We start from the raw sequence: 57,671 nt of genomic DNA, 5'->3' as shown, positions 1-57,671 counted from the left end.
TACGCCAGGCGATAAACGCCATGTCCACCAGCGCCAATGGGCTGACGGCAATCATAAGCGCCGATTCGGCAGCATAGCGGCTGATCTCCGCCCGCGCCTGATTATCCAGCGCTGGTTGTACTAATTTGGCATATAACTCAACCACTTCCCGATCGTTATGGGTTTCATGTAGCGAAGCTTGCCAGCGCTGGAGTGCCGGATGCCCTTGATCCAGCCCCGCCTGACGTGCCAGCTTTTCACAAAAAGCCCGCCCCTGGCCGATACCGTGACTGACCAAAAGTTCGCGCGCAATATCGCGCTCTTCCGCCCGTTGGCGTAGACGATATAAGCGCCGCCACTCGGTCAGCACCGAACCGACACCCGCCAGCACAATCATACCACCCGCAGTAGTGGCCCCCAGTGCTATCCAATCTTGCTGTTGCCATGCCTGATTGACCCACTGCACTGACTGGGCAATCACACTAACACCAAACAGCGCCAAACCGGCGGTCACCATTTTTCGCCACAAGCTGCGTCTTGGTTTCAGCGCCGCATTGACCAACCCCTCCACTCGCCCCTCTTCATCTTCAGCATCCAACTCCGGTGCCGCAGGATAGAAGTTCTCCGCAGTTTGTGGATCAAAAGCCTGCGCCGCTTTTAATATTGGCTCATCCAGTGGCTGCAAGGGCTGCTCAAAATCGATCCGTGGTTTTAAAGGCTCGCTCATCGCAATTTATCTCCCAATAAGAACTCCATCACTGCATCCAGCCGAATATGGGGTAATGGGCTATCGACATTCACCGCTTGCGGGCGGAACTCATCAAAATGGAACCCCTGCTGCTGCCAGAATGCTGGCCCCGGCAAACGGGCGGGCACATCGCCGGGAAAGACCGTCAGCGGCGTACCATCAATCAGGCGATTACCGCGCAATGCCGGTATTTTTTGCCCATGATGATCGACAATCCCGCTTTCAGTGGCCTGTACCGAGGCCAGGCCGACACAATCCATGCTGATCCCTTCAAAAGCAGCATTTTGCCACGCCTCCTGCACCAGTTGCTGTAGCAACGAGACCAGATTCGCGTGCTGATCTGCCGTGACATGATCTGCTTTGGTGGCAGCAAACATCAGCTTATCGATACACGGCGAGAATAGGCGACGAAATAGCGTGCGCTTTCCATAATGGAAACTCTGCATTAATTGTGTGAGCGCCAAACGCATATCATTAAACGCCTGTGGCCCGCTGTTCAGAGGTTGCAGGCAATCGACCAACACAATTTGTCGATCAAAACGGACAAAGTGCTCTTTGTAAAAACCTTTCACCACCGAGTTGCAGTAATAGTTAAAACGGGTGCGCAACATGCCCAGATTAGAGTGCTTATCCGCCTGAGCTAGCCGCGATTCGCCAGCTCCATTCACATCTGGCCACGGGAAAAACTGCAACGCGGGCGCACCCGCCATGTCTCCGGGCAGCACAAAGCGCCCCGGCTGAATAAAGTGCAACCCTTCACTCTTACAGCGAATCAGATAATCGGTATAGGCTTGCGCAATCGCCGCCAGCTGATTTTCATCAGCGTGTGCCAGTGGATCACACTGTTGGCACAGTGTCAGCCAGGGCTTGGCCCATTCGGCACGATCCCCCTGTAACAAGCCCGCCATTTGGCGCGACCAGCTTAGGTAATCCTGCTCCAACATAGGTAAATCAAGCAACCATTCACCCGGATAATCGACAATTTCCAAATACAGCGTCGAGGTCTCCTTAAAATGGCGTAACAGCGAATCACCGGAACGAAAACGCAGCGCTAAACGGATCTCACTGACACCGCGTGTCGGCGTCGGCCAGTTCGGTGGTGTGCCGTACAACGAAGCCAGCCCTTCATCATAGGTAAAGCGCTGAATGCCCAGATCATGCTGTGGCACGCGCTTTACACCCAGTAGCCGCTCTTCACGCACAGCAGAAAACAGCGGCAAACGCGCACCGCTGTGAATATGAAGTAATTGATTCACCAAAGAAGTGATAAAGGCGGTTTTACCGCTGCGGCTTAGGCCGGTTACCGCTAATCGGAGATGGCGATCCATCCCACGGTTAACCAATGAGCTGATCTCATTTTGCAGTCGTTTCATGCTTCTCCTTGGCAAATTGGCCCGCAGTTGCCGTCATGGCGCGTTTTAACATCGGTTCCAGCAGCAGTAGCAGCAACCAGCGCAGCGGCTTACGGCTGACATTTTTGACTATCAAGCCAGCGGCACCGGCCGGGCCATAGGTCAATGCGACAGTAAAAACAATCTTCATCAATGTGGTTAATACTACACCTGCACGTCTACGGGCGGAATTATTGTTCATCTATTGCCCTCCGGCAGGGATGGATATGGCACAACAGGCCAATCTTACAACTGGCGAAAACGGCTCTCCACCACGAAGGTTTCGGAGGTCACATAGCGCTCCACCTGGCGTAAACGCTGCTCTCCTGCACTCAACTCATACTCGAGCTGATCCAGTAGTTGCCGGGGTGTCGCGGCACTACCTTCACTAAAACTGGCGGCAGGCGCCGGTTCCAGCATAAATGTCAGCACGATATAGGCCGCGATAGTGAAAACAAACAGGCCAAAAAACAGCGATAACACCACCATCACCCGAATCAATCGCACCGGAATATCAAAATAGTGCGCCAATCCGGCACACACGCCTTTGATCATGCCCTCCTCGGGCACCCGATAGAGTTTTTTGCTGCGTAACCCACTGTTTTTAAAAGTGTCGCCCATTATGACTGCCTCCAGTTCGGATGTTGTGCATCAAGGATCTCTTCCAGTGTCTGGATCCGTTCACGCATCCGGCGAGCATCGTCGGTCAACTGTGACAGGCGCTGCATATCCTGCTGGCTGAGTTGAGCGCCACTTTGCTGGCGATTGCTGTAATGCAGCCATAACCAGATAGGTGCCACAAATAGCACAAAGATGGTCAGCGGTATGGCAAGAAACAGGATACTCATTGGTTCCCCTTAATCATCTGCGCGGATACCCGCATTTTCATTATGACAGGCCATCTGAGTTCTGATGGCCCGTTTAGCGTAGTAGAGTCGCACGACAAATTACTCGGCTGAATTCATTTTCGCTTTCAATGCGGCCAACTGGTTATTGATTTCATCATCAACTTTCAGTTCAGCAAATTGCTGATCTAACGACTTTTGTTTGCCAACGCCCACTGTTTCAGCCTCCGCTTCCATGTGATCAATGCGGCGTTCAAACTGCTCAAAACGCGCCATCGCCTCATCCAGTTTCCCGCTATCCAGTTGACGACGCACATCACGGGATGATGCAGCCGCCTGATGGCGCAGAGTCAGCGCTTGCTGTCTGGCGCGGGTTTCGGTCAGCTTACTTTCCAGCTCAGTGATTTCATGCTTCATGCGGCTCAGTGTTTCGTCCACGGTTGCCACTTCGCGTGTCAGGGTGTCAATCAGCGCCGCGACTTTTTGCTTTTCAATCAGTGCCGCGCGGGCCAAATCTTCCTTATCTTTGCGCAGCGCCAGCTCAGCTTTGTCCTGCCACTCCTGCTGCTGGCTTTCGCTGTGGTCAATACGGCGCAGCAACTGCTTTTTCTCAGCTAATGCACGGGCAGATGTTGAGCGAATTTCAACCAGTGTATCTTCCATCTCCTGAATCATCAGGCGGACTAATTTTTGCGGATCTTCCGCTTTATCCAGCAATGTATTGATGTTTGCGTTCACGATATCGGCAAAGCGCGAAAAAATACCCATAATAGAACTCCTCTTTGACTTATTGGCTCTCTGACTAAATGGTGCTCAACGTCACCCTCAGAGAAATATTCATTCACCTAGACAATATCAAGAGTCGTGCCAACTTTTCGTAAAAGTTAATCACCTGAAAAATAACAAAAAAAAATTTTTGCCTATTTTGACATAAAATGTAGAGTGATTATATTAACCAACTATTGGCGAATTTCATCATGAGTGAGCAATTAGATAACCTGTTGGGCGAAGCCAACTCTTTTGTTGAAGTGCTGGAGCAAGTTTCTGGGCTGGCAAAACTGAATAAGCCCGTATTGGTGATTGGCGAGCGCGGAACCGGCAAAGAGCTGATTGCCCATCGCCTCCACTATCTATCTGAGCGCTGGCAAGGGCCGTTCATCTCCCTGAACTGCGCGGCGCTGAATGAAAATCTACTTGATTCGGAACTATTTGGCCATGAGGCCGGTGCCTTTACCGGCGCACAAAAACGCCATCTGGGCCGTTTTGAGCGGGCCGACGGCGGGACACTGTTTTTGGATGAGCTGGCAACCGCACCGATGCTGGTGCAGGAAAAATTATTGCGGGTGATTGAGTATGGGCATCTGGAGCGGGTTGGCGGGAGCCAGCCGTTGCAGGTGGATGTGCGGCTGGTGTGTGCCACCAATGACAATTTACCCGCGTTAGCCGCGGCCGGTAAATTCCGCGCCGACCTGCTGGATCGTCTGGCTTTTGATGTGGTGCAACTGCCGCCGTTACGTGAGCGCCAGCAAGATATTATGCTATTGGCTGAGCATTTTGCTATCCAGATGTGCCGAGAGCTGGGTTTACCGCTTTTCCCCGGTTTTACGCCGTTGGCGCAAGCGCAATTGCTGGCCTATCACTGGCCGGGCAATGTGCGTGAACTGAAGAATGTGGTGGAGCGTTCGGTGTATCGCCATGGAGATAGCATCCAGCCGCTGGATAATATTATTATCAACCCCTTCGCCGCCCGGCAGAGTGCTGATAGTGGTATTGCCGTGGCTCCTGATAGCGAAACCTCAAGCCCCCTCCCAGCACTCCCCATCAACCTTAAGCAGTGGCTGCATAACCGTGAGCAGCAGATGTTAAAACACGCATTAGAGCAGGCGCGATTTAATCAGCGCAAAGCGGCGAGTTTACTGGGGCTAACTTATCATCAGTTGCGCGGCATGTTGAAAAAACACGCGATCTTAACTGGAGAGTGAGTTGGGGAGTGATTCGGGTGAGTGAGTGCCGCTAACACCGCTGCAGCGCCAGGGACGAAGGGTAAAAAAAAAAAGGCCAGCACCCGAGCCGGCCTAAAAACACTGGAAGCAATGTGAGCAATGTCGTGCTTTCCTGTCAAAAGCCTAAAACTATTGGCTTTATCCCGAAGAGCAAACGAATGATAATGGTTATCAATAGCGGTTGTAAATAGTTTATTGAGAATTTTTCTCATTACCACACTGATTATGATGGAATTATCATCAATTGCTGCAACAACCAGCAGACGGCGCAGTTGTTTTGCTCAATGGATTGGGGGCGGTGCCAGATTACGGTACACTGAGTGTATTGCTTACTTACTGCGAAGCGTTTATGCGTGCTTTACTCATTTGGATGTTGTCGCTGGCCTGCCTTGCGACCCCAGCGCTGGCGCAGTCTGCTCCGGCTGCCCTAGCTTATCAACCGCTGCCAGATATCCGCCAGCGTGGATTCGTCTATTGCGTCAGCGGGATACTAAATACCTTTAACCCGCAGATGGCCAGTAGTGGATTAACCATCGATACACTGGCGGCACAACTCTATGACCGCCTGTTGGATGTCGACCCCTACACCTATCGGCTGATCCCTGAGTTAGCCGAAAGCTGGCAAGTGCTGGATAACGGCGCAACTTACCGCTTTCATTTACGTAAAGACGTGCCGTTCCAGACCACTGATTGGTTTACCCCCACTCGGATGATGAACGCCGATGACGTGATATTCAGTTTCCAGCGAGTATTTGACTCCCAGCACCCCTACCATGGCGTTAATGGCGGCGAATATCCCTATTTCGATAGCCTGCAATTTGCTGACGCGGTGCAGAGTGTCAAAAAGCTGGATGACTACACCGTTGAATTTAAGCTAAAAGCCCCGGATGCCTCATTCCTCTGGCATTTGGCGACCCACTATGCACCGGTGCTCTCTGCCGAGTATGCCGATGTACTGACCAAAAAAGGCCGCCAGGAGCAGATCGACCGCGAACCTGTGGGAACTGGCCCCTTTTTGTTAAACGAATATCGGTCTGGGCAATATATCCGCCTGTTCCGTAACAGTGACTACTGGAAAGGCTTACCGCGTATGCCGCAGGTAGTTATCGATCTGGGGGCCGGTGGCACTGGCCGCTTATCCAAGTTGCTGACCGGCGAGTGTGATGTGTTGGCCTATCCCGCCGCCAGCCAATTGTCCATTCTGCGCGATGACCCTCGCCTGCGCCTGACGCTTCGCCCAGGGATGAACGTGGCCTATTTAGCGTTCAATACCCGTAAACCACCGCTCAATGATCAGCGGGTGCGGCAGGCGATTGCTTTATCGATTAATAACCAACGATTGATGCAATCAATTTATTACGGCACCGCAGAAACTGCCGCCTCTATTTTGCCTCGTGCATCATGGGCTTATGACAATCAGGCGCAGGTGACCGAATATAATCCGGAAAAAGCCAAAGCGATCCTAAAAGAGTTAGGACTGACTAAATTGCAGCTCAATTTGTGGGTGCCGACGGCATCGCAATCTTATAACCCCAGCCCGTTGAAGACCGCAGAGCTGATTCAGGCGGATCTGGCGCAAGTGGGCATCACCGTCAATATCGTGCCGGTTGAAGGCCGCTTCCAGGAAGCCCGCCTAATGGAGATGAACCACGACCTGACCCTCTCCGGCTGGTCAACCGACAGTAACGACCCGGACAGTTTCTTCCGCCCACTCTTAAGCTGCGCAGCAATTCGTTCGCAAACAAACTATGCTCACTGGTGTGACCCACAGTTTGATGAATTACTGCAAAAAGCATTACGCTCTCAGCAACTGTCGTCGCGTATTGAATATTATCAGCAAGCTCAGCGTATTCTGGAGCAGCAACTGCCGCTGCTGCCGTTAGCTTCGTCACTACGGCTACAGGCTTACCGTCATGATATCAAAGGTTTGGTATTAAGCCCGTTTGGTAATTCATCTTTTGCTGGCGTATTCCGTGAGAGCGAAGAGGGCAAAAAACCATGATTATCTTCACCTTACGGCGACTATTACTGCTAGTGATCACCCTGTTTATGTTATCACTGGTCAGTTTTAGCCTGAGCTATTTCACCCCTCATGCGCCATTAAATGGTGTGGCATTACTGGATGCCTATCGTTTCTATTTCAGCAGCCTGATGCAGTGGGATTTCGGCGTCTCCAGCATTAACGGTCAACCGATTAGCGAGCAATTACGCGAAGCCTTCCCCGCCACCATGGAGCTATGTGTTCTGGCCTTTTCACTGGCGCTGTTTATCGGTATTCCGCTGGGGATTATTGCTGGCGTGATGCGCGGTAAATGGGCCGATATCGCCATCAGCTCCGTCGCCCTGGTGGGGTTTTCAATCCCGGTGTTCTGGCTGGCGCTGCTACTCATGCTGTTCTTTTCGCTGCATTTAGGCTGGTTGCCGGTTTCCGGCCGTTATGATCTGTTGTATCAGGTGAAACCGGTCACCGGGCTGGCTTTGGTCGATGCCTGGCTCTCGCCCTCGCCATATCGTGAAGAGATGATGCTCAGTGCAATTCAGCATATGATCTTGCCCATCACCGCGCTGGCTGTTGCCCCGACCACCGAGGTTATTCGCCTGATGCGCACCAGTACTGATGATGTGATTGGGCAAAACTACATTAAGGCGGCGGCGACTCGTGGTTTATCCCGCTTCACCATTATCCGCCGCCACGTGCTGCATAATGCCTTGCCGCCGATCATTCCAAAACTGGGATTGCAGTTCTCAACCATGCTGACGCTGGCGATGATCACCGAAGTGGTGTTTAACTGGCCGGGGTTGGGCCGTTGGTTGATTAACGCCATTCGTCAGCAAGATTACGCCGCGATATCCGCAGGCGTAATGGTTGTCGGTTCGCTGGTGATCGTCATTAACGTGCTGTCCGATATTGTCGGCGCGATGATGACGCCGTTAAAGCATAAGGAGTGGTATGCCCTTCGATAATGTCTACCGCGAAAAGAAAATGCCCAGCCCGTTGCTGTATACCTGGCGGCTTTTCTATGGGGATGCCTTGGCAATGGTCGGTTTCTACGGCGTGCTTGCCTTGCTGCTGCTCTGCCTGCTGGGCAGCACGTTAGCCCCCTATGCCCTTGACCAACAGTTTCTCGGCTACCAACTGCTCCCGCCCTCCTGGTCACGCTACGGCAACGTTTCATTCTTCCTCGGCACCGACGATCTGGGGCGCGATATTTTAAGCCGCTTATTGGCCGGTGCCGCCTCCACCTATGGCTCCGCGTTGCTGGTGACACTCGCGGCAGCACTGTGTGGTGTGGTTCTCGGTGTCTTTGCAGGTATCACCCATGGTTTTCGGTCAGCCATTCTTAATCATGTGCTGGATACCTTGCTCTCTATTCCGTCACTGCTGTTGGCGATTATTGTGGTTGCTTTTGTTGGCCCCAGTTTAGAACATGCGATGTTCGCGGTCTGGCTGGCCCTGTTGCCCCGCATGGTTCGCACCATTTATAGCGCCGTGCATGATGAGTTGGATAAAGAGTATGTGATTGCCGCCCGTCTGGATGGCGCGTCCACCCCCCATATTCTGGCTTATGCCATCTTCCCCAATATTGCGGCGGTGTTAGTCACTGAGTTTACCCGCGCGCTGTCGATGGCCATTTTGGATATTGCGGCATTAGGTTTTCTGGATTTGGGGGCGCAACTGCCCTCGCCAGAGTGGGGGGCTATGCTGGGGGACTCACTGGATCTGGTCTATGTCGCCCCCTGGACCGTGATGCTACCGGGTGCGGCCATTCTAATTAGCGTGCTGCTGGTGAATCTATTAGGTGATGGTATGCGTCGTGCAATTAATGCAGGGGTGGAGTAATGCCGTTACTTGATATTCGTAACCTCACCATCGAGTTTATGACCTCCGAGGGGATGGTGAAAGCGGTTGACCGCATCAGTATTACCCTGACCGAAGGTGAAGTGCGGGGTCTGGTCGGGGAGTCTGGCTCGGGCAAGAGTTTGATTGCCAAGGCTATCTGCGGCGTCAGTAAAGATAACTGGCGGATCACCGCTGACCGTTTTCGCTTCGATGATATCGATCTGCTGCAACTGACGCCACGTCAGCGACGTAAGGTGATCGGCCATAATATTTCGATGATTTTCCAGGAGCCGCAATCTTGCCTCGACCCCTCAGAAAGCATTGGCCAACAGCTGATCCAGGCCATTCCCGGCTGGACTTACAAAGGCCGTTGGTGGCAGCGTTTTCATTGGCGCAAACGGCGGGCGATAGAGCTACTGCACCGCGTGGGGATCAAAGACCACAAAGACATTATGCGCAGCTACCCCTATGAGCTGACAGAGGGCGAATGCCAGAAGGTGATGATTGCCATCGCTCTGGCAAATCAGCCACGGCTGCTGATTGCCGATGAGCCGACCAATGCGATGGAGCCCACCACTCAGGCGCAGATTTTCCGCCTGCTGGCGCGGTTGAACCAGAATAACAACACCACCATTTTGCTGATCAGCCATGATTTACAGATGATGAGTAAGTGGGCCAATCGGGTTAACGTGCTCTATTGCGGCCAAACCGTCGAAAGTGCCGTTTGTGAGGATCTGCTGGCGACCCCCCACCACCCTTATACTCAGGCGCTCATTCGCTCGATGCCCGACTTTGGTCGTTCGCTGCCACATAAAAGCCGCCTGAATACGTTACCGGGAGCCATTCCGTCGCTGGAACATTTGCCCATTGGCTGCCGCCTCGGGCCGCGCTGCCCTTATGCACAGAAAACCTGCATTGAAACCCCGCGCTTGCGATTGGTCAAAAACCACGCCTTTGCCTGCCACTTCCCCTTAAATCTGGAGGAGCAATAATGGCCGAGACCCTGCTCGAAGTCCGCAACCTGAGCAAAACCTTCCGCTATCGTACCGGGCTATTTCGCCGTCAGCATGTCGAGGCGGTGAAATCAGTCAGCTTTACCTTGCGTGAAGGCCAGACACTGGCGGTCATTGGTGAAAATGGCTCGGGTAAATCCACCTTAGCGAAAATGCTATCGGGCATGATTGAGCCCACAGAAGGTGAGCTGCTGATTGACGACCACCGTTTGGTCTATGGTGACTATGGATACCGCAGTCAACGTATCCGCATGATTTTCCAGGATCCGAGCACCTCACTGAACCCACGTCAACGGGTCGGGCAACTGCTGGATGCCCCGCTGAAACTGAACACCGATTTGGATGCCGCCGCCCGCGAGCAGCGCATCTATCAGACTCTGCGGCAAGTAGGATTACTGCCTGATCACGCGAACTATTATCCTCATATGCTGGCCTCGGGTCAGAAGCAGCGTATCGCCCTGGCGCGCGCACTTATTCTGCAACCGAAAGTGATTGTTGCCGATGAGGCGCTGGCAGCGCTGGATATGTCCATGCGCTCACAGATTATTAATCTGATGCTGGAACTTCAGGACAAACACGGCATAGCTTATATCTATGTCACCCAGCACTTAGGCATGATGAAACATATCAGTGATCAGGTGATTGTGATGCATGAGGGCGAAGTGGTGGAGCGCGGTAGTACGGCTGAAGTGCTGGCGTCCCCGCTGCATGACCTGACTAAACGCCTGATTTCCAGCCATTTTGGTGAGGCATTAACCGCTGATGCCTGGCGGCGGGATGCTGGTCATTTTTGATATTACCAGTTTTAATACCCCCCAGTTTTAATACCCCTAGGAGGGCTGGATATAGGCAATCCAGCCGCCTGCTATTGTTAGCTGCCTCATCTCTTTAGCCAGTTATTGACTAACGTAACAACATTTTTGTTATATATAATAATATGTTATTACTTTTAGTTATGGATTATGGCTTAACATTATTTTATCTCGCCAACTCAATCAGCAATGATATCCACTGTGCTCATGCCATAAAACAACAGGATATATTGCCGATGTTGATACCGACCCCTTTGCTCTGCTGCCGATCCGCTACCGCCCTTGCTGCCATTCGTTTGCTCCCGATACCTCATCTGGCACTGCTTAACCCCCATTCATCCTTAACGCTGGCGCGTTGCTGCCCCTAACGGAGGTCATTATGGTGCAAAACCGCCAACAGGATAATGCCCATTGGTATCACGAAACTCAACGTAGCGGCAGTCTGGATATGGTTGTGGCGCAAGTGAGTGATGAAAGTGACAGCGTCACAAGAGCAGGTGTCAGCCACTCGCACAACGGCGAACACCAGGCTGAACAAGATATTTTTCTGCTAGGGTTAGACGACAGGCTCCCCGCCGCACTCGCGGAGAGCTTACAGCACCATGCCGGAGTTTTATCTGCTTCAGATGCCCTTTATCAGCTGCTCTTCCCGCCAATTGTCGAACTAAACCGCGAAAATCGCTTTTCACTGTATGACCGCTTAAGTAGCGCATTGACCGTCGCACAGGTGACGGGGGTTCAGCGACTCTGCAGCCACTATGCCGCGCGGCTTACCCCACTCTCCAGCCCGGATGCCTCGCGGGAAAGCAATATGCGGCTCACCCAGATAACCCAATATGCTCGCCAGCTTGCCAGTCAGCCGACGTTGATCGACCAACATGCGCTACAGCAGTTGTCTGAGGTGGGGTTAACCGCAGCTGATATCATTGTTTTGTCGCAGATTATTGGTTTTGTTGGCTATCAAGCCCGAGTGGTGGCCGGACTTTCTGCATTAGCCGGTTATCCCACCGTCATGCTTCCCGGCTTCCCACGGATGGAAGATGCCAGCGCAGATTTGATCCCGGCAACAGTGCCGCAATGGCAAGGCTGGCTGCCGTCGTTGACGGCAAATGATGACATCGCCACTGAATCATCGTCAGATGAAACGCAGCTCAGCTTACATGATCTGCTGGAACGCGACTCGCAAAGCTTGCCCGCCTACAGAGCTATCACTCAGCAGGAAGCGCCTCAACATGTACCGGCGGATTGGCTCGCGTTAGTGGCGCTGGTTTCAGCGCGCATCAATGGCAGCATCTACTGCCAGGCTCGCCATAAGCAGCAGTTAACAGTCTATTCATCGGTCAGTGGCTCATCGATAACCAGCGCGTTAATCACTGGGGTGGAGAGCGCGCTGGCAATTGAGCCAGATGACCAGATGACCCGCCCGCTTATCTCTCTCTCTGCCGAATTAACCCGGGCACCGGAACGTTTTAGCCATCAATCTATTAGCCCGCTACTCGCTCTGGGTGTCAATTATCACCAATTACTAGGCATTATCATCACCACCTCCTCAGTTGGCTGGACCAACCGTTTGCGGCAAGCATTGGGGCAGACAGTTTAAGGGCCACAGCCAATGGGTCGCCCTGGAGGTCCAATAAGCGGGTAAATCATCTGTTGGCATACTATTTCGGGATATCTGTATCTGAGCAGGTATTGATATCCCGCATCTCTGCTCTATCGACTATCAATCAGCCCCTGTTATGCCATCGCCTCCTTTTTCAGGCAAAAAAACTTACACCACGCGCTGATCCCTTCTCAGTTGATCTAATAGCCAAGGTGTTTGGCTGATTAACATTTAAGCGCTATTTGGATAATTTCAGATAATTACCCATATGCACAATATTGATTTGGTCATTAACATTACGATAACCATTCTCACCATAAATAATGTTTATAGCAGAATATATCACTAAATAAATTCAGCTCAGCTTTTAATCAAAACAAAAATTCGCCAAATCACCAAAACATAAACGTTAATACTGCATAACATTTGTAACATGGCGATATTGCACTGCGGGAGATATATGTAACAGAATATGACAAAACCCTTGTCTCGTTGACAAAGATAGTGAACATTAACCGCCGCTAAACATCTTATAACAACGCAAAAGGATGCCGGTTCACGCATTCACTTTTGTCTCTTCTGTCATTTATGGCGGGGAGTAAAAAAACAGAGGTCCCAGTGTCAACAGCAAACAACAGTCAACAACCACCAAGTAGCGAACAGCCTGAAAAAATCAGCATGAATGCTTTCAAACAGCCGAAAGCGTTTTACCTGATTTTCTCCATTGAGCTTTGGGAGCGCTTTGGTTATTACGGCCTGCAAGGGATCATGGCCGTCTATCTGGTAAAAATGCTCGGGATGAGCGAAGCCGACTCCATCACCTTATTCTCCTCCTTCAGTGCGCTGGTCTATGGCTTCGTGGCCATTGGCGGCTGGTTAGGTGATAAAGTGCTCGGGGCAAAACGGGTCATTGTGCTCGGCGCACTGATTCTGGCTGTGGGTTATGCCATGATTGCCTACTCCGGCCATGATATTTTCTGGGTTTATCTGGGCATGGCGACCATTGCGGTCGGTAATGGTTTGTTCAAAGCTAACCCCTCCTCTCTGCTCTCAACCTGCTATAACAAAGACGACCCACGTTTGGACGGTGCATTTACCATGTACTATATGTCCATCAATATCGGTTCGTTCTTCTCTATGTTGGCAACCCCATGGTTAGCTGCTAGATATGGTTGGAGTGTGGCGTTTTCACTGAGCGTTGTGGGTATGTTGATCACCTTGGTTAACTTTTGGTTCTGCCGTAAGTGGGTCAAAAATCAGGGTTCTAAACCTGACTTCGCACCGTTGCAGTTTAAAAAGTTGCTGCTGGTATTAGTGGGTATTATCGCACTGATCACCCTTTCTAACTGGTTGCTGCATAACCAAATTATCGCACGCTGGGCATTAGCACTGATCTCTGTAGGGATTGTTTGTATCTTTGCCAAAGAGACATTCTCACTGCACGGCACTGCTCGTCGTAGAATGATTGTGGCGTTTCTGTTGATGCTGGAAGCCGTGGTGTTCTTCGTGCTCTACAGCCAGATGCCAACATCACTGAACTTCTTTGCTATCCATAACGTTGAGCACTCCATCTTCGGTATTGCTTTCGAGCCGGAGCAATATCAGGCACTGAACCCATTCTGGATCATGGTTGCCAGCCCAATTTTGGCGGCAATCTATAACAAGATGGGCGACCGCTTGCCGATGCCACATAAGTTTGCCTTCGGAATGGTGCTCTGCTCTGCCGCGTTCCTGGTACTGCCATGGGGTGCGAGCATGGCGAATGAACACGGTATTATGTCAGTCAATTGGTTGATTCTGAGCTACGCACTGCAAAGCGTCGGTGAGCTGATGATTTCCGGTTTAGGTCTGGCGATGGTTGCGCAGTTAGTGCCTCAGCGTTTGATGGGCTTCATCATGGGTTCATGGTTCCTGACCACGGCTGCGGCGGCGCTGATCGCGGGTAAAGTGGCAGCATTGACCGCAGTACCCGCTGAAATCAATGACGCCCATGCATCACTGGCAATCTATAGCCATGTGTTTATGCAGATTGGTATCGTCACGGCTATCATCGCGATTTTGATGATGCTGACGGCACCAAAACTGTATCGTATGACTTTAGCACCAACAGACAGTAAAAAAGCGGCACCAGCAGCATAGCTGACGGGCTAACGCAATGCGCGCTTTCGGGCGCGTTTTGCGTCACTCACTCAAGCTCAATTAGCTGACCATACCGCCAACTGATAACCATCCGGATCAGTAAAATGAAAGCGGCGGCCCCCTGGGAAAGCAAAGGTCGGCACTGTGATAGTCGCCCCAGCCTCCTCCAGACGTTTTTGTGTCTGTTCAAGATTATCTGCATACAGGATCACCAGCGGCCCACCATTGGGCTGAACTACACTTAAGGTGGTGAAACCTCCCGTCAACCGACCATCAGTAAACTCACAATATCCCGGCCCGTAATCGGTAAAACGCCAATTGAAAACCTTGCCATAAAAATCCTTCGATTTAGCAATATCACTCACCGCAAACTCTATGTTGTCGATCCGACTATCATTTCCTTGAGTACCCATAGCCTGCTCCTGATCTTATTTATTAATTTACTCACTTATTTAACCATTTGTTGAAGCGATAGACACTAGCCTCCTGATCAATGTCACCGCCGTCACACTATTGGCGCTCAAAAAACAGACTATACTAATCTTAGGCCGCATAGCGTTAACTGCATCCTAATGATAGATGAGAATGAAATGAATCTATTATTAGCGGGCAAGGAGCTGATATATGATCAACCATGTTTGGGGGCTTCTGATCCACCCCAGTCAGGAATTGCAGCAAATCAAACGTGAGGGTGAAAGTGTCCGGCACCTTTATGCACACCACGTACTGCTGATGGCCGCCATTCCGGTGGTTTGCGCATTTATCGGCACCACCCAGGTGGGCTGGAGCTTTGGTGATGGTCAGGTGATAAAACTGACGCCCTTTACTGCCATCTATTCCGCCGTTATTTTCTATGGGTTAATTCTGGCCGCCGTCGCCTTGATGGGCCGTGTCATTTACTGGATGGCCCGCCGCTATGCAAGCCGCCCGAGCTGGCAAAGTTGCACCCTGTTCGCCGGTTATACTGCCACGCCGATGTTTTTAGCTGGGGTTGTCGCCCTCTACCCTATTATCTGGTTATGCTTATTCGTTGGGATTGTCGCCCTTTGCTATGCCGGCTATCTGATGTATCTGGGGATACCGACCTTCCTGAATATCGATCGCCGGGAAGGGTTTATCTTTTCTGGCTCCACATTCGCCATCGGTGTGCTGGTCTTAGAGTTATTGCTGGGTCTGACAGTGCTGCTGTGGGGATACGGCTCGCGATTGTTGTAATAAAAAACCGGTGCTATTGCCACCGCTCTCGGTATTTTTGCCGAGACGGTGCACCAGAGCGGAGATAGGCTGCATTTATTCGCCCGGTTTGTCATGATTCTCGAGGTTTACAGCTTCTAACAGGCTTTTATCGTGATTAATGTCGCCCAGATCGCAATCTCTTACATCCCCACGCAGAATAAGGTTGTACACTGAGTAGGACTGATGCAAATAAGGCGAAAAAAATGAAAAAGCTGACATTAAAAGAGATGACTGAAATTGAGCAACGTGATGTCAAAACGCAACTCGACAGAGCCAGAATAAATATAGGAAGAGCATTAACCAATTCAGAACAGAATAAGATAAAAGACGAAGCAATAGAAAAAATCATGAACGCCCGAGAACAAATCGCCAAGTTAACTCGCGTAGAAAGAAAAACCAAAAAAACCGCACCAAGTACCACCACTTTTAGCTGGTCCGCATCGATCAGCACTCGTCCACCACGGTAATTAACTTCCACTGCCGGATAATCACTGGCAGGGATCACCTACAGCGGCAAGTATTCACCGCTGTAGGGCAAGGATCCACTTATTGCATACCACTTATTTCTCAGACAGTTATCTATTTCCCTCACAATTATCTTACGCCGCTAGCTGCATTTTTCTCTCGCCTGCCTTAGGATAAGGAAGCTCGTTTCTTTTAGTGCTCTATTAAGGAGTTTGTGATGAAATTGTTCTATAAACCCGGTGCCTGCTCTTTGTCTCCACATATTGTATTACGTGAAGCGGGGTTAGACTTCAGTATTGAGAGTGTCGATCTGGCAGCCAAAATCACTGAAACGGGTCAAGACTATTTAAGCATCAATCCAAAAGGACAAGTCCCGGCGCTAATATTGGATGATGGTAGCTTGCTCACCGAAGGGGTTGCTATCGTGCAATATCTGGCAGATAAAGTGCCTGATCGCCAGCTTATCTCTCCTGCCGGCACCCTCTCCCGCTATCATGCTATTGAGTGGTTAAACTTCGTGGCGACTGAATTACATAAAGGTTTCAGTCCACTGTTTAACCCGAAAACACCACCAGAGTATAAAGTGATCGCCCGCGAGCGGCTGGATAAACAATTCAGCTATGTCGATAGTGTGTTAGCGCATCATGATTATCTGCTAGGGAAAAAATTCAGTGTCGCCGACGCCTATCTATTTACCGTTACCCGTTGGGCTAACGCGCTGAATATTGAGATTAAGCAACGTAGTCATTTAGATGCCTATATGGCTCGTGTTGCAGAGCGCCCAGCAGTAAAAGCCGCGCTGGCAGCTGAAGATATCAAGAAATAATAAATTAACTGATGAGTTGATTAGAATGCCCCTGCTGTCAGGGGCATTTTTTATCGCGGATAAGCTGATTATAGCGAATTATTGGCCGACTCTAACCGCGCTAAACTGGCAGGTAGGATTAACAATCTGATCTTGCGCCGCAACCACTTGAAGTTCGTACTCGCCCATCGCCTGGGTTTTCAGCATCACTTCATAAACCGCCGCAGTCACGTGTTCCAATGCTTTATCCAGCGCTTCGCCTTTTAGCAGATTGACCAGCAACAGACCACTGGTTAAATCACCCACGCCGACCGGTTGGCGCGTGCCGAAGTCCACCAGCGGGCGGCTAATGTGCCATGCTTCTTCAGCCGTCACTAATAGCATCTCAAAGCAGTCAGCATGATAACCCGCACGGCTCAAGTGCTTCACCAACACCACTTTTGGCCCTTTGGCGCAAAGGTCGCGGGCCACATTGACGGCTTGATCGACACTCTCAACCCGCACACCGCTGAGTTGCTCCAGCTCAAGCAAATTAGGCGCAATAATGTCACTGGCAGGTAGCGCCGCTTTACAGAAGAATTCGGCCACACCAGGTGCCACGATACAGCCCTTTTCAGGATGCCCCATCACCGGATCACAAAAATACCAGGCCGCAGGATTGGCCTGTTTTACCCGCGCGACCGCCGCCAGAATATGGCCACCCTGCTCCGGTGAGCCGATATAACCACTCAATACCGCATCGCAATCTTTTAGCCGGTCGATATCGGCAATACCCTGAACTATTTCTGTCAGGTGACTGGCCGGCATAACACAACCGGTCCAGTGACCATATTGCGTATGATTTGAGAACTGGACAGTATTTAGCGGCCAAACATTAACCCCCATTCGGCGCATCGGAAATTCAGCGGCACTATTGCCAGCATGGCCAAAAACAACATGTGACTGAATCGAAAGTATATTTTTCATTGGTACGGCCTAAAAGTGAGCGACGAAAACGTTAGCGACTAAAATATAAGCAAAAAAATAAGGGACATCTCTGCCCCTTACTCTATTTCACCCTTATAACCAGCTAATCAGGCAATAATGTTTTTTGCCACGACGCAGTAAGGTGTAGCGCCCAAACAGGCGGTCAGCATCCGTAAAGAGGTACTCCGGATCGGCCTGTTTCTCACCATTAATCGCCACCGCGTTAGAGTTAATCATGGTGCGCGCCTGACCGCGAGAGGGAACCAATTCAGCATTCACCAGCGCCTGCTGCAAATCAGCATCGCGGGTCAACTCAATAGTTGGCATCCCATCTTGTGCTAACTGGGCAAAGTCCGCTTGCGTCATCTCATTCAAATCACCGGAGAACAAGCTGTCAGTAATACGTTTTGCCGCCGCCAAACCTTCAGCGCCATGCACCATAGCGGTGACATTTTCTGCCAGCACGTACTGGGCGCGCGGGGCTTTGCCGCTATTTTTGTCCTCCTCTTCCAGCGCATTTATCTCTTCTAAGCTCATGAAAGTGAAGAACTTCAGGAAGCGGTAAACGTCAGCATCGGCGGTATTGATCCAGAACTGGTAGAATTTGTAAGGGCTGGTTTTCTTTGGATCAAGCCACACTGCGCCGCCTTCGGTTTTACCGAACTTGGTGCCATCAGCTTTAGTGATCAATGGCACGGTCAGACCGTAAACCTGCTGCTGATGGAGGCGACGGGTTAAATCGATACCCGAGGTAATGTTACCCCACTGATCAGAACCACCGATTTGTAATGCCACGCCGTGGGCTTTGTTTAGGCAAGCGAAATCATAAGCCTGCAACAAGTTATAGGAGAATTCAGTAAACGAAATGCCGCTATCATCGCGATTCAGGCGCTGCTTAACCGCTTCTTTATTGATCATCTGATTAACGGAGAAGTGCTTGCCGATATCCCGCAGGAAAGTCAGCACATTCATGCCGCCAAACCAGTCGTAGTTGTTGGCGGCAATGGCACTGTTTTCACCACAATCAAAATCGAGGAATGGCGACACCTGACGGCGGATCTTCTCAACCCACTCGTTAACGGTATCTTCGGTGTTGAGTTTACGTTCACTGGCTTTGAAACTCGGGTCACCAATCATGCCGGTGGCGCCACCTACCAATGCCACTGGGCGGTGACCTGCCAACTGGAATCGCTTCAAGCATAACAACGGAACCAGATGACCCAAATGCAAGCTGTCCGCGGTAGGATCGAAACCGCAATACAGTGAAATTGGCCCTTGCGCCAGTCTCTCTGCTAACGCCTCTTCATCCGTCACCTGGGCAACGAGGCCCCGCTCTTGCAATTGCTTAATCAGGTTGCTGCTGGTCATCAATGACTCCATTGTCTTTTACAAAAAATTGTCTTTTACAAAAAATGTCTTTTACGATGTAAAGATGATTTATACCCAAAGAACCTGGCGTTGCAGGTAGGCAGCAAGCGAACTCATCCCGATAAGCTTACTCAAGTAAGTGATTCGGGTGAGTGAGAGCAGCGAACACCCCTGCGACTTCGAGTACGAAGGGTATAGAATAAAGCGCCCGCCGCACGAGCGCTAGGCTTAACCACAATTATTTCATCGTGCTCAAGGGGCTAAACGGTCAATTTTCCAGCTATCAGCTTCCCGTTGATAGATAAAACGGTCATGCAGACGATGTTCGCCGCCTTGCCAAAACTCAACAGAGTCGAATTTAACGCGGAATCCACCCCAGAAACTGGGTAATGGCACATCACCTTGCTGGAATTTCTGTTTTAATTCCAAAAACTTACTTTCCAGTACACCACGGGCAGAGATGCGAGAGGATTGCTGAGAGACCCACGCGCCGATCTGGCTATCTTTCGGGCGGGAATTAAAATATTTGAGCACTTCAAGGGTGGAAAGGCGCTCGGCTTTACCCAGAAAAATGACCTGTCTGTCCAGCATATGCCAGGGGAATAGCAAACTAATATGTGGGTTTTCAGCCAATTGCTGCGCTTTGCGGCTACCTAAATTGGTGTAGAACACCATGCCCTGCTCATCATAGTGCTTCAACAACACAATGCGCTGATAGGGTTGACCATTGGCATCCACCGTTGCCACACACATGGCAGTCGGATCAGGCAGTCGAGCCTCACACGCCTGCTTGAGCCAGCGCTCAAACAGGTCCAGCGGTTGTTCAGTTAAATCACTGCGGCGCAGTCCGCCGCGAATATATTCACGACGTAAATCTGCAACATCAAAATTGTCAGTCATATAAGCTCTGTATCGCGCAGGAAAGCAGTGATGATTATTCTGCCCTTGTGGCACCATAATCACAATCACCCTGAGCCAGTAACCGCCTGATGACTTGATCAAAGCAGTGATTTTATCAAAACAGTTATTTTATCAACATACAGTCATCGATAATGATTTTGTCATCGCGCTCAATAAATGCACTATTGCTTTTTGACCAGAAGGTATAGCGGCCATCACTGTACTTAGTGCCGGAAGCGGCGCGCACTTGCCCCAAGGAGAGTTGTTCTCCATCTAAAATCAGATTGACTTTATCGTGTTGGTTGTCTTGTTTGACCGTCAGTTGGGTCGTCCTACACTGGTAGTGCAAAGTTTCATTTTTCGGTTGCAACAGGCTACATCCCGCCAGCATCAATGCAGCGGTTGTCGAAGCCACAGCCAATAAATATTTCATGATGTCACCCTCGTTGATTGGCTAAGCTGCCATGTTCAATGGAAGCTTAGCACCCTCATCGTGATGATACAGGATAGACTGCTCCTAAAATGGTCTCGCAACTGGCCCCAGTGACGGAGGGTAAATTGCCTGATTTACCGGATAGTGTCCGGAATGCCAGCCAGGCAAATGCCAGCGCTTCCATATCGTCACCACTAACACCAAAGTCATCAGTGACACACACTTCAGTGCCTGGTAGTAAAGCGGACATGCGCGACATCACCAGTGGATTGCGCGCCCCGCCACCACAGACCAGCAGCCGCTCACAGCCGCCCGCCAATTGAACTTGTTCAGCAATGGAGACTGCCGTTAACTCGGCCAACGTAGTTTGCACATCTTCAGGTTTGACTCCCGCCACTTTCGCTAACTGTCGGTCTAACCATCCGGCATTGAAGTATTCACGCCCGGTGCTTTTTGGCGCGGGCTTAGCAAAATAGGGGTCGCTGTACATTAGCTCAAGCAGCGGTTGATTCACCTGCCCCGACAAGGCCCAGGTGGCATCTTTGTCATAAGGTAAGGATCGGTTGCGCCAAATCCAGCTATCCATCAGCATGTTGCCAGGCCCGGTATCAAAGCCCCGCACCGGCAAATCGGGCAGCAACATGGATAAATTAGCGATGCCACCAATGTTCAACACCATGCGCCGCTCGGTGGCATGGGCTAATAGTGCATGATGGAATGCGGGAACCAACGGCGCACCCTGCCCACCATAAGCCATATCTCGGCGGCGGAAATCCCCCACGGTGGCAATTTGGGTTAGCGCCGCAATACGGTTGTTGTCGCCCAATTGCATGGTAAAGGCAGGCTCGCCTAGCGGCTCATGCCACACGGTTTGTCCGTGGCAGCCAATCGCGGTGATGTCCTGCGCCGTCAACCCCTCTTTGCTCATCAGAGCCAGCACCGCCTCAGCGAATAGCATCCCCAATTGGGCATCAAGCTTACCCACGGCTGATAAGGTGGTTGACTGACCCTGACACATGCCGAGTATCTCTTTTTTCAACTGTTGCGGCATTGGATGGCAATAGCTAGCCTGTTGGGCCACCATCCGCTCATCAATGGCTGCCAGCACAACATCAATCCCATCCAGACTGGTTCCGGACATCACCCCAATAAAACGGCCTGATTTCATAGCAATGACCTTATTTCCCCATTGAGGAACAAAATAGCGATAAGACTTTTCTTAAGCCGAATCAGAATAATAAAATTAACACCATGAAAAGATATACTTTTTCAAGTGTATACCGCCATAGGCGCATCTATTAAAGAATGCTTTTTATTTGCAAGAAAGGTCACATAAAAGTCACTACTGCTAACACTTTCATTTATGGCAGTGATATTTCATACTTTAATAAAGTTAAACCACCGTTTAATATTGGTTGATGTATAAGGCGCTAAGCTGCGAACCAATCGAAGCTAGCCTAAATATTCAGCAAGTGGTCGGAAACAAGTAAGTAGTGAAATAAACATTTGAGTAAGCCATACTTTACGCAAAGACTGGGCCGTCAATGGACTGGATTTCTGGGTATCCCCGCCATACTAAAACGTATAGCGGTTATGCATTTTTAATAGGAGTTTTTATGATCAAGCCATTAATCGCCGTTGCTATTGTTGCGGTGACTTTGACCGGTTGCGCCAATAACAACACACTCTCTGGTGATGTTTTTACCGCATCACAGGCTAAGCAAGTACAAACAGTGACTTACGGCACCTTGCTCTCTGTTCGCCCTGTCACCATTCAAGGTGGCGATGATAACAACATTGTGGGCGCTATTGGTGGTGCCGTTCTCGGTGGTTTCCTCGGCAATACTGTAGGTGGTGGTACAGGTCGTAGTCTGGCAACCGCAGCCGGTGCTGTTGCAGGTGGTATGGCGGGACAAGGTGTTCAGGGGGCAATGAACCGCACCGATGGCGTACAACTTGAAGTACGTAAAGACGATGGTACAACCATCCTGGTGGTTCAGAAGCAAGGCCCTACTCGCTTTAGCGTCGGTCAGCGTGTCATGCTCGCCAGCAGCGGCAGCACGGTGACTGTCAGCCCACGTTAATGGCCTATTGGGTATTAACCTAGCGGACAAAAGTCAGGGTTCATTGCGAACCCTGACTTGCTTCTTAGTGTGATACTTTTCTGTCTGCTGTGAATAAGAGTCTAAAACTTTATAATTTACTTGCTTTGTAATTGAATAATATTTCTCTCGAGCTTATCAATCAGACCAGATAACAATTCAATCTCATCTGTTGAAATTCCACCGAGAATCTCTTTGCGGGTGGAACATATGACGCCATCAACCTGCTCTATTATCGGTGAAGACTGTTCCGTCAGTTTTATCCTCTTTGCACGACGATCATTTGCACAGATATGCCGTGTGATTAAACCTTTCTCCTCCAGTTGATCTAAGGTTCTAACCAGTGATGGTTGTTCGATACCAATCGCCTTTGCCAATTGAATCTGTGACTGCTCAGGTGGTAAACGATTAATATTATGCAAGGTAACCCAATGTGTTTGGGTCAGTTCCAACGGCTTCAGCCGATGGTCGATAAGTGCGCGCCAGACGCGAACTAATCGTGCTAAATCAGATCCTAATGTCGATTCCAATTGCCCCTCCTTTTATTTAGCGTGCTAGCATAACTCCCAGAGTCCAGTCTATTTTGGGTAATTAACATTAAAAACACAAATGTATATATACCGTCGATGCTAGGGAAATAGCAATAAATACGGGAAATAGTTTAGCAGAAATGATGTTTTTTACTAAAATACCCCTTAAGGATTAACCTTATGTATGTATCTATATTCCCCATTAACGCACCACTTACCGACTTGGTGTTAGGTGCTTCTATCTATTTCCCGCCAATGTTTAAGGCAGTCATGCTAGGTTTGGTGTTATGGCTATTGATCCATCATATGCTACGGAATTGGATCTACTCTGGTGACATCTGGCATCCAATATTAATGGATCTCTCAATTTTTGTCATTGCGGTCAGCATTTCTTTATGGGTCTTAGCCAGTTGGTAAATTGACATGAATCATCAATCTCTTAAATATATATCCTCAGTCATCGTATTCGCCCTCGCACTCTGTGCTGGTTGGTGGATGTGGAATTATTATATGCAATCACCCTGGACTCGTGATGGTAAAGTCCGGGCAGAATTAGTCAGTATCACCCCGGAAGTTTCCGGCAGGCTGGTTAAAATACTAGTTCATGATAACCAATTGGTAAGCTCTGGTAGCCTATTATTTGTCATTGATCCGCAACCCTATCAGTTAGCACTGGATAATGCGCAAGCCGCTGTCGTCCGCGCCCAGACTGAGTTAGCCAAAGCGAATCATGAAGCTGAACGCCGCCGTAACTTACCTAAAAATATCATTTCCGGTGAAGATCTCGATATTGCCAATTTAACCGCTGATAGTATGAAAGCCGCATATCAGGGCGCAGTGGCAAACCTCGAGCAAGCGAAATGGAATCTCAGTAAAACGCGTATTTATGCCCCTGCCAATGGCTATATCACCAATCTGCAAACACGGGTAGGTAACTATGCGACAACTGGCACTCCATTAGTAGCGCTAATAGATACCGATTCATTCTATGTAATGGGTTATTTCGAGGAAACCAAGCTGAGACACATTAGAGAAGGTAATGAGGCCAAGATCGTTTTGTATAATGGCAACATTCCTTTACGCGGAGTGGTACAAAGTATTGGTCGGGCGATTTATGATCAAAGTGTCGATACCGGTGGTGATCTGCTGGTGGATGTGAAACCCAATGTTCCTTGGGTGCGTCTGGCGCAAAGGGTGCCGGTGCGAATTAAACTGCTGGATGTCCCGCCTGATGTGACCCTGATTGCGGGCACCACTTGCACTATCTCATTGGTGCAATAGGTATGCGTCTCTCTTTTCCCCTGTGGCAGCAGACACCTTGGGGCAAGGCCAATGCTGGTCAGTGGCGTTATGCCCTGCGCAACTCACTCGCCATGTGCCTATCGTTGTGGATAGCTTTTGCGCTGAATTTAGATGAGCCTTACTGGGCCATGACCTCCGCTGCCGTCGTCAGTTTCCCGACCGTCGGCGGGGTTATCAGCAAAAGCATTGGTCGGGTCATCGGCAGCTTACTGGGGGCCGCCGCGTCATTGATGATTGCCGGTCACTGCCTCAACGACCCCTGGTTATTTACCTTTGCCATCGCCGCCTGGATTGGCCTGTGTACTTTTATTTCCAATCATTATCAAAACAATGTCTCTTATGCTTTTGCGTTAGCGGGTTACACCACGGCCATCATCGCCTTCTCTACGGTAAATACCACTGATACCCAACAAATTTTTGATATCGCCCAAGCCCGCGTCTGTGAGGTGATTACCGGCATTCTCTGCGGCGGCCTGATGATGATGCTGCTGCCCTGCACCTCAGACGGTGAAGCGCTGATGACCTCCTTGCGCCGTATGCAATCTCGCCTATTGGAACATGCGGAGCTGTTGTGGCAAACCGAACATAATCCCGCCCTTCGCACCTCACACGAGGGGCTGATTGGGCAGATCCTCACCATGAATTTGCTGAGAATTCAGGCGTTCTGGAGCCATTACCGCTTGCGGCGGCAGAATAATGTATTGAATTTTATTTTGCATCGCCAGTTACGCATCACCAGCGTGATTACCAGTTTGCGCCGTATGCTGGTTAACTGGCCATCACCGCCGGAAAACCTGTCAGCCGTGCTGTCGCAATTACTGACGGCCTTGCAGCAACCTGATTGCGATAAATATCAGTTAGCCAAAATAGTGCAACAAATCGCCCCACGGGCTGACGCCGACTATCGCCATTGGGCCTTCTGGATGCGTTTACGCCATTTTTGTTGGTTATATTTGCAGGTTAATCGATGGTTGGCACAACTGGATAAAGCCCCTGAAATCGGGATGCCGTCGCCACCTCCGGTAAACTCTCTGGCGCGCCATACCGACACCTACGAAGCCGCCTATAATGGGTTGCGCACCTTTGTTTGTATCGTCATCGGTTGTGCATTTTGGATACATACACAGTGGAGCTCCGGCAGTGCCGCCCTGGCATTGGCCGCTGTCAGTTGCGTGCTCTACTCTGCCACGCCGTCGCCCACCGACAGCATTGCCACCCTGTTGAAAGCCATTGTTTTACTCTCTATTGGCTGCTTTATTTTGAAATTTGGTGTCATGGTACAAATTGATGATTTCTGGCAATTTGCTGTGCTGCTACTGCCCATTTTAATCACCATGCAGATGATGAAGCTGCAACAGCCAAATTATGCATCGCTGTGGGGGCAGTTGATTGTATTTATGGGCTCTTTTTTGAGTGTGACCAATCCCCCTAGCTACGATTATCAAGAGTTTCTTAACGATAACATTGGCAAATTAGTTGGCGTGATGTTGGCGGGCGTCGCGTTTCAAGTGCTGCGCCCCAGCTCAGATAAACGCAAAAGTCGCCGCATTATTCGCATGTTGCGCCGTGATTTTGTCGATCAGCTCAGCAGCTATCCACAACAAAACCAGCATCAATTTGAATCGCTGATCTATCACCGCATTAATCAGCTCAATCTCAGTAAAGATCAGGCTGCCCGGCTATGGTTACTCCGCTGGGGGATGGTGCTGCTTAATTGCAGCCATGTGGTCTGGCAGTTGCGTGATTGGCAAACTACCTCCGCGCCCTTATCAGCGGTGCGAGATCGCTGTATTCACTGTCTGAAAGGCTGCATGACGGAGAAAGGTGTTCAGCCAACATCATTGCAGGCAACGTTACAAGAGTTGCAACGCATGAGTGATATTTTGGGCGAGTACCCTGAGGCCTCAGGCCGCGAATTGGCGGGGCTTGTCTGGCGACTATATTGCTCACTGACTCAGCTCCAATTGTCGGTGCCGGGCGAGGAGCAGCAAGCTGCGCCAGCTTGAAACTCACTGGCGCATAGAGTCTTAAGGCACATCATAACCAAGGGCGGCACGGCGAATGCGGAACCACTGCTGGCGAGTCATCGTCAGGGAGAGCGCAGCCCATGCTGCTTTAACTCGCTCTATCTTACCGGAACCGATGATAGGTAATGGGGCCGATGGCAAACGCAGGATCCAAGCATAAACCACCTGTTCAATACTTTCAGCACCGATTTCATCGGCCACTGCCTGCAACTCATCACGTAGCGCCTGGAACTCTGGGTCGCTAAACAAACGCCCGCCCCCCAGGCAAGACCAGGCCATCGGCTTAATGCGCAGCTGTTGGCAGGCATCAAGGGTGCCATCCACAATGGCGGGCTGATGTAGCGGTGAAATTTCAACCTGATTAGTCACCAGCGAGAATGGTAACCGCGATTGCAGCAAACTAAATTGTGCGGGCGTAAAGTTCGACACGCCGAAATGTTTCACCTGGCCGCTTTGGTGCAACTGAGTGAAAGCTTCAGCCACTTCATCAGCATCCATCAGGGGATCTGGGCGGTGGATCAGCAGCAGATCCAGGTAATCAGTATGTAAATGCGTCAGTGACTGCTCAGCGCTTTTGATAATGTGTGAGCGATCAGTGATGTAATGCCCCAGCGCATGCTCTGATTTCGCGGTAGTAGCAATGCCACATTTGCTCACCAGTTCCAGTTGCTGACGCAAAGCCGGTTTAAGGCGCAATGCTTGCCCGAATGCCTGCTCACATTGATAACCACCGTAAATATCTGCGTGATCTGTCGTGGTAATACCCAATTCAATATGTTGCTCGATAAAGCCCAACAACTGCGCGGGAGTCATCTCCCACTCCATCAATCGCCAGTAACCGCAAATCATGCGAGAAAATTCAGGCCCAAGGGGTGCCAGTTGAGTACGTGTATCCATTATTAGCTGCCTCATTTATTAGTATGCCCTCAGCATACACAACCGACAGAAAGGTTAAATCCTCCCTGAGCAACGAATTAAGGGTCAATTGGGGGCTGAGCGACTAAATAGCCATAAAGGCTAAAAATGCACGGCTCGTTAGAACAGAGAAGGTTGATCTTGCAGCGGCTCATCCGGCTGCTTGTTAGCGCGTTGCAATCGCAGTAGCCGTTGGCGACACAGCCGCAGGACATCCCGTTTTTGCGGATCACTCATTTTGATCCAGTTAAAACGCTCATCACGGCTGCGCATACAGCCACGACAAAAACCACGGTCATCTGTTTGGCAGATACCACGGCATGGACTGGGAATGTCGAAAAACTCAAGTTGCTGAGCCACGCGGCCTCCTGCTGCTAAGATACCTAAAGAACTGAGTGTTTCAGCTATATCTTAATTGAAGCCTGCTTCGCCACTGCTGGCAAGCCTCTATTTTACCCCGTCGGATAAAACCCGCCAAACAGTGCCGCGCGCCACTATACCGCTAAGGTTATCTTAAGTTTCAATCGATATCATTCATGCAATTAGTGAACTCTAGGATTCAATTTTCACGATGAATGTTCGATATAAGTTACAGTGTAACAGTCTCGGTTTTATTCTCAGCTGTGCGCTGTTTTTTACCCTCTGTCATAATGCGCTGTTTATTAGTAAAGCCTGGTCGTTGATCCGTTTTGACAGCAGTGAAAACTATTTCTTCGCCGCAACCATTCCGCTGGTTATTTTCTGCGCACTCAATATCATTTTTAGCCTGTTGGCCGTTCCCTTGCTGCGCAAGCCGATCATTATTCTGTTTTTATTGGGCGGTGCGGCGGCCAACTACTTTATGTTCAGCTATGGTGCCGTGATCGACGCCAATATGATGCAAAACGCCTTTGAGACCAACTCACAGGAAGCGACCGCCCTTTTCACGCCACGCATGGCGCTCTGGCTGCTGGTGCTCGGTATCATTCCTGCCATCATTATCTGCTTCGTGCGTATTCAGGCAACCCGCCCCTGGTGGTACATGCTGGGGCTACGGGCGGCAAATATTCTGCTATCAGCGGTCATTATCATGCTGGTCGCGACGCTGTTTTATAAAGATTACGCCTCGCTGATCCGCAACAATAAAAGCATCGTTAAGATGCTTACGCCATCTAATTTTGTCAGCGGCAGTTTTCAATTTGCCAAACATAAATATTTCGCCAGCAACATGTCGCTGGTGAAGATTGGTGAAGATGCCCATAAAGGGCCGGTGATCAGTGGGCAACAGAAGAGAACTTTGGTGATTTTGGTGGTGGGAGAAACTGCCCGTGCCGAGAACTTCTCCTTAGGTGGCTATGGTCGCGAGACCAACCCGCGCCTGCAAAAACAGGATGTGACCTATTTTAAGAATGCCTCATCCTGTGGTACTGAAACCGCGATTTCCGTGCCGTGCATGTTCTCCAATATGCCGCGTAAAAATTATGATGCCACACTGGCCAGCCATCAGGAGGGCTTGATGGATATTCTTGCCCGCGCTGGGTTGAATGTTTTGTGGCGTGAAAATGATGGTGGCTGTAAAGGAGCCTGTGACCGCATTCCCCATCAGGATGTGACACAGCTGCAATTAACCACCGACTGCGAGAATGGTGTCTGCTTAGATAACGCGCTACTCTATAAGTTGGATAATTATATCAATGGGCTACAAGGTGACGGGGTCATCGTATTACACCAAATGGGCAGCCACGGTCCCGCTTATTACCGCCGTTCTACTCCTGAGATACGCCAGTTCGCCCCAACCTGCGATAGCAACCAAATTCAGGATTGCACCTCACAGGAGCTGGTGAATACTTACGATAATTCGATTCTTTATACTGATGCCATGTTGAATAACACCATTAAATTGCTGCAACAGCAGAGTGCCAGATTTAATACCGCACTGGTTTATCTCTCTGATCACGGCGAGTCATTGGGCGAAAATGGCATGTATTTGCACGGAACACCTTATATGTTCGCCCCTAGTCAGCAAACCCACATTCCTTTTTTAATGTGGTTATCGCCTGAATATACAAAAAACTATGACATCGATCGCCAGTGCTTAGCCAAGAGCGCACAACATGATGAAATTTCACAGGATAATCTCTTCCATACCCTATTGGGCATGATGAACATTCAAACCAATGAATATCAATCTGGGATGGATTTGCTGGAGAAATGCCGCACTCAGGGCTAACAGATGAGCCAAAACCACTGATGAATTTTCGATAGAAAAACAGCCAGTTAATGCCAGTGAAGCTATTCGCTGGCATTTTTTTATTGACCTAGACCGATCGGTCTATTACGCTCTGCGGCATGAACAAAATACAGCACACACATGTAGACACCCGTGATTACCTGTTAGCAACGGGTGAAAGTCTTAGTCTGCGCCTTGGCTTTAATGGCATGGGGCTTAGCCTGCTACTCAGCACTGCGGGTATTCCGAAAGGCTCGTTTTATCACTATTTCCGCTCGAAGGAAGTATTTGGTGAGGCGATGTTACAGCGCTATTTTGATCGTTATGACGCTGCAATGGAGAGTCTGCTTACTGGCTCGCAAGGCGATAAACGTCACCATTTGCTGCACTATTTTGCTCAATCTATTGCTAACTATTGCGGCAGCGAGTGCCACAACGCTTGTCTGGCGGTTAAACTATCAGCTGAAGTGAGTGATCTATCCGAACCCATGCGCCACGCGCTGGATATCGGCACTGCACGAGTGATTGGTCGTTTGCAAGATGCCATCGAAGCCGGGATTGAAGAGGGCTCGCTGCGCACCATGCTCTCTCCGGCCGCAACCGCAGAAACACTCTATGCCTTGTGGCTGGGTGCTGCATTGCGGGCTAAGGTAAAACGTTCCGTTACCCCGCTGACCTGTGCGCTAGAAAGTATCGAATTGATGCTACCACCGACCCAATAATCCAATGGTTCTGATCGCAAACTTTGTGCTTCAGGATTTACCCAGCCACTAGTTGACTGGTCTATTAATATAGGATGCACCATGAAGACTGCTAAACTGTTCTCCCCTTTGAAGGTTGGCGCGCTCACTTTGCCAAACCGTGTATTTATGGCACCACTGACTCGCTTACGCAGTATTGAGCCAGGTGATATCCCAACCCCTTTAATGGCGGAATATTATCGTCAACGGGCCAGTGCCGGTTTGATTATCACTGAAGCAACCCAAATATCTTTCCAGGCGAAAGGCTACGCGGGAGCACCAGGATTACACACTCAGGAGCAGTTGAACGCGTGGAAGAAAATCACTCAGGCGGTACATGAGGAAGGTGGACATATTGCCGTGCAGCTGTGGCATGTTGGACGCATTTCGCACAATAGCTTGCAGCCCGGCCAACAAGCGCCAGTAGCGCCTTCAGCTATTGCCGCTGATACCCGCACCACAGTGCGCGATGAAAACGGTGCCTGGGTGCGCGTTCCCTGCTCCACCCCGCGCGCGTTGGAAACAGAAGAGATCCCGGGCATCATTAATGATTTCCGTCAGGCAACAGCCAATGCTCGCGAAGCGGGTTTTGACTATATCGAACTCCATGCCGCCCATGGCTATTTGCTGCATCAGTTTATGTCTCCCGCCTCAAATCAGCGTACCGACCAATACGGTGGTAGCATCGAAAACCGTACCCGCCTGACACTGGAAGTGGTTGATGCCACCGCAACTGAATGGGGTGCTGAACATATTGGTATCCGTATTTCCCCATTAGGGCCGTTCAATGGTCTGGATAATGGCGAAGATCAGGAAGAAGCGGCACTGTATCTGATTGATGAATTAAACAAACGTCATATCGCTTACCTGCACATCTCCGAGCCAGATTGGGCCGGTGGTAAACCTTACTCAGAGGCGTTCCGTGATGCCGTTCGTGCGCGCTTCAAAGGTGTCATTGTCGGCGCGGGTGCCTATACCGCCGAGAAGGCCGAAGATCTGATTGAGAAAGGCTTTATTGATGCTGTGGCTTTTGGTCGCAGCTATATTTCTAACCCAGATTTAGTCGCTCGCCTGCAACAACATGCCCCATTGAATGAGCCTGACGGCGAAACATTCTACGGCGGCGGTGCTAAGGGTTACACTGATTACCCGACGCTGTAATGAGTTCTACCAGCTAATCGACTTATCTCATCACGGTCAGGCTAGGTCTGGCCGTGATGATTTGCCCCGCTTCATTTTCTGTAACCCATTGAACTGATTTAATTGCCGGGGCTATACTTGAACCTGGTTTTCGTCACCCTTGCCCAAAAACCAGGCAAAATGTAAACAGAGGATATTATGCGCTTACTCCATACCATGATCCGCGTCGGTGATCTGCAACGCTCCATCGATTTCTACACCAAGGTATTAGGGATGCGTTTACTGCGTACCAGCGAAAATACCGAGTATAAATACTCGCTGGCGTTCGTCGGTTATAGCGATGAAAGTGAAGGCTCAGTGATTGAGCTGACCTATAACTGGGGCGTAGAGAGCTACGAGATGGGGAGTGCATTTGGCCATTTGGCGCTGGGTGTGGATGATGTTGCCGCCACTTGTGACCAAATTCGTCAGGCGGGTGGAAAAGTCACCCGTGAAGCAGGCCCGGTCAAAGGTGGCAATACCATCATTGCGTTTGTCGAAGATCCGGACGGCTATAAAATCGAGTTAATCGAGAATAAGAGCGCCGGACACGGCCTCGGAAATTGATTAACCAACAGGCACCAGCACGGTGCCTTTTTTATCATCGCGATATCCCCCTGCATCCTGCGCCAAAATTTGACATAATGTGTGCTGAATTCGATGAAGATAAGAAACTGATGGCAGATAAAAGTGACCTTAACGCCCTGAGTGGCCGTTTTCGTGGGTATTACCCCGTAGTAATTGATGTAGAAACCGCCGGTTTTAATGCTCAAACCGATGCATTATTAGAAATTGCCGCCGTGACTTTGCAGATGAATCAAGAGGGATGGTTGCTGCCTGATGAAACGCTACATTTTCATGTAGAACCCTTTGAAGGTGCCAATCTGCAACCTGAAGCACTGGCGTTTAATGGGATTGACCCTACCAACCCTTTACGTGGTGCAGTGAGTGAACACGATGCCTTACACGCCATTTTTAAAGCGGTTCGTAAAGGGCTCAAAGATCAAGGCTGTAACCGGGCAATCATCGTGGCGCACAACGCCAATTTCGATCACAGTTTTGTCATGGCTGCGGCTGAGCGAGCGAGTTTAAAGCGCAACCCGTTCCATCCGTTCGCCACTTTTGATACCGCCGCCCTTAGCGGGCTGGTGCTGGGGCAAACCGTGTTGGCAAAAGCCTGCCTAACCGCAGGCATTCCGTTTGATAGCAGCCAGGCGCATTCGGCCTTATACGACACAATGCAAACCGCAAAGCTATTCTGCGAGCTGGTTAATCGTTGGAAGAAATTGGGCGGCTGGCCAATACCGGCGGGAGAGTCCGAGTAACGCGTTTTTTATCAGAAAACGGCATGTTAGAAATATGAAAAGGTGGCCCGTAAGCCACCTTTTTTGTTTCACTGACCACCAGCGCACATTACTCTGCAGCGGGTTGATCTTCCTGTGAACGGTACTTATCTGCGGTCTCTTTCAGCAGTTGTTGCAATTCACCACGCTGATACATTTCCATCAGAATGTCGCAACCGCCAACTAATTCGCCATCTACCCACAGCTGCGGGAATGTCGGCCAATTGGCATATTTTGGCAGCTCAGCCCGAATATCCGGATTTTGCAGGATATCAACATAAGCAAAGCGTTCGCCACAGGCAGATAACGCCTGCACAGCCTGAGCAGAGAAACCGCAGTTTGGCAGCTTTGGCGAGCCCTTCATGTACAGCAGGATTGGGTTTTCTGCTATCTGGCGCTGAATTTTATCAATCGTCGTCATTTCTTGCTTCCTCAAGCCATATCATGGCTACAATGCTTTTTACTCAATATCATTATTACGTCCGGTCTATTGTAGCGACTGTCACCGCTGGAATAAAACGCCATCTTTTGCAGGGGCTTTATGCTATCAGCAAAAAGTTATCTGCCAGCTACAAATATGTGCATTAAGAATAACATTTTTGATCCCATCACTTCACTAATATCTTCGTTATAGAGTGGCGGGAGTCGATTTCAATAATACCCTAAATCATTGGGACCGCAGGTAAGTAGCAAGCAAATGGATCCCGATGAGCTAACCCAAGTAAGTGATTCGGACGAATGAGTGTAGCTAACAACCCTGCGCTTTCAAATACGACGAATATAACTCGTTGACGAATGGTTGATTTAAGCTCGTTGAGAGCATAAATAAGCTACAATTGTGAAGCCATTAACGTTTTCTCACAATATCGATTAGAATCCTGTATCTCTTCGCTTTTTTATATCCTGAGTTTCGGCAATACTGTGACTCTTCATATTCATCTCAGGGCTAAGGTTGGTAGCGTTATTATGCGTTTAATTCTTACGCTGTTTGTGCTGCTGTTTACCCAACTATTCTTAAATTTGGCGCATGCGTCGCCGCAGGCACAGGTGTCGGCGGAACAGAAGAAAGGTCAGGTCAGCCAAGCCAGCCCTGATGATCGTAAAAAGCGAAAAGCTGATAAAAGTACTAAGAAAGCGAAAATAACCAGCGATAAAACTTCCATCAGCAAAACCAGCACAAATAAAACTGTAGTCAGCAACAATAAAAAGAGCATAGCCAGTAACACGACGAAAACCATTAAAAAGAAAGCGCAAGAAGTGAGTAAACCGGCCACAAAAAAAACGAGCAGTGCCAAAAAGACGAATACTAAAACAGCGGCCAATAAAAAAGTGGCGGCGGTCAAAAAAACAGAAAAAATTGCTTATGGTCGGCATCGAAATAAAACTCAAGGTAAAGCTGGCACAGAATTAGTAGCAAATAATAAAATTAAGCTTAGCCCTGCCCATAAAAAGCGCTACCAACATGCAAAGCAAACTGCAATGAGCAAACTGATGAAACAAGTCGGTAAACCTTATCGTTGGGGCGGCACCTCGCCGAATACCGGTTTTGATTGCAGTGGGCTTATTTATTACGCCTATAAAGATGTCATCAGAATAAAAATGCCGCGAACTGCTAACGAGATGTACCATTTGCGTGATGCCGCGCCAGTCAAACGTGCTGAATTAGAGAGTGGTGATCTGGTGTTCTTCAATATCGCTAATCGCGGCGTTGCCGATCATGTCGGTGTCTATTTAGGCAACGGCAAGTTTATTCAGTCCCCGCGTACTGGCGAAGAGATCCGCATTAGCATGTTGGATAACGACTACTGGCAAGATCACTATGTCGGCGCTCGTCGCGTGGTCACACCTAAAACTATCCGCTAATCCTTCAACTCACAGCCAGCGCTGCTGCTGGGTGTGAGTGCTCCACCCCCTAACTCCTGTTACCCCAGTGATCTATCCTGGATGATGCCGACACCATTACCATACTAATATTGTGGTTATAACTGTCATTCCTGTCGAAAATTGTTAAGATTAATACCCACAACAAAAATACAACAATTACGCTTTTAACCGCTCTTCGCCACATCATGGCCTGCGGCTATTGATGGGATTTGAGGAGCAAACACCCTGAGCAACCCGAAAGGAGAGAGCTATGTCTTTTGAATTACCGGCATTACCTTATGCACAAAATGCGCTGGAACCCCATATCTCAGCTGAAACACTGGAGTACCATTACGGCAAACACCACAACACCTATGTGATTAACCTCAATAATCTGATTAAAGATACTGAGTTTGCTGGCAAGACGCTGGAAGAGATCGTAAAAACCTCCAGCGGTGGTCTCTTTAACAATGCGGCCCAAGTCTGGAACCATACTTTCTACTGGCACTGTTTGTCACCAAATGGTGGTGGTGAGCCGACGGGTAAAGTGGCTGATGCCATTAATCAATCATTTGGTTCTTTTGCTGAATTTAAAGCACAATTTACCGATGCCGCCGTGAAAAACTTTGGCGCAGGTTGGACTTGGCTGGTTAAAAAAGCAGATGGCACGCTGGCGATTGTGAGTACGTCTAATGCGGCAACCCCGCTGACTACCACGGATAAACCGTTGCTGACGGTAGATGTGTGGGAACATGCTTATTACATTGATTACCGCAATGCGCGGCCAAAATACCTGGAAAATTTCTGGGCGCTGGTTAACTGGTCATTCGTTGAGAAGAATTTAGCCTGATAAGGCAATAAGTGCGAGACGATGTGTTAGCACATCAAGAAATAATTAAGGGCGGGTAAACCGCCCTACTTAACTAATTTACCGGCAAGCGGGTTAATTAATTCATTACCGCCACGAAGCTAAAGGCAATAATCATCGCCAGCGCACCAACAGTCGTAATCAGCGACATTTTCAGATTGGTATCCATAAAAATTCCTCAGCCGGTCAGTTTGTAGTAGGAAAAAGGCACATAGTTAGTGTGTTAAAATATCTTCCCACAATTCAGAAAAAAAATCTTGTGCTCATTACGCACTTTATAACTTTGAATACCTCTTTCACTTTTCCTCCAGATCAGCCAAAATTCGCAGTTCATAACTGCATACCGACCAATAACGTCCAATAAATACTCTCAGACAACCCGCTGATTCCATTTTCCAGCCCAATAACATGCTTCTGTCTGAGTGGTTTTCGAGTCTGCAGGCAAACGATTAACATAATACTTACCTACTGTAACAGGTAAGCTTAGGAGTTATTTTTTTATGGCAACGATTAAAGATGTGGCCAAACACGCGGGTGTGTCCACCACCACCGTTTCGCACGTGATTAACAAAACTCGTTTCGTCGCCGAAAATACCAAGGCTGCCGTGTGGGCGGCCATCAAAGAACTGCATTATTCGCCCAGTGCTGTAGCCCGCAGTTTGAAAGTTAATCACACCAAATCAATTGGTTTGCTGGCAACATCCAGCGAAGCACCCTATTTTGCTGAAGTGATCGAAGCAGTTGAAAACAGTTGTTATAGCAAGGGTTACACACTGATCTTATGTAACTCTCATAATAATCTGGATAAACAGAAAGCCTATCTGGCGATGCTGGCACAAAAGCGTGTTGATGGGCTGCTGGTGATGTGTTCAGAATATCCTGAGCAGCTGCTGGGGATGCTCGAAGATTATCGTAATATCCCGATGGTGGTGATGGATTGGGGCACGGCGCGTGGCGACTTTACTGACTCTATTATCGATAACGCCTTTGAAGGCGGTTATTTGGCTGGACGTTATCTGATTGAGCGCGGCCATCGTGATATCGGCGCGATCCCCGGTCAACTATCCCGTAATACGGGTGGTGGTCGCCATCAGGGCTTCCTGAAAGCGCTGGAAGAGGCCAATATCACAGTGCGTGATGAATGGGTGGTTCAAGGCGATTTCGAACCGGAATCCGGTTATAAAGCCATGCACCAGATTCTGACGCAAAAACATCGCCCGACCGCGGTATTCTGTGGCGGCGATATTATGGCGATGGGCGCAATTTGCGCGGCCGATGAGCTGGGCTTGCGGGTGCCGCAGGATATTTCAGTGATCGGGTATGACAATGTGCGCAACGCGCGCTATTTCTCCCCCGCGCTGACCACCATTCATCAGCCAAAAGAGCGATTGGGGGAAACCGCTTTTGCGATGTTGCTCGACCGTATTGTCAGCAAGCGCGAAGATCCCCAGACCATTGAGGTGCACCCGAAACTGGTCGAGCGACGTTCTGTTGCGGATGGCCCGTTCCGCGATTATCGCCGTTAATTCTCTGCTGCCGGTAGCAAACTCTGCTATCGGCGCTGTTATTTGCCGTCAGTTGCTAGTGCCGTCACTCACTTGCTGATGATTGATTGTTGTCTTTCAGCCACTCAGCATTTAGCGTGACACTGTCACCCAAATACTCCAGCAACCATGCCAGTGCAGGCGAATGGTTGTTCTGCTCCCACGTGAGGCAGCATGGGCTATCCGGTAGTGGTTCAGCCAAGGTGAGCGCCGCCAGTCTCCCTTGCGCAATCAGCGGCGAGACCATATGTGCAGGCACCATGCCAACACATAACCCCGCGCACAGGCAGTCAATCCCCGCCGCCCAGTCCGGTGCCACCAGCCGCTGCTGATTATCTAGCGTCCAGGTGTCCCGTTTCGGCAGGTTTCGCGCGGTATCCTCCAGACAAAGTGAGGGGTAAGGCCGTAGCTGATCATCGGTCAGTGGCCCGGTTAACCGCGCTAATGGATGTTCGACACTCACCACACATTGCCAACTTAAAAAGCCCATGTCGCGAAAAACAAACCGCCCTCCCACTGGCACAGCACGAGTGGCTCCGATGGCCATTTCAGCCTGCCCGTCCACCAGCGCATCCCAGACGCCATTGAACACCTCATAACGTACCCGTAATTCTATATCAGGAAAATGTCGATAGAAATCGAGGATTAAGCGGCGGCTTCGCTGTGGTTTGACGATTTTATCCACCACAATGGTTAATTCCCCCCGCCAGCCATTCGCCACTTGTTGGCATTGTCGGCGGGTGCCATTCATTTTTTTGATAACATCGCGAGCTTCTTTGATAAAAACCACGCCGGCAGCGGTTAATTCTACATCACGATGACGCCGTTCAAACAGCGGTACCGCCAGCCACTCTTCAAGCTGGCGCACGGTATAACTTATCGCCGATGGCACGCGGTGCAATTCTTGAGCGGCGGCACTGAAGCTACCGGTACGCGCGACCGCGTCAACCACCTCCAGTGAGTATTCAGACCACATTATTTCCGGCTCCTTTTGCTCAACCATTCAGATATCAAATATTTTGATAGCATGGCGCAAATATTACCGTTTCACAATAGAATCACTCGCCGGATAGAATGCCCCCCGCAATAAAATTGCCTGTAATAATACATTTACAACAACAATATATTTACAACAGCAGCGCCTGCAACATTTTCAAATTGAGAATAAAGAATGAAAACCACATCTAGCTTCATGTTCTACCTGGCCGGCTTAAGTATGCTGGGTTACCTGGCCACCGACATGTATTTGCCCGCCTTTGGCGCAATGCAACAAGAACTGCAAACCTCCGCCGGTGCCATCAGTGCCAGCCTGAGTATCTTCCTCGCGGGTTTCGCTATCGCCCAACTTATCTGGGGGCCAGTATCCGATAAAATAGGCCGTAAACCGGTGCTGTTAGTCGGGCTGGGGTTATTTGCCATCGGCTGTCTGGGGATTTTGTGGGTTGAGACAGCCACGCAGTTATTAATCCTGCGTTTTATTCAAGCGGTGGGGGTCTGTTCTGCGGCCGTGAGCTGGCAAGCCTTGGTGGTGGATCGTTATCGCGACGGTAAAGCCAACCGTGTATTTGCCACCATTATGCCGCTGGTGGCGTTGTCGCCGGCACTGGCACCTTTGCTGGGTGCCTGGTTGTTAAATCACTTCAGTTGGCGCGCCATTTTTGTCGTTCTGCTGGCCATTACCCTGCTGCTGCTGATCCCAACGGCACGGCTGAAAGAGCGGAAAAAATCCGCAACTGATAAAATCGATCAAAGTAAGACCAGGATCAGTTTCTACCAGTTATTGAAATCGCCACTGTTTAGCGGCAACGTGATGATGTTCGCCGCATGTAGTGCCGGATTCTTCGCCTGGTTAACCGGTTCACCTTTTATTCTGGGCAACATGGGATATGGCCCGAACGCTATCGGTTTAAGCTATGTTCCGCAGACACTGGCTTTCCTCTTAGGCGGTTTCGGTTGTCGTAGTGCTCTGACTCGCATAAAAGGAAACACCCTGCTGCCTTGGCTGTTAGCGGGCTATAGCGCCAGCATGATCGCGCTCTATCTCATCGCAACCTTTACCACACCGACACTGGTGAGCTTACTTATTCCTTTCTGCATAATGGCGCTTGTGAATGGTGCCTGCTACCCTATTATCGTAGCAAATGCGTTAATGCCTTTTCCGGCGAACACGGGTAAAGCCGCTGCACTGCAAAACACGCTTCAGCTAGGTTTGTGTTTTGTCGCGAGCATGATGGTGTCCGCTTTTATCAGCCAGGCATTGCTGGCAACAGTGACGGTCATGCTGTCGACGGTTGTTTTAGCACTATTGGGATATGGCATTCATTGCTATGCGCTGCGAAAAGATAAAAAGGGAATTAATTTTCAATAGAAATAGTCACTAAGCGGCATAAAAGCCGGGAACGATTTAGTATTGAGAAAGCGTCCCGGCAAGCCTATACTCGGTTTAACCAGTTACAATATCATTAAAAAAAAGCATTATCTTAAGCACTTTCTGTGCGCGTGGATTGCGTCACATTTACTCTTATGGATGAGTTGCCCTAAACCAAAACATAATTAGGGTTTCTTCTTAATCTTCCTCTGTCCGTAACGGATATCAGACACCAAGGTCACAACAACCTAATTGGTATGTATTCGCGCATATAGATAATTATCGCGGGTCATAAGTCAGAAGAAAGTGATGGAGAAGCTATGAGTTCATCCTGTATAGAAGACCAGAGCATTCAAGAAAATCCGTGGTTCCGCATAGTGCAAGAGATGCTGAACCGGGCTGATATTGAAATCAATGGCTCACGCCCCTTTGACATTCAAGTTAATAACCCAGACTTTTTTAAGCGGGTATTACAAGAAGGATCTTTGGGATTAGGTGAGAGTTATATGGACGGCTGGTGGGAGTGTGATCGTTTGGATATCTTTTTCCAGCGAGTTCTCCGTGCTGGCCTGGAAAATCAACTTCCACACCATCTCAAAGATACTTTACGTATTGCCGCCGCCCGCGTTATTAATTTGCAATCAAAGAAACGCGCCTGGATTGTCGGCAAAGAGCATTATGACTTAGGTAATGATCTGTTTAGTCTCATGCTCGACCCCAATATGCAATACTCCTGCGGCTACTGGAAAGACGCCACCACCCTTGAGCAAGCGCAGGAAAATAAGCTGCGGATGATCTGCGAAAAACTGCAATTGGCTCCGGGCATGAAGTTGCTCGATATCGGTTGTGGCTGGGGTGGGCTTGCCGCTTATGCTGCCCGCCATTACGGGGTCTCTGTCTCAGGGGTGACCATTTCAGCGGAACAGCAAAAATTGGCGCAAGAGCGCTGCGCAGGTTTGGATGTCACTATCCTGCTGCAGGACTATCGTGATCTGAATGAACAGTTTGATCGTATTGTGTCGGTGGGGATGTTCGAGCATGTGGGGCCAAAGAATTACCGCACCTATTTTGATGTGGTAAATCGCAATTTAAAACCTGATGGGTTGTTCTTGCTGCACACCATTGGCGCTAATCGGACTGATCTCAGTATTGATCCGTGGATTAATAAATATATTTTCCCTAATGGTTGCCTACCGTCCGTGAAACATATTGCTCAGGCCAGCGAGCCCTATTTTATCATGGAAGACTGGCATAATTTCGGCGCAGATTATGACCGAACATTAATGGCCTGGTATGCCCGTTTCCAAGCGGCATGGCCAACTCTGGCGCAGAATTACTCTTCGCGGTTTGAACGGATGTTTAGCTATTATCTGAATGCTTGTGCCGGGGCATTCCGCGCCAGAGACATTCAATTATGGCAAGTTCTGTTTAGCCCTAATGGAGTAGAAGACGGTATTCGGGTTCCCCGTTAAGCGCACCACGGTTTAAACATCACTGGTTTGATAGCAGGGGCATCAACCCCTGCTTCACTTTTATCCTACTGTGGCTCTACCTATTCACGACTCACGACTCACGCACCGTTTTTTCCACGGCCTCCGTCGCATGGACAATATCGCGCTGCGCCAGTACTCGCTCAACGGTATCCACTACTGCCTGCGTTTGCGGGTCTATCTCGATATTGACCTTATGCCCTAAGCGCTTTTTACCTAGCGTGGTACGTGCCAGTGTTTCCGGGATCAGATGCACACAAAAACGGTTGCCTATCACTTCACCGATAGTCAGGCTGATGCCATCAATACCGATAAAACCTTTATGTAATACATATTTCATCAGATCAACGTTGGGCATACGAAACCAGATCTGACGGTTATTTTCTGATGTGTAAATTTTGGTAATTTCAGCGGTACAAATAATATGGCCGGACATAAGATGCCCACCAATTTCATCACTGAATTTAGCTGCGCGCTCCAAATTAACCACGTCACCCACCTTAATATCGCCCAGGTTAGTGATACGCAGTGTTTCCTTCATCAAATCAAAGCTAACCCGATTACCTTCAACCGCAGTGACCGTCAGGCAACAGCCATTGTGGGAAACAGAAGCGCCTAAGGCTAATTCAGGCAGCATCTCAGTTGGCATTTCTACCACATGAGTACGAAAATTGGATTTTTCTTCGATGGCAACCACCGGCGCGGTGCCTTGAACAATACCGGTAAACATACGCCATGCCTCTCATCAGTTATCTGTAAAAAGAAGTGCTCTCTGCGTTGATTTTGCCTCAGAAGAGAGGGAAAACCAAACCACTTAGAATAAAAAACTGCCTACGCGGTATTTTGCTGATTTTTAATGACAAGGATTGCTTAAGCTCGACGAGGAGGTACAATCTTTAATACGCTTATTTCTTGACGTTGTAGGGTTGCTAGCGACTTTTTCTCTCCCGAATCACTGACCTACGTCAGCCCATCGGGCTTTGCTTGCTACCTACAGCCCCAAGCGCTTTGGATATATCGTTTTTCCGCTATTTTATTTAGCGCTTATTTTGCGATAAATAACCTCAATAAATAAAAAAGGTGCATACGTGCAGAAGTACATCGTAGAGGCGCGTAGCTTATTGGCTCTCGCTATTCCCGTCGTCATCGCGCAATTGTCTCAAACTGCGATGGGCGTGGTTGATACCATTATGGCCGGTTCTGTCAGCGCAACCGATATGGCTGCGGTGGCCGTGGGGACATCTATCTGGCTACCGGCTATCTTATTCGGCCATGGTTTACTGCTGGCGCTAACCCCTACGGTTGCCCAACTTAATGGTTCAGGGCGGCGTAACCAGATTGCCCATCAAGTCAGGCAAGGATTTTGGCTGGCGTTCTGCGTTTCACTGCTCATTATGTTGGTGCTATATAATAGCGACCACGTTATTAAGCAAATGCATAATATTGATCCAATATTGGCAGATAAAGCGGTTGGTTTCTTACATGCCATTATGTGGGGCGCGCCCGGTTATCTATTCTTTCAGGTGCTGCGTAATCAGTGCGAAGGATTGTCCAAAACAAAACCGGGGATGGTGATAGGTTTTATTGGTTTGCTGGTTAATATTCCTATTAACTATATTTTCATCTACGGTAAGTTCGGCGCACCGGCTTTAGGGGGTGTGGGGTGTGGGGTGGCCACCGGAACCGTCTACTGGGTAATGTTCCTGATGATGCGGTGGTATGTTACCCGCGCTCGCTCGCAGCAAGACATCAAACTGGAAAAAGGGTTTGCAGCACCAGACTGGCAAGTGATGAAACGTTTGGGCGGCCTGGGTCTACCTGTTGCACTGGCACTGTTTTTCGAAGTGACCCTATTTGCTGTGGTGGCATTACTGGTTTCGCCACTAGGCATAGTCGCGGTTGCCGGGCACCAGATCGCGCTCAACTTTAGCTCACTGATGTTTATGTTGCCGATGTCACTGAGTGTGGCGGCCACTATTCGTGTCGGCTTCCGCCTCGGGCAAGGTTCGGTTGATCAAGCAAAGGTCGCAGCTTATACCAGTATTGCTGTCGGTTTGATGCTGGCCTGCGTAACCGCGGTGTTTACGGTTATTTTCCGCGAACACATTGCCCTGCTGTATAACAAAACACCTGAAGTCGTGATGATGGCCTCCCATTTGATGCTGCTGGCTGCGCTCTATCAGTTGTCTGATGCCATTCAGGTGATCGGCAGCGGTGTGTTACGTGGCTATAAAGATACCCGTTCGATCTTCTTTATTACCTTTACCGCCTATTGGTTGCTGGGGTTACCAAGCGGTTACCTGCTGGGACTGACCGACTATATTGTACCCGCCATGGGGCCACAGGGGTTCTGGATTGGGTTTGTTATCGGCTTAACCGCTGCGGCTATCTTAATGGCCTTGCGCATCCGTTGGTTACAAAAACAACCAACGGAGTTTATCCTGCAAAAAGCAGCACACTAGGCAAGACTAGCTAAGCATTAATTGCTGGAGTCAAACTGGCGATTAATGCTTAAGCAAGCGAAAAGGTGAGGAAAAAAACAGCGCAATGAGTAAAAGCGCAGCAATTACGTGAGTTTGCGGTGAATATTGTGTTTTTCTCCTTGCCAGCAGTCGGGCGGATCGTTAATATTCGTCCCCGCTGTCAGCATTGATGGCAGGTAATAAGATTAGGGTATTGCGTCCGTAGCTCAGTTGGTTAAGAGCACCACCTTGACATGGTGGGGGTCGATGGTTCGAGTCCATTCGGACGCACCAATCTTATTATTTGTAGGGTAATGTGCGTCCGTAGCTCAGTTGGTTAGAGCACCACCTTGACATGGTGGGGGTCGATGGTTCGAGTCCATTCGGACGCACCACTCTGCGATTCTCGATGTTCTCAATATTCCCGATTTTATTCCCCCTGACTTCTCAATCCTCACTGATATTCTGTCGCGCTCAATATCCTGTTTTCATCAATGAATTTGTTAAAAGTGTTAAAACAAATATTTGTTGCGCAACAAACCAAGCATTATTCTTACTGTTTGCGCGACTAACCTCCCCTTTTTATAAAAAACGGCAATGAGTTCCTGTTTTCTATTTCATTTCCCGTTAGTTACCGCTTATAATACGAACCGTCGTTTCAGTTGAATGGTTTCAGCCTCTTGATCTGTAGATACGCTAAAAAAATACAACTCCCCTATACGCCGTCGTATACCGATCATGCGCTTAGCCTCGTGCTAAAGTTTTCCGCTCAACTTCCACAACTGTCATCTATTCTTAGTAATGTTTTGCTTCTTGGGCATGTTTCTTTACACCAGACACTAATCAGATCCCCACTCCGTTGCTCGACTAAACGGAATATTCGCTTTTTATCCATCACAACTTGTAGAAAAAATCCGTCATGAAAAAGACTAAAATTGTTTGTACCATCGGTCCAAAAACCGAATCCGAAGAGATGCTGACGAACCTGCTGAATGCAGGTATGAACGTTATGCGCTTGAACTTCTCCCACGGTGACTATGAAGAGCATGGTCAACGTATCAAGAATATCCGTGCTGTCATGGCGAAAACTGGCCTGAAAGCGGGTATTCTGCTGGACACCAAAGGCCCTGAAATCCGCACCATGAAACTGGAAGGCGGCAAAGATGCGGCTCTGGTTGCAGGTCAGACTTTCACTTTCACCACTGACCAAAGCGTGATTGGCAACAACACTATCGTTGCTGTGACCTACCCAGGTTTCGCTGCTGACCTGAAAATCGGCAACACTGTGTTGGTTGACGATGGTTTGATCGGCATGGAAGTGACTGAAGTCACTGAAAGCTCCGTGGTATGTAAAGTGCTGAACAACGGTGATCTGGGCGAAAACAAAGGCGTTAACCTGCCGGGCGTCTCTATCCAGTTGCCTGCATTGGCTGAAAAAGATAAAGCTGACCTGATCTTTGGTTGTGAGCAAGGCGTGGACTTCGTTGCGGCATCCTTTATCCGTAAACGTTCAGACGTCCTGGAAATCCGCGAACACCTGAAAGCACACGGTGGCGGCCACATCCAAATCATCTCTAAAATCGAAAACCAGGAAGGTCTGAATAACTTCGACGAAATTCTGGAAGCATCCGACGGCATCATGGTGGCCCGTGGTGACTTGGGTGTTGAGATCCCAGTTGAAGAAGTTATCTTCGCGCAGAAGATGATGATTGAAAAATGTAATCGTGCTCGCAAAGTTGTTATCACTGCAACTCAGATGCTCGACTCCATGATCAAAAACCCACGCCCTACCCGTGCAGAAGCTGGCGACGTTGCTAACGCCATCCTGGACGGTACAGACGCCGTGATGCTGTCTGGTGAAAGTGCTAAGGGTAAGTACCCATTAGAGTCTGTCACCATCATGGCGACCATCTGTGAGCGTACAGACCGTATCATGCCTAGCCGCATCGAAACGCTGAATGATAATCGCAAAATGCGTATCACTGAAGCCGTTTGCCGTGGTGCTGTAGAAACCGCAGAAAAACTGGAAGCTAAAGTGATTGTCGTCGCCACAGGTGGCGGTAAATCGGCCAAATCAGTGCGTAAATACTTCCCGACTGCAACTATTCTGGCACTGACCACCAATGAAACCACGGCCCGTCAGTTAATTCTGACCAAAGGCGTGATCACTCAACTGGTCAACGAAATTGCTTCAACGGATGATTTCTATCGCATCGGTAAAGAAGCGGCGCTGGCCAGCGGTCTGGCACAGAAAGGTGACGTGGTTATCATGGTGTCTGGTGCGTTAGTACCAAGTGGCACCACTAATACTTCATCAGTGCACGTGTTATAATCTCAACACGCACAACTGAACGTTAATTAAAAACACCGCTTCCAATTGCGGTGTTTTCTTTTTTTAAGCGAACCAAATAAACTTTCCGAAAAAATCCATTTTATCCTAATCCTGCCAGAGTCATTTCTCAAATAAGACTTATCCCATAGAATCAGGCTGTTTTGTCTCGTTTTTTTAACTTTTTTTTAAAACAAGATGCTTCTTTGAGCGAACGATCAAAATAAACCCCTCTAACACTAAAAATTTATTCTCTTTCGAAAAAACTTTGTGTAATACTTGTAACGCTACATGGAGATTAACTTAATCTAGAGGGTGTTAATAATGAATCGTACTAAACTTGTACTGGGCGCGGTAATTCTGGCTTCTACTATGCTGGCTGGTTGTTCAAGCAATGCTAAAATCGATCAACTGTCTTCTGACGTTCAGACTCTGAACGCTAAAGTTGACCAACTGAGCAACGACGTGAACGCAATCCGTTCTGACGTTCAAGCAGCTAAAGACGATGCAGCACGTGCTAACCAACGTCTGGACAACCAAGCTCACGCTTACAAGAAGTAATATTACTTCCTGAATGAAAATGGCGCACAATGTGCGCCATTTTTTTTGCCTCGTAAACCGCCCCTCTAACTCGCCAACCACCGAACCCAACCCAACCTATCCTTTAGCGCCAAAACGCCGTAATAAGGCTGTCACGCGCCATAACTGGCACTTAGGCTAGTTGTCTTACATCATTGATTGGGGTAGTTCAGAAAGGGGTGATAAACTTTACCATGACTGACGTGCAGCCATGGTAAAGGTGGAGCTGAGACTTAGTTGGCTGCGGAGTAAACCGGGCCTGGCTGAACCAGCTTAGGCGTCGGCTGTTCAGTCGGTTGCTGCTCTTCGGTCTGCGGTTGAGTCTGTGGCTCGCTCTGAGGCGCTACAGCAGCAGGAGCTTGCTCTGGTGCCGCTGCGCCTACCGTCACAATCACCGGCATACCAGCACGACGTACAATCGCGCTTTGCACCACTTGTGCATCAGTCTGGCTGTCGTCGATAAACTTCTGCAGGCTGCTGCTGATCGCAATTGGCATCGTTTGCGGGTCATCACTGTCTACGCGAGACAACGGCTGATGAACTTCCACATAACGCTTACCATCCGGCTCTACCGAATATTTGACCGGCTCGTTGATGATCTGAACGCGAGTGCCTTTAGGTACTGATTTGAACAGAGCTTCAATATCATCAGGACGTAAACGAATGCAACCGGAGCTGACGCGCATACCAATACCGAAATTAGCGTTAGTGCCATGGATCAGGTACTCACCACTACCCGCGGACAGACGCATCGCAAACAGACCCATCGGGTTTTCCGGGCCAGCGGGAACAACCGCAGGCAAGGTCACACCCTCAGCCAGATAGTGCTTACGGATATTCGCGGTTGGCGTCCAGGTTGGGTTCGGGATCTTCTGGCTGACCGAGGTGGTCATCGTTGGGGTATTACGCCCTAACTGGCCGATACCGATTGGGTACACGATCACCTTGTTCTGGCCTTTCGGGTAGTAATAAAGGCGCAGTTCCGCCAGATTGATAACGATACCTTCGCGTGGGGTATCAGGTAACAACATCTGGGTTGGGATAGTTAACACGGATCCCGGTAATGGCAGATACGGGTCAGCATCCGGGTTTGCTTCCAGCATCCCCAGTAAGCCGATTTTGTAGTCGGCTGCAATAGCCTCAAGTGGGCGGCCATCGTTTGGCACAACATAGGTGGTATTTTCGCCAATCAGACGGCTATTGGCTGGCGGTAGAGGATACTCGGTCGCATTGGCAGCAGTGATACTTCCCGCCACGCAAGTTGCGAATAACATACCAATCAAAGTTAATGCACGTTTCATGCTTAGTTCCTACATCACTTCTTCAAATTCGGTTTACACGGCGATACCCAATAGATTTCAAGTGCAGGAAAGCGGCATCCCGACGCGCTTACATCAGTAAGTGATTCGGGTGAACGCAAGTTGCCAACACACCTACAGTTTGAAAGATGAGGGTATATCTACGTTAATTTTAGCAGCCAATAATAAGGCCACCATATAGTAACAGCCCTTATTATAAAGGCAATTTATATCTCTACAAATCAAGGTGTTACAATGTAATGTATTGTGCTTTATCTGCCATGACTGATGATTTAACCTGCTGAAATATCACCACTTTAATACTGTGACCCATAACACAGAAATGGTTAGTCAATCATGAATAAAGCACAAAATGTTGACGGGAGGTCAGCTAGCCGATAAGGCCGCTGCTTTAGCGCGGATCGCGCGGATCATCGCTTCCAGACCTTGCGAGCGCGAAGGTGTCAGGTGCTGGCTCAGGGCTAAGTCGGCAAAGAATGGGCGTACATCCAAACTGACTATCTGCTGCGGAGTTAAACCTTGATAGAGAATAAACACAATGGCGACCAGACCTTTGACAATCGCGGCATCACTATCACCGGCAAACAGCACCTGGCCCTCGGCACAGAGGGTCATGGCGATCCACACTTGGCTTTGGCAGCCGGATATCAGGTTCTCCGGTTGACGTTGCTGTTCAGTTAACGGTGGCAATTGCGCCCCCAACTCGATCACATATAGGTATTTTTCTTCCCAATTCAAACAACGGGAGAAGTTACGAATCAACTTATCTTTATCGGGTAGACCAGCCATAACATGCTTCCTAAATAGATAAAAATACCCTTTGCTCCTGGTGTCACAGGTCTGCTCGCTTGCTGCCTACCTGCAACAGCAAGCGCTTTGGGTATAACCCGTTTGGCGCGACGCTGTCGCACCATTGGATCTTAGCCCAGCAATTTTTCGATACGCTGTAGCCCTGCCACCAAGCGGTCAACTTCCTCACGGGTGTTATACAGCGCCAGTGAGGCACGACACATGCTCGGTACTTTGTAGTACGCCATAAGCGGCATAGCACAATGGTGGCCGGTTCGGATCGCAATGCCATATTGATCGAGGAAGCTACCGACATCATACGCGTGGTGTGACCCCAGATTAAAGGCTATCACCCCTGCCCGCGCCGTGGGGCCATAGAGTGTCAGGCTTGAGATTTGGCTCAACTGTTCCAGCGCGTACTGCATCAACGATTGTTCATATTGCTGGATTTGTGCAAGGCCCAAATCATTCACGTAACTGATTGCAGCACCAAGCCCCATAATCCCTGCTGTATTCGGCGACCCCGCCTCAAAACGCCAGGGGGCATCAGCAAAGGTGGTGCCTTGGGTCAGGCTCACGGTTTTGATCATCGAACCACCCCCTTCCCATGGCGGCATCTGCTGTAACAGTGCACTTTTGCCGTACAGAATACCAATGCCAGACGGCCCGTACAGTTTGTGCCCTGAGAAGAGATAAAAGTCGCAATCCAGTGCCTGCACATCCACCGCTTGATGCATGACCGCCTGCGCACCATCCACCAGCACCACCAATCCAGCGGCTTTGGCCTGAACGACAATCTCTTGGATCGGATTCACCGTCCCCAGCACATTGGAAACCTGAGTGATCGCCAGCAATCGCGTGGTGTCATCAATCAAATCCACCAGCGCACCGGGTTGCAGTTCACCAGTTGCCGTCAGCGGCCATACGCGAATTTCAACACCGAGATCTTTCGCCACCATCTGCCACGGCACGATATTGGCGTGATGCTCCATTTCGGTAATGATAATGCTGTCGCCCGCCTGCAGGAAGTGGCGACCATAGCTGTTCGCCACCAGATTGATGGCCTCGGTGGTGCCTTTAACGAAAACTATCTCCTCGACAGAGGCGGCATGAATAAAGTCAGCGACCTGACTGCGCACCGCTTCCATCTGTTGGGTTGCCTCGGCACTCAGACTATGAATGCCCCGATGAACCGCCGCATAACCCTCACGGTAGAAGTTAAGTTCCCGGTCGATAACCGCCTGTGGCTTTTGCGCACTGGCAGCGCTGTCCAGATAGGCCAGCGGTTGCCCGTTAACCTGACGGCTGAGCAGTGGAAAGTCAGCCCTTACCCGTTCAATAGGAAAACTCATAGCGACTCTCCCGCCAGCCGGTCAGCAATCCGCGCCAGCACCACTTTACGGATGGTCTCGCTGTGAATGGCCTCGGTTAACTCTGCGGCAAAGGCAAAAATAATCATCTGCTGCGCATCAGCTTGATTGATGCCACGCGATTGCAGGTAGAACAGCTGTTCGGCATCAATGCGCCCGACTGTCGCCCCGTGGCTGCATTTCACATCATCAGCGTAGATTTCCAGCTGTGGCTTGGTATCCACCTCGGCCAACTTACTCAGCAGCAAGTTATTGTTGGTCATCTGGCCGTCAGTTTTTAGCGCATGTTGAGCCACTTTAATCATGCCGTTAAACACCGCCTTGCCCCGTTCGCGCACGATGGTTTTGTGCAATTGGCGGCTTTCGCAATACCCTTTATTGTGCTCCAGATAGGTGCGGGTATCACAGATTTCGCGCCCGATAGGCAGCAGCAGGCTATTGATAGATAAAGTCGCGCCCTCACCATTTAACTGGGCGCTGGTGTTATGACGAGTCAGCCCCGCGCCGAGCAAGAAACTGTAGCTGCGCACCCGCGCATCCCGGCTTATCACTAAATCATTATGGGCAAAGTGGTAGCTCTGCGGGGCTTCAAACGCCAGTTTGTAATGGCTCAACTCCGCATTATCACCCACCGTCATCGTGAGCCGCGCGCCGGTAAAGTGCGGCTGTTCGTTGAGGCTGACAAAATGCTCAATCACCTCTGCCTGCGCGGTTGTTTCAACCGACAAATGATGGCGGTAATGACTGGTGTTCACCACGTCAGACCCGTTACCTGAGCTGATATGCAGCAGGTAGAGGGGCTTATTACTCTGTTTCCCTGCCGGTAGACGAATGTGCAGACTCTCCTGCGCCAGACTTTCAGTCAGATGCAAAAAGATTTCCGGCTGGATAGCGGCAGGAAGCTGCGCACTCTCCGTCAGATGAGTAAATTGATAAGGGCCGCAGTCGCTGTCACTTAGCTCAGGGGCATATCTGCCATCAATGAAAACTAAGCGATGGGCATCTTGCACCAATGACAACGCATCACACTGAGCGGTGGTCACGGACGGAGCGCTAGCAAAACTGAAATCATGGGCTAATAAGCGCTCCAGGGGGGTGTATTTCCAATCTTCATGCTTAATGCTGGGGAAGCCCAACTCCAGCACCTGCTGCCAATGTGCCGTTGCCTCAGTACCTTTACCGCTCTCGCGCTGCTTGAATAGCAGACTAAAATTTTTCAGTGCATCAATGCGCTGCTGTTCCAGAATACGTTGTTGTTCCGGAATATATCGTTGCTCTGGAGGGTTGCTTTTTTCGTGTGTTTTACTGTTGGTCGGTAAGCCAGCCATAGCCTTGCTCCTCCAACTGTTTTACCAGTGTAAAATCACCGGATTTGATGATACGGCCTTGATACAGCACATGCACAAAGTCAGGTTTTACGTAATCAAGGATACGCTGATAGTGAGTCACAATAATAAATGCGCGCTGCTCATTGCGCAGCGAGTTCACGCCGTTAGCGACAATTTTCAGGGCATCAATATCCAGCCCGGAGTCGGTCTCATCCAGAATGCATAAGGAGGGTTCCAGTGCGGCCATCTGCAAGATATCATTACGTTTTTTCTCGCCACCAGAGAAGCCCACGTTAACTGAGCGGGTCAGCAAATCAGCGGGCATTTTGAGCAACTCAATTTTTTCTTCGATGAAATCTGAGAAGTCAAAACGATCCAGCGGCTCCTGCTGGCGGTATTTACGCACCGCATTGACCGCCGTTTGCAGGAAGAAATGGTTACTAACGCCAGGGATCTCCACGGGATATTGGAAGGCCAGAAACACACCTTCACCCGCGCGATCTTCCGGGGCTAGCTCCAGCAGATCTTTACCCTTAAATGTCACGCTCCCCTCAGTGACCTCATACTCTTCACGCCCCGCCAGTGTGGCGGATAAGGTGCTTTTCCCCGAGCCGTTCGGCCCCATGATGGCATGCACTTCACCGGGTTTGATCTCCAGATCCAAACCGTTCAGGATCTCGTTACCTTCAACACTCACTTTCAAATTCTTGATGCTTAACATAGGTTTCCTTGGTGCGCAAAACGCGGCGAATGCTTATTCAACTCATGCTTAACCGACACTGTGTTCCAGGCTAATAGCCAACAACTTCTGTGCTTCGACGGCAAACTCCAGCGGTAATTCGGAGAAGACATCTTTACAAAAACCGTTGACAATCATTGAGATGGCATCATCTTCGCTGATGCCGCGCTGCAAGCAATAAAACAGTTGGTCATCGCCAATCTTTGAGGTGGTTGCTTCGTGTTCCAATTGTGCTGAATTATTGCGCACCTCCACATAAGGGAAGGTATGCGCACCGGAGTCCGGGCCAATCAGCATCGAATCACATTGGGTGAAGTTACGGGCGTTATCCGCACCGGGCAGAATTTTCACCAAGCCACGATAGGTGTTTTGGCTATGTCCGGCAGAGATCCCTTTGGCGATAATTGTTGATTTAGTGTTTTTGCCAATGTGGATCATCTTGGTGCCGGTATCGGCCTGCTGGTAACCGTTGGTCAGCGCCACTGAGAAGAATTCGCCGATTGAGTTATCGCCCTGCAAAATAACACTCGGGTATTTCCAGGTAATGGCGGAGCCGGTTTCAGATTGGGTCCACGACATTTTCGAGCCTTCACCTTCACACAGTGCGCGTTTGGTGACAAAGTTGAGAATACCGCCGGTGCTCTCAGTACCGGCAAACCAGTTCTGAACCGTGGAGTATTTCACTTCGGCATTTTTGTGCAAAATGACTTCAACCACTGCGGCATGTAGCTGGTAGGTGTCACGCACTGGCGCGGAGCAGCCCTCAATATAGCTGACATAACTCCCTTCGTCGGCAATCAGAATAGTGCGCTCAAACTGACCGGTTTTGGCGGCATTGATCCGGAAGTAGGTGGATAACTCCATTGGGCAACGCACCCCTTTTGGCACATAGACAAAGGTGCCATCAGAGGCCACAGCCGCATTCAGCGCGGCAAAAAAGTTATCTTTTGCCGGTACTACAGACCCCAGATACTTGCGTACCAGATCCGGATACTCTTGGATCGCTTCACCAAACGAGCAGAAAATAATCCCTTGCTCAGCCAGCTTGCCGCGATAGGTGGTCGCCACAGAAACCGAGTCAAAAATGGCGTCAACCGCCACCTCGGCCCCTTCTCGTACCGGCACCCCAAGCTGGGCAAACGCCGACTCTACCTCAGCGGTAAGGTATTCATTCTCTGCCGATGACTGCTGCACCGCGCCTGGCTGTGAATCACAGCTATCATCACAGCTGCCGCAAGAGGGCGCAGAGTAATAGCTATAATCCTGATAATCCAGGCTCTTATAATGGGCTTTCAGCCAGTGTGGCTCTTCCATCTCTAGCCAGCTGCGATAAGCGCCGAGTCGAAACTCCAGCATCCAGTCAGGTTCATTACGTTTCGCTGAAATGGCGCGGATGACATCTTCATTAATGCCTTTCGCCAGCTCATCTGTCGCCAACTGTGTGAAAAATCCCTCTTTGTAGCGACCATCGCTGACCCAAGCCTGTACATCATCTGGCACTTCTACATTGCTTCGTGTCATTTCGTTTACATCGCTCAAACGCCAAAACTCTCGCCACACCCGCAGGCATGTTGAGCTTTAGGATTATTAAATTTGAAGATCTGGTTTAGCCCTTCGCGGACGTAATCCACCTCGGTGCCATCGATAAATGGCATCGCTTTTAATGGCACGTAGAGTCTGGCGCTACCTTGTTCAAAAACCAGACAGTCGTTGGCGGGCTCTTTCGCCATATCCATCACATAGGCAAACCCAGCGCAACCGGACTGCTTGACCCCGAGCTGCAACCCTTTAATTTGCGGGTCTTGTTGCATGAGCCGTGTAATTTGCGCGGCAGCACTCTCTGTTATCGTCACGCCTTGCCAGACATTCTCGTCGAGTGAAAATGTGCCGACTGATTCCTGTTGCATATGCCCTACCTTATGTTTCTCAATCACCCATTTACTTTGGGTATAATACATTTCAGGTTAAAGATTTGCTGGCTGATTATGAGTGAATCAACACAGAATATTCACAATGGTAGTGATAATAATTATCACTTCAACCGTTTGTTTTGCAGGGATATTAAGAAAAGTGCCGTTTTGACCTCGAATGAGACGGCAACGTAAGGAACATGCTGCGATGGCCGAAGAGGTCTTGAGAAACAAGTACACTTTTATCACCCTGAAATAAATGAATAAATTTCATAGTGGCACTCAAATCCCTTGCTATATCAAAGGCTAATCGCAGTCAGCCTTTGCGTTTTTAAACATTCATAAAAAATACCTATTTCTCCATTAACTTTAGCTGAAAACACCCGCTGGGGAAACCTATCAGAGAGATTCGCCGCATTTATCGGATAAACATTCCCTTTGCACTTTAAACAGTAAGGGTATTAGCGGCATTAACTTTACCTGACGGTAACGTCAGGTATTTGGGGGATAAATGAGTCAGCGTGGCAAGATAAATAGAAGAGGCAGATTTTCGTGACTCAAGGCCAATCAATGGCCCTGAGCAGGATAATAATGGGTGTTTATGGGTAAAGATGTTATCGCGTCAGCACCGCAGTCGTTAAGCGGGAGGTACAGCACAACTGGTTCTGGTCATCGAAAATCTCAATCTGCCACACCTGATGGCTGCGCCCCACGTGAATAGCGCGACAACAGCCACGCACTTTCCCAGTACGCACCGCCTTCAAGTGGTTAGCATTAATTTCCAACCCCACAATCTGTTGCCCCTCAAGGGTGCACAGATAGCCCGCCATTGAGCCGAGAGACTCCGCCAGCACCACCGAAGCCCCGCCATGTAACAGGCCAAAAGGCTGTGTGGTCCGATTATCGACCGGCATAGTGGCTTCCAGTTCGTCATCGTCCAGTCGGGTTATTTCAATACCTAAGTGGGCAACCATGCAGCCTTTACCGATCTCATTCAGTTCAGCCAGCGTGGCTTTACGTTTCCAAAGCATTAAGTTATCTCCAATGATATCTGCGCTAATTAAACAAGTTCCAATAGTGCCTGCAATGGATGTCGCAATCCATTGCCCTCAATGCGCTTAACTTGACTACGGCACGAATAGCCGGTGGCTAAGCAACGTTTACCGGGCAGTTTTTGCAGTGCTTGCTGCCAGGATAGTGCGTAGATGCCCAACGAGTTATCGACATTTTTTGCTTCATGGCCATAAGTACCGGCCATGCCACAGCAGCCGACACTGACATTTTCCAGTTTGGCACCGTAGCGGGAGAATATCGATGCCCAATGTTGACTACTGGCGGGCAGCGCGGTGGTTTCGGTGCAGTGACCAAACAGATACCAGGACTCACCGCTCATTTGCTGCACTGGCTGCTCCGCCAGTGCCACCTGTAGCCATTCATGCACCAGTTGCACATTAAAGTTACCGCGCGCATCACCCAGAATCTCTTTATATTCATCGCGATAGCAAAGTACTAATGCCGGATCAACCCCGACCATCGGCATACCTAATAGCGCAATGCGGTTCAGGAAATCTGCGGTCTTGCGCGCAGTTTTGGCGAAGCGCAGCAGGAAGCCTTTAATATGTTGCGCCTTGCCATTAGGTGAGAAAGGCAGCAGCACCGGGTTAAAGCCCAGTTTCTCCACCAGCCGGACAAAATCGGCCACCACTTGCGCATCATAGTAGCTGGTGAACGGATCTTGCACGATCAGCACGTGCTGACGGCGTTCAGCATCGGGCAGTTTCTCCAACTGTTCTAGCGTCATGGTACTGGCGTAGTGACCCGACAGTGACTGCTTCAGCGAGGGGCTGGAGAGCATCGGTAGATCCACCATGCCGATACTCTTGCGGCTTAACGCGCCAACCCACGGCTGTTTTAGGAAGAAGTTAAAGAGGTTCGGCGTTTTCGCCATTAACGGCGCATAGCTCTCCACTCCCGCCACCACATAGTCGCGCAGTGGGCGGTGATAACGGGTGTGATACAGCTGCAAGAAACGCGAACGGAAACCGGGCACATCAATTTTTATCGGGCACTGGGTCGAACACGCTTTGCAGGCCAGACAGCCCGACATCGCCTCTTTAACTTCATGGGAGAAATCATAATCCCCCTTGCTGGCATGCCAGCTGTTGCGGGTCTTTTCAATCAGGCCACGTAGACTTGGGCGCTGAGTGGCTAGCCCCTGTTCCAGCGCCACGGGATCAACCCCTTGTTCAGAGAGCAGCCGTAACCACTCGCGTACCAGTGTTGCGCGCCCTTTTGGCGAGTGAATTCGGTTACCGGTAATCTTCATCGAGGGGCACATGGGGCTGCGGGCATCAAAGTTAAAACAGAGCCCATTACCATTACACTCCATCGCGCCACGGAATGAGCTTCTGACCTCCAGCGGGATACGCCGATCCAGAGTGCCGCGTTTATCCGGGCTATCCACTTTCATCATGGGCGCATCGCTACCTAACGGTGAGCATATTTTCCCCGGATTCAAGCGGTTATCCGGATCAAAAGCAGATTTAATGCGCCGCAGTTCGCGGTACAGCTCTTCGCCGAAAAAGTCAGGGCTGTACTCAGCGCGGAAGCCTTTACCGTGCTCACCCCACAATAAGCCGCCATAGCGCGCCGTCAGTTGCACCACCTGATCAGATAGCTGTTTCATCAGCATCTCTTGCTGCGGATCGCACATATCCAGCGCCGGGCGCACATGTAATACGCCGGCATCCACATGGCCGAACATGCCGTAAGTCAGATTGTGGCTGTCCAGCAGTTGACGGAACTCAACAATATAATCAGCTAAATGTTGTGGCGGCACACAGGTATCTTCCGCAAACGGGATCGGTTTGGCCTGCCCTTTACTGTTACCGAGCAAGCCCACCGCTTTTTTGCGCATAGCATAAATTCGCTCAATACCAGCCAGATCGCCGCAAATCTGATAGCCAATCACCCCACCCTCTCTGGCCGAGAGATAATCGTCCAGCCGCTGACAAAGTGATGCTATTTGGCTATCGATCAGCGCCTTATCATCACCAGCGAACTCAACAATATTCAGCCCCAACATCTCTTTATCCGGTACATCAGTAATCAACTCATTGACCGAGTGCCAGACAATATCTTCTTTCGCCAAATTGAGGACTTTGGAGTCCACGGTCTCCACTGATAGCGCCTTCGCCTCCACCATAAAAGGGGCATGACGCAGCGCAGAATCAAAGGAGTCATACTTCACATTGACCAAACGGCGGACTTTCGGCAGTGGCGTGATATCCAGCGTGGCTTCAGTGATAAAGGCCAGCGTCCCCTCAGCACCGGTTAAAATGCGCGTTAAGTCGAAGGTTTGTAGGTCATCGCTGAACACGTGGCGTAAGTCATAGCCGGTCAGGAAGCGGTTTAATTTGGGGAATTTCTCCAGAATCAGCGCCCGTTGATCACGGCAGCGGTTCAGCACCGTCTGGTAGATGCGGCCGATGACTGAATCTTCCTGAGCAATCGTTTCCGCCAATGCCGTCGGCATGGCGCGGGTATCCAGCATCTCCCCGCCAAGCAAAATAGCCCGTAGCCCCAGCACGTGATCGGACGTTTTGCCGTACACCAAGGAGCCCTGTCCAGAGGCATCGGTGTTAATCATGCCGCCTAATGTGGCGCGGTTACTGGTCGATAGCTCCGGCGAGAAGAAGTAGCCAAAAGGCCGCAGGTATTGATTCAACTGATCTTTAATGACGCCAGCTTCAACCCGCACCCAGCCTTGCTCCGGATTGATATCCAAAATGCGATTCATGTGACGCGACATATCCACCA

At 49.8% G+C, this 57,671-nt stretch carries 56 protein-coding genes and 2 tRNA genes (2 of these 58 running past the window's edge); 30 read left to right on the top strand and 28 right to left on the bottom strand.

The features are described 5' to 3' along the window. The 6 genes from AACW11_RS19030 to pspA form a co-directional block, all read right to left on the bottom strand. Positions 1-706 carry the 5' portion of a YcjF family protein gene (locus AACW11_RS19030; RefSeq protein WP_212585178.1) on the bottom strand. Its footprint begins 356 nt before the window's first position, so the window shows 706 of its 1,062 coding nt (coding positions 1-706); the start codon lies at positions 704-706; its stop codon lies off the left edge, out of view. Then, positions 703-2,100 (bottom strand): YcjX family protein, encoded by a 1,398-nt coding sequence (locus AACW11_RS19025; RefSeq protein WP_212585177.1) that lies wholly within the window; start codon positions 2,098-2,100, stop codon positions 703-705. Before AACW11_RS19025 ends, AACW11_RS19030 begins: the two co-directional genes overlap by 4 nt. Further along, complete coding sequence (gene pspD / locus AACW11_RS19020) at positions 2,081-2,320, bottom strand: phage shock protein PspD (protein WP_212585176.1); 240 nt, start codon at positions 2,318-2,320, stop codon at positions 2,081-2,083. The genes AACW11_RS19025 and pspD overlap by 20 nt, the downstream gene beginning before the upstream one ends. A 44-nt stretch (positions 2,321-2,364) precedes the next feature. Beyond that, positions 2,365-2,739, bottom strand: coding sequence for an envelope stress response membrane protein PspC (gene pspC / locus AACW11_RS19015; protein ID WP_212585175.1), 375 nt, complete (start codon positions 2,737-2,739; stop codon positions 2,365-2,367). Then, positions 2,739-2,966 (bottom strand): envelope stress response membrane protein PspB, encoded by a 228-nt coding sequence (gene pspB, locus AACW11_RS19010; RefSeq protein WP_032896218.1) that lies wholly within the window; start codon positions 2,964-2,966, stop codon positions 2,739-2,741. The genes pspC and pspB overlap by 1 nt, the downstream gene beginning before the upstream one ends. A gap of 99 nt (positions 2,967-3,065) precedes the next feature. Next, the gene (pspA, locus tag AACW11_RS19005; RefSeq protein ID WP_145520759.1) at positions 3,066-3,731 is read right to left on the bottom strand and encodes a phage shock protein PspA; all 666 of its coding nucleotides are present in this window, start codon (positions 3,729-3,731) and stop codon (positions 3,066-3,068) included. Positions 3,732-3,940: 209 nt separating this feature from the next. Between pspA and pspF the strand changes: the two genes are divergently transcribed. The 8 genes from pspF to dtpA all read left to right on the top strand — a co-directional run bounded on the left by pspF (position 3,941) and on the right by dtpA (position 14,374). Beyond that, positions 3,941-4,945, top strand: a complete 1,005-nt coding sequence (pspF, locus tag AACW11_RS19000; RefSeq protein WP_212585174.1) for a phage shock protein operon transcriptional activator — start codon at positions 3,941-3,943, stop codon at positions 4,943-4,945. A gap of 370 nt (positions 4,946-5,315) precedes the next feature. Next, on the top strand, positions 5,316-6,968 hold the full coding sequence (sapA, locus tag AACW11_RS18995; RefSeq protein ID WP_212585198.1) for an ABC transporter substrate-binding protein SapA: 1,653 nt from the start codon (positions 5,316-5,318) through the stop codon (positions 6,966-6,968). Then, positions 6,965-7,930, top strand: a complete 966-nt coding sequence (gene sapB / locus AACW11_RS18990) for a putrescine export ABC transporter permease SapB (RefSeq protein WP_212585173.1) — start codon at positions 6,965-6,967, stop codon at positions 7,928-7,930. The genes sapA and sapB overlap by 4 nt, the downstream gene beginning before the upstream one ends. After that, complete coding sequence (sapC, locus tag AACW11_RS18985) at positions 7,917-8,807, top strand: putrescine export ABC transporter permease SapC (RefSeq protein WP_049646063.1); 891 nt, start codon at positions 7,917-7,919, stop codon at positions 8,805-8,807. Before sapB ends, sapC begins: the two co-directional genes overlap by 14 nt. Continuing rightward, positions 8,807-9,799 carry a putrescine export ABC transporter ATP-binding protein SapD gene (gene sapD, locus AACW11_RS18980; protein WP_005270417.1) on the top strand — a complete coding sequence of 331 codons (993 nt, stop codon included), beginning with the start codon at positions 8,807-8,809 and terminating at the stop codon, positions 9,797-9,799. Before sapC ends, sapD begins: the two co-directional genes overlap by 1 nt. Further along, entirely contained in the window at positions 9,799-10,614 is an 816-nt protein-coding gene (gene sapF / locus AACW11_RS18975) for a putrescine export ABC transporter ATP-binding protein SapF (RefSeq protein ID WP_212585172.1), read from the top strand. The genes sapD and sapF overlap by 1 nt, the downstream gene beginning before the upstream one ends. A gap of 397 nt (positions 10,615-11,011) precedes the next feature. Beyond that, positions 11,012-12,232 carry a carboxymuconolactone decarboxylase family protein gene (locus tag AACW11_RS18970; protein WP_212585171.1) on the top strand — a complete coding sequence of 407 codons (1,221 nt, stop codon included), beginning with the start codon at positions 11,012-11,014 and terminating at the stop codon, positions 12,230-12,232. Positions 12,233-12,853: 621 nt separating this feature from the next. Further along, positions 12,854-14,374: a dipeptide/tripeptide permease DtpA gene (dtpA, locus tag AACW11_RS18965; RefSeq protein WP_212585170.1), complete on the top strand. Its 1,521-nt coding sequence runs from the start codon at positions 12,854-12,856 to the stop codon at positions 14,372-14,374. A gap of 56 nt (positions 14,375-14,430) precedes the next feature. On the opposite strand, the gene AACW11_RS18960 is transcribed toward dtpA, so the two are convergent. Beyond that, positions 14,431-14,787 carry a VOC family protein gene (locus AACW11_RS18960; protein WP_212585169.1) on the bottom strand — a complete coding sequence of 119 codons (357 nt, stop codon included), beginning with the start codon at positions 14,785-14,787 and terminating at the stop codon, positions 14,431-14,433. 211 nt (positions 14,788-14,998) lie between these two features. Between AACW11_RS18960 and AACW11_RS18955 the strand changes: the two genes are divergently transcribed. The 3 genes from AACW11_RS18955 (at position 14,999) to gstA (ending at position 16,901) form a co-directional block, all read left to right on the top strand. Continuing rightward, positions 14,999-15,589 carry a Yip1 family protein gene (locus tag AACW11_RS18955; RefSeq protein ID WP_212585168.1) on the top strand — a complete coding sequence of 197 codons (591 nt, stop codon included), beginning with the start codon at positions 14,999-15,001 and terminating at the stop codon, positions 15,587-15,589. Positions 15,590-15,813: 224 nt separating this feature from the next. Continuing rightward, the gene (locus AACW11_RS18950; RefSeq protein WP_212585167.1) at positions 15,814-16,077 is read left to right on the top strand and encodes a DUF3811 domain-containing protein; all 264 of its coding nucleotides are present in this window, start codon (positions 15,814-15,816) and stop codon (positions 16,075-16,077) included. A gap of 215 nt (positions 16,078-16,292) precedes the next feature. Beyond that, entirely contained in the window at positions 16,293-16,901 is a 609-nt protein-coding gene (gene gstA, locus AACW11_RS18945; protein ID WP_212585166.1) for a glutathione transferase GstA, read from the top strand. 78 nt (positions 16,902-16,979) lie between these two features. On the opposite strand, the gene pdxY is transcribed toward gstA, so the two are convergent. The 5 genes from pdxY to anmK form a co-directional block, all read right to left on the bottom strand. After that, entirely contained in the window at positions 16,980-17,846 is an 867-nt protein-coding gene (pdxY, locus tag AACW11_RS18940; protein ID WP_212585165.1) for a pyridoxal kinase PdxY, read from the bottom strand. 93 nt (positions 17,847-17,939) lie between these two features. Then, entirely contained in the window at positions 17,940-19,214 is a 1,275-nt protein-coding gene (gene tyrS / locus AACW11_RS18935; protein WP_032896208.1) for a tyrosine--tRNA ligase, read from the bottom strand. 252 nt (positions 19,215-19,466) lie between these two features. Next, entirely contained in the window at positions 19,467-20,114 is a 648-nt protein-coding gene (gene pdxH, locus AACW11_RS18930; RefSeq protein ID WP_212585164.1) for a pyridoxamine 5'-phosphate oxidase, read from the bottom strand. Positions 20,115-20,238: 124 nt separating this feature from the next. Further along, positions 20,239-20,547: an MliC family protein gene (locus AACW11_RS18925; protein ID WP_212585163.1), complete on the bottom strand. Its 309-nt coding sequence runs from the start codon at positions 20,545-20,547 to the stop codon at positions 20,239-20,241. Positions 20,548-20,602: 55 nt separating this feature from the next. Beyond that, the gene (gene anmK / locus AACW11_RS18920) at positions 20,603-21,715 is read right to left on the bottom strand and encodes an anhydro-N-acetylmuramic acid kinase (protein ID WP_212585162.1); all 1,113 of its coding nucleotides are present in this window, start codon (positions 21,713-21,715) and stop codon (positions 20,603-20,605) included. A gap of 448 nt (positions 21,716-22,163) precedes the next feature. Here anmK and AACW11_RS18915 point away from each other — a divergent pair, with 448 nt between their 5' ends. Further along, on the top strand, positions 22,164-22,631 hold the full coding sequence (locus tag AACW11_RS18915; RefSeq protein WP_212585161.1) for an outer membrane lipoprotein: 468 nt from the start codon (positions 22,164-22,166) through the stop codon (positions 22,629-22,631). Between the two features lie 116 nt (positions 22,632-22,747). Here the strand turns inward: AACW11_RS18915 and rovA are convergent, their stop codons facing one another. Further along, on the bottom strand, positions 22,748-23,179 hold the full coding sequence (gene rovA / locus AACW11_RS18910; protein ID WP_005270385.1) for a virulence master transcriptional regulator RovA: 432 nt from the start codon (positions 23,177-23,179) through the stop codon (positions 22,748-22,750). A gap of 180 nt (positions 23,180-23,359) precedes the next feature. On the opposite strand from rovA, the gene AACW11_RS18905 reads away from it, so the two are divergent. The 3 genes from AACW11_RS18905 to AACW11_RS18895 are packed head-to-tail and all read left to right on the top strand — an operon-like array spanning position 23,360 to position 26,487. Next, positions 23,360-23,596, top strand: a complete 237-nt coding sequence (locus tag AACW11_RS18905; protein WP_212585160.1) for a DUF1656 domain-containing protein — start codon at positions 23,360-23,362, stop codon at positions 23,594-23,596. 6 nt (positions 23,597-23,602) lie between these two features. Beyond that, positions 23,603-24,460 (top strand): efflux RND transporter periplasmic adaptor subunit, encoded by an 858-nt coding sequence (locus AACW11_RS18900; protein WP_212585159.1) that lies wholly within the window; start codon positions 23,603-23,605, stop codon positions 24,458-24,460. A 2-nt stretch (positions 24,461-24,462) separates the two neighbouring features. Further along, on the top strand, positions 24,463-26,487 hold the full coding sequence (locus tag AACW11_RS18895) for an FUSC family protein (protein WP_212585158.1): 2,025 nt from the start codon (positions 24,463-24,465) through the stop codon (positions 26,485-26,487). A 21-nt stretch (positions 26,488-26,508) separates the two neighbouring features. Here the strand turns inward: AACW11_RS18895 and AACW11_RS18890 are convergent, their stop codons facing one another. Both AACW11_RS18890 and AACW11_RS18885 read right to left on the bottom strand, forming a co-directional pair. After that, the gene (locus AACW11_RS18890) at positions 26,509-27,405 is read right to left on the bottom strand and encodes an aldo/keto reductase (protein ID WP_212585157.1); all 897 of its coding nucleotides are present in this window, start codon (positions 27,403-27,405) and stop codon (positions 26,509-26,511) included. A gap of 138 nt (positions 27,406-27,543) precedes the next feature. Beyond that, positions 27,544-27,783, bottom strand: a complete 240-nt coding sequence (locus AACW11_RS18885; protein ID WP_019209901.1) for a DUF1289 domain-containing protein — start codon at positions 27,781-27,783, stop codon at positions 27,544-27,546. A gap of 211 nt (positions 27,784-27,994) precedes the next feature. On the opposite strand from AACW11_RS18885, the gene eptA reads away from it, so the two are divergent. From eptA to rnt, 5 genes are all read left to right on the top strand, one after another. After that, positions 27,995-29,632 carry a phosphoethanolamine transferase EptA gene (gene eptA, locus AACW11_RS18880; RefSeq protein WP_212585156.1) on the top strand — a complete coding sequence of 546 codons (1,638 nt, stop codon included), beginning with the start codon at positions 27,995-27,997 and terminating at the stop codon, positions 29,630-29,632. 119 nt (positions 29,633-29,751) lie between these two features. Continuing rightward, entirely contained in the window at positions 29,752-30,354 is a 603-nt protein-coding gene (locus tag AACW11_RS18875; RefSeq protein WP_212585155.1) for a TetR/AcrR family transcriptional regulator, read from the top strand. Positions 30,355-30,435: 81 nt separating this feature from the next. Then, positions 30,436-31,533 (top strand): alkene reductase, encoded by a 1,098-nt coding sequence (locus AACW11_RS18870; RefSeq protein ID WP_212585154.1) that lies wholly within the window; start codon positions 30,436-30,438, stop codon positions 31,531-31,533. 177 nt (positions 31,534-31,710) lie between these two features. Then, positions 31,711-32,118: a lactoylglutathione lyase gene (gene gloA / locus AACW11_RS18865; RefSeq protein ID WP_049600210.1), complete on the top strand. Its 408-nt coding sequence runs from the start codon at positions 31,711-31,713 to the stop codon at positions 32,116-32,118. 110 nt (positions 32,119-32,228) lie between these two features. After that, complete coding sequence (gene rnt / locus AACW11_RS18860; protein WP_212585153.1) at positions 32,229-32,876, top strand: ribonuclease T; 648 nt, start codon at positions 32,229-32,231, stop codon at positions 32,874-32,876. A gap of 88 nt (positions 32,877-32,964) precedes the next feature. On the opposite strand, the gene AACW11_RS18855 is transcribed toward rnt, so the two are convergent. Beyond that, positions 32,965-33,315, bottom strand: a complete 351-nt coding sequence (locus AACW11_RS18855; protein ID WP_004874252.1) for a Grx4 family monothiol glutaredoxin — start codon at positions 33,313-33,315, stop codon at positions 32,965-32,967. Positions 33,316-33,860: 545 nt separating this feature from the next. Between AACW11_RS18855 and AACW11_RS18850 the strand changes: the two genes are divergently transcribed. Both AACW11_RS18850 and sodB read left to right on the top strand, forming a co-directional pair. Continuing rightward, positions 33,861-34,757 (top strand): C40 family peptidase, encoded by an 897-nt coding sequence (locus AACW11_RS18850; protein WP_212585152.1) that lies wholly within the window; start codon positions 33,861-33,863, stop codon positions 34,755-34,757. A gap of 271 nt (positions 34,758-35,028) precedes the next feature. Further along, positions 35,029-35,607: a superoxide dismutase [Fe] gene (gene sodB / locus AACW11_RS18845; RefSeq protein ID WP_212585151.1), complete on the top strand. Its 579-nt coding sequence runs from the start codon at positions 35,029-35,031 to the stop codon at positions 35,605-35,607. Between the two features lie 97 nt (positions 35,608-35,704). On the opposite strand, the gene cydH is transcribed toward sodB, so the two are convergent. Then, the gene (cydH, locus tag AACW11_RS18840) at positions 35,705-35,794 is read right to left on the bottom strand and encodes a cytochrome bd-I oxidase subunit CydH (protein ID WP_016266160.1); all 90 of its coding nucleotides are present in this window, start codon (positions 35,792-35,794) and stop codon (positions 35,705-35,707) included. Between the two features lie 331 nt (positions 35,795-36,125). On the opposite strand from cydH, the gene purR reads away from it, so the two are divergent. After that, on the top strand, positions 36,126-37,151 hold the full coding sequence (purR, locus tag AACW11_RS18835) for an HTH-type transcriptional repressor PurR (protein WP_004874249.1): 1,026 nt from the start codon (positions 36,126-36,128) through the stop codon (positions 37,149-37,151). A gap of 64 nt (positions 37,152-37,215) precedes the next feature. Here purR and punR read toward each other — a convergent pair whose 3' ends face one another. Then, positions 37,216-38,145, bottom strand: a complete 930-nt coding sequence (punR, locus tag AACW11_RS18830; protein WP_212585150.1) for a DNA-binding transcriptional activator PunR — start codon at positions 38,143-38,145, stop codon at positions 37,216-37,218. Between the two features lie 195 nt (positions 38,146-38,340). Between punR and punC the strand changes: the two genes are divergently transcribed. Then, positions 38,341-39,537, top strand: a complete 1,197-nt coding sequence (punC, locus tag AACW11_RS18825) for a purine nucleoside transporter PunC (RefSeq protein ID WP_212585149.1) — start codon at positions 38,341-38,343, stop codon at positions 39,535-39,537. A gap of 320 nt (positions 39,538-39,857) precedes the next feature. Further along, a complete protein-coding gene (gene cfa / locus AACW11_RS18820) occupies positions 39,858-41,009 on the top strand; it encodes a cyclopropane fatty acyl phospholipid synthase (RefSeq protein WP_212585148.1) in 1,152 nt (383 codons plus the stop codon). 91 nt (positions 41,010-41,100) lie between these two features. On the opposite strand, the gene AACW11_RS18815 is transcribed toward cfa, so the two are convergent. Then, the gene (locus AACW11_RS18815) at positions 41,101-41,757 is read right to left on the bottom strand and encodes a riboflavin synthase subunit alpha (RefSeq protein ID WP_212585147.1); all 657 of its coding nucleotides are present in this window, start codon (positions 41,755-41,757) and stop codon (positions 41,101-41,103) included. Positions 41,758-42,115: 358 nt separating this feature from the next. Between AACW11_RS18815 and AACW11_RS18810 the strand changes: the two genes are divergently transcribed. From AACW11_RS18810 to AACW11_RS18790, 5 genes are all read left to right on the top strand, one after another. Then, positions 42,116-43,489, top strand: a complete 1,374-nt coding sequence (locus AACW11_RS18810; RefSeq protein WP_212585146.1) for an MATE family efflux transporter — start codon at positions 42,116-42,118, stop codon at positions 43,487-43,489. 216 nt (positions 43,490-43,705) lie between these two features. Further along, positions 43,706-43,783: transfer RNA gene (locus AACW11_RS18805), tRNA-Val, on the top strand. A gap of 24 nt (positions 43,784-43,807) precedes the next feature. After that, positions 43,808-43,884, top strand: a tRNA-Val gene (locus AACW11_RS18800). 524 nt (positions 43,885-44,408) lie between these two features. Continuing rightward, entirely contained in the window at positions 44,409-45,821 is a 1,413-nt protein-coding gene (pykF, locus tag AACW11_RS18795; RefSeq protein WP_212585145.1) for a pyruvate kinase PykF, read from the top strand. A 321-nt stretch (positions 45,822-46,142) separates the two neighbouring features. After that, positions 46,143-46,379 (top strand): major outer membrane lipoprotein, encoded by a 237-nt coding sequence (locus AACW11_RS18790; protein WP_005165631.1) that lies wholly within the window; start codon positions 46,143-46,145, stop codon positions 46,377-46,379. Positions 46,380-46,630: 251 nt separating this feature from the next. On the opposite strand, the gene AACW11_RS18785 is transcribed toward AACW11_RS18790, so the two are convergent. The 9 genes from AACW11_RS18785 to ydiJ all read right to left on the bottom strand — a co-directional run. After that, positions 46,631-47,698, bottom strand: a complete 1,068-nt coding sequence (locus tag AACW11_RS18785) for a L,D-transpeptidase family protein (protein ID WP_212585144.1) — start codon at positions 47,696-47,698, stop codon at positions 46,631-46,633. Positions 47,699-48,082: 384 nt separating this feature from the next. After that, positions 48,083-48,505 (bottom strand): cysteine desulfuration protein SufE, encoded by a 423-nt coding sequence (gene sufE / locus AACW11_RS18780; RefSeq protein ID WP_212585143.1) that lies wholly within the window; start codon positions 48,503-48,505, stop codon positions 48,083-48,085. 131 nt (positions 48,506-48,636) lie between these two features. After that, the gene (sufS, locus tag AACW11_RS18775) at positions 48,637-49,857 is read right to left on the bottom strand and encodes a cysteine desulfurase SufS (protein ID WP_212585142.1); all 1,221 of its coding nucleotides are present in this window, start codon (positions 49,855-49,857) and stop codon (positions 48,637-48,639) included. Continuing rightward, a complete protein-coding gene (sufD, locus tag AACW11_RS18770; protein WP_212585141.1) occupies positions 49,854-51,203 on the bottom strand; it encodes a Fe-S cluster assembly protein SufD in 1,350 nt (449 codons plus the stop codon). The genes sufS and sufD overlap by 4 nt, the downstream gene beginning before the upstream one ends. Then, on the bottom strand, positions 51,178-51,924 hold the full coding sequence (sufC, locus tag AACW11_RS18765) for a Fe-S cluster assembly ATPase SufC (RefSeq protein WP_212585140.1): 747 nt from the start codon (positions 51,922-51,924) through the stop codon (positions 51,178-51,180). Before sufC ends, sufD begins: the two co-directional genes overlap by 26 nt. Before the next feature lie 48 nt (positions 51,925-51,972). Further along, positions 51,973-53,463, bottom strand: a complete 1,491-nt coding sequence (gene sufB / locus AACW11_RS18760; RefSeq protein ID WP_212585139.1) for a Fe-S cluster assembly protein SufB — start codon at positions 53,461-53,463, stop codon at positions 51,973-51,975. Between the two features lie 14 nt (positions 53,464-53,477). Next, positions 53,478-53,849 (bottom strand): Fe-S cluster assembly scaffold SufA, encoded by a 372-nt coding sequence (gene sufA / locus AACW11_RS18755; protein ID WP_212585138.1) that lies wholly within the window; start codon positions 53,847-53,849, stop codon positions 53,478-53,480. A 617-nt stretch (positions 53,850-54,466) separates the two neighbouring features. Next, a complete protein-coding gene (locus AACW11_RS18750; RefSeq protein WP_212585137.1) occupies positions 54,467-54,883 on the bottom strand; it encodes a hotdog fold thioesterase in 417 nt (138 codons plus the stop codon). Between the two features lie 29 nt (positions 54,884-54,912). After that, a protein-coding gene (gene ydiJ / locus AACW11_RS18745; protein WP_212585136.1) for a D-2-hydroxyglutarate dehydrogenase YdiJ crosses the window boundary here: on the bottom strand, positions 54,913-57,671 show its 3' portion. It continues 298 nt past the right edge of the window; the window shows 2,759 of its 3,057 coding nt (coding positions 299-3,057); its start codon lies beyond the right edge, outside the window — the gene reads right to left on this strand; the stop codon is at positions 54,913-54,915.

The sequence above is a fragment of the Yersinia sp. Marseille-Q3913 genome (assembly GCF_963892745.1).
Classification (GTDB): Bacteria; Pseudomonadota; Gammaproteobacteria; order Enterobacterales; family Enterobacteriaceae; genus Yersinia; species Yersinia bercovieri.
Note: the sequence above shows the minus strand (reverse complement) of the source record. Positions and strands in the feature narration are given on the sequence as shown.

Bases quoted from the DNA above. Each gene is read 5' to 3' on its own strand.
- AACW11_RS19025 (WP_212585177.1), bottom strand. From the start codon at position 2,100: ATGAAACGACTGCAAAATGAGATCAGCTCATTGGTTAACCGTGGGATG.
- pspD (WP_212585176.1), bottom strand. From the start codon at position 2,320: ATGAACAATAATTCCGCCCGTAGACGTGCAGGTGTAGTATTAACCACA.
- pspC (WP_212585175.1), bottom strand. From the start codon at position 2,739: ATGGGCGACACTTTTAAAAACAGTGGGTTACGCAGCAAAAAACTCTAT.
- pspB (WP_032896218.1), bottom strand. From the start codon at position 2,966: ATGAGTATCCTGTTTCTTGCCATACCGCTGACCATCTTTGTGCTATTT.
- pspA (WP_145520759.1), bottom strand. From the start codon at position 3,731: ATGGGTATTTTTTCGCGCTTTGCCGATATCGTGAACGCAAACATCAAT.
- pspF (WP_212585174.1), top strand. From the start codon at position 3,941: ATGAGTGAGCAATTAGATAACCTGTTGGGCGAAGCCAACTCTTTTGTT.
- sapA (WP_212585198.1), top strand. From the start codon at position 5,316: ATGCGTGCTTTACTCATTTGGATGTTGTCGCTGGCCTGCCTTGCGACC.
- sapB (WP_212585173.1), top strand. From the start codon at position 6,965: ATGATTATCTTCACCTTACGGCGACTATTACTGCTAGTGATCACCCTG.
- sapC (WP_049646063.1), top strand. From the start codon at position 7,917: ATGCCCTTCGATAATGTCTACCGCGAAAAGAAAATGCCCAGCCCGTTG.
- sapD (WP_005270417.1), top strand. From the start codon at position 8,807: ATGCCGTTACTTGATATTCGTAACCTCACCATCGAGTTTATGACCTCC.
- sapF (WP_212585172.1), top strand. From the start codon at position 9,799: ATGGCCGAGACCCTGCTCGAAGTCCGCAACCTGAGCAAAACCTTCCGC.
- AACW11_RS18970 (WP_212585171.1), top strand. From the start codon at position 11,012: ATGGTGCAAAACCGCCAACAGGATAATGCCCATTGGTATCACGAAACT.
- AACW11_RS18960 (WP_212585169.1), bottom strand. From the start codon at position 14,787: ATGGGTACTCAAGGAAATGATAGTCGGATCGACAACATAGAGTTTGCG.
- AACW11_RS18955 (WP_212585168.1), top strand. From the start codon at position 14,999: ATGATCAACCATGTTTGGGGGCTTCTGATCCACCCCAGTCAGGAATTG.
- AACW11_RS18950 (WP_212585167.1), top strand. From the start codon at position 15,814: ATGAAAAAGCTGACATTAAAAGAGATGACTGAAATTGAGCAACGTGAT.
- gstA (WP_212585166.1), top strand. From the start codon at position 16,293: ATGAAATTGTTCTATAAACCCGGTGCCTGCTCTTTGTCTCCACATATT.
- pdxY (WP_212585165.1), bottom strand. From the start codon at position 17,846: ATGAAAAATATACTTTCGATTCAGTCACATGTTGTTTTTGGCCATGCT.
- tyrS (WP_032896208.1), bottom strand. From the start codon at position 19,214: ATGACCAGCAGCAACCTGATTAAGCAATTGCAAGAGCGGGGCCTCGTT.
- pdxH (WP_212585164.1), bottom strand. From the start codon at position 20,114: ATGACTGACAATTTTGATGTTGCAGATTTACGTCGTGAATATATTCGC.
- AACW11_RS18925 (WP_212585163.1), bottom strand. From the start codon at position 20,547: ATGAAATATTTATTGGCTGTGGCTTCGACAACCGCTGCATTGATGCTG.
- anmK (WP_212585162.1), bottom strand. From the start codon at position 21,715: ATGAAATCAGGCCGTTTTATTGGGGTGATGTCCGGAACCAGTCTGGAT.
- AACW11_RS18915 (WP_212585161.1), top strand. From the start codon at position 22,164: ATGATCAAGCCATTAATCGCCGTTGCTATTGTTGCGGTGACTTTGACC.
- AACW11_RS18905 (WP_212585160.1), top strand. From the start codon at position 23,360: ATGTATGTATCTATATTCCCCATTAACGCACCACTTACCGACTTGGTG.
- AACW11_RS18900 (WP_212585159.1), top strand. From the start codon at position 23,603: ATGAATCATCAATCTCTTAAATATATATCCTCAGTCATCGTATTCGCC.
- AACW11_RS18895 (WP_212585158.1), top strand. From the start codon at position 24,463: ATGCGTCTCTCTTTTCCCCTGTGGCAGCAGACACCTTGGGGCAAGGCC.
- AACW11_RS18890 (WP_212585157.1), bottom strand. From the start codon at position 27,405: ATGGATACACGTACTCAACTGGCACCCCTTGGGCCTGAATTTTCTCGC.
- eptA (WP_212585156.1), top strand. From the start codon at position 27,995: ATGAATGTTCGATATAAGTTACAGTGTAACAGTCTCGGTTTTATTCTC.
- AACW11_RS18875 (WP_212585155.1), top strand. From the start codon at position 29,752: ATGAACAAAATACAGCACACACATGTAGACACCCGTGATTACCTGTTA.
- AACW11_RS18870 (WP_212585154.1), top strand. From the start codon at position 30,436: ATGAAGACTGCTAAACTGTTCTCCCCTTTGAAGGTTGGCGCGCTCACT.
- gloA (WP_049600210.1), top strand. From the start codon at position 31,711: ATGCGCTTACTCCATACCATGATCCGCGTCGGTGATCTGCAACGCTCC.
- rnt (WP_212585153.1), top strand. From the start codon at position 32,229: ATGGCAGATAAAAGTGACCTTAACGCCCTGAGTGGCCGTTTTCGTGGG.
- AACW11_RS18855 (WP_004874252.1), bottom strand. From the start codon at position 33,315: ATGACGACGATTGATAAAATTCAGCGCCAGATAGCAGAAAACCCAATC.
- AACW11_RS18850 (WP_212585152.1), top strand. From the start codon at position 33,861: ATGCGTTTAATTCTTACGCTGTTTGTGCTGCTGTTTACCCAACTATTC.
- sodB (WP_212585151.1), top strand. From the start codon at position 35,029: ATGTCTTTTGAATTACCGGCATTACCTTATGCACAAAATGCGCTGGAA.
- cydH (WP_016266160.1), bottom strand. From the start codon at position 35,794: ATGGATACCAATCTGAAAATGTCGCTGATTACGACTGTTGGTGCGCTG.
- purR (WP_004874249.1), top strand. From the start codon at position 36,126: ATGGCAACGATTAAAGATGTGGCCAAACACGCGGGTGTGTCCACCACC.
- punR (WP_212585150.1), bottom strand. From the start codon at position 38,145: ATGTGGTCTGAATACTCACTGGAGGTGGTTGACGCGGTCGCGCGTACC.
- punC (WP_212585149.1), top strand. From the start codon at position 38,341: ATGAAAACCACATCTAGCTTCATGTTCTACCTGGCCGGCTTAAGTATG.
- cfa (WP_212585148.1), top strand. From the start codon at position 39,858: ATGAGTTCATCCTGTATAGAAGACCAGAGCATTCAAGAAAATCCGTGG.
- AACW11_RS18815 (WP_212585147.1), bottom strand. From the start codon at position 41,757: ATGTTTACCGGTATTGTTCAAGGCACCGCGCCGGTGGTTGCCATCGAA.
- pykF (WP_212585145.1), top strand. From the start codon at position 44,409: ATGAAAAAGACTAAAATTGTTTGTACCATCGGTCCAAAAACCGAATCC.
- AACW11_RS18790 (WP_005165631.1), top strand. From the start codon at position 46,143: ATGAATCGTACTAAACTTGTACTGGGCGCGGTAATTCTGGCTTCTACT.
- AACW11_RS18785 (WP_212585144.1), bottom strand. From the start codon at position 47,698: ATGAAACGTGCATTAACTTTGATTGGTATGTTATTCGCAACTTGCGTG.
- sufE (WP_212585143.1), bottom strand. From the start codon at position 48,505: ATGGCTGGTCTACCCGATAAAGATAAGTTGATTCGTAACTTCTCCCGT.
- sufS (WP_212585142.1), bottom strand. From the start codon at position 49,857: ATGAGTTTTCCTATTGAACGGGTAAGGGCTGACTTTCCACTGCTCAGC.
- sufD (WP_212585141.1), bottom strand. From the start codon at position 51,203: ATGGCTGGCTTACCGACCAACAGTAAAACACACGAAAAAAGCAACCCT.
- sufC (WP_212585140.1), bottom strand. From the start codon at position 51,924: ATGTTAAGCATCAAGAATTTGAAAGTGAGTGTTGAAGGTAACGAGATC.
- sufB (WP_212585139.1), bottom strand. From the start codon at position 53,463: ATGACACGAAGCAATGTAGAAGTGCCAGATGATGTACAGGCTTGGGTC.
- sufA (WP_212585138.1), bottom strand. From the start codon at position 53,849: ATGCAACAGGAATCAGTCGGCACATTTTCACTCGACGAGAATGTCTGG.
- AACW11_RS18750 (WP_212585137.1), bottom strand. From the start codon at position 54,883: ATGCTTTGGAAACGTAAAGCCACGCTGGCTGAACTGAATGAGATCGGT.